The 42,845-nt window shown below is 32.9% G+C and carries 40 protein-coding genes and 1 tRNA gene (1 of these 41 only partly in view); 32 read left to right on the forward strand and 9 right to left on the reverse strand.

What is annotated here, in order from left to right:
- Both PK35_RS15055 and PK35_RS15060 read left to right on the forward strand, forming a co-directional pair.
- A protein-coding gene (locus tag PK35_RS15055; RefSeq protein WP_044627398.1) for a hypothetical protein crosses the window boundary here: on the forward strand, window positions 1–106 show its end. It extends 578 nt beyond the left edge of the window; only the last 106 of its 684 coding nucleotides appear in the window; its start codon lies beyond the left edge, outside the window; it ends in the stop codon at window positions 104–106.
- A gap of 63 nt (window positions 107–169) precedes the next feature.
- On the forward strand, window positions 170–667 hold the full coding sequence (locus PK35_RS15060; protein ID WP_044627399.1) for a hypothetical protein: 498 nt from the start codon (window positions 170–172) through the stop codon (window positions 665–667).
- Window positions 668–670: 3 nt separating this feature from the next.
- On the opposite strand, the gene PK35_RS15065 is transcribed toward PK35_RS15060, so the two are convergent.
- On the reverse strand, window positions 671–1,162 hold the full coding sequence (locus tag PK35_RS15065; protein ID WP_044627400.1) for a metallophosphoesterase family protein: 492 nt from the start codon (window positions 1,160–1,162) through the stop codon (window positions 671–673).
- Window positions 1,163–1,241: 79 nt separating this feature from the next.
- Here PK35_RS15065 and PK35_RS15070 point away from each other — a divergent pair, with 79 nt between their 5' ends.
- From PK35_RS15070 to PK35_RS15080, 3 genes are all read left to right on the forward strand, one after another.
- A complete protein-coding gene (locus PK35_RS15070) occupies window positions 1,242–1,940 on the forward strand; it encodes a hypothetical protein (RefSeq protein WP_044627401.1) in 699 nt (232 codons plus the stop codon).
- Between the two features lie 136 nt (window positions 1,941–2,076).
- Window positions 2,077–2,817: a tRNA pseudouridine(38-40) synthase TruA gene (truA, locus tag PK35_RS15075; RefSeq protein WP_044627402.1), complete on the forward strand. Its 741-nt coding sequence runs from the start codon at window positions 2,077–2,079 to the stop codon at window positions 2,815–2,817.
- Window positions 2,817–4,583 (forward strand): ABC transporter ATP-binding protein, encoded by a 1,767-nt coding sequence (locus PK35_RS15080; protein WP_044627403.1) that lies wholly within the window; start codon window positions 2,817–2,819, stop codon window positions 4,581–4,583. The genes truA and PK35_RS15080 overlap by 1 nt, the downstream gene beginning before the upstream one ends.
- On the opposite strand, the gene PK35_RS15085 is transcribed toward PK35_RS15080, so the two are convergent.
- Genes PK35_RS15085 through folP form a run of 4 tightly spaced genes read right to left on the reverse strand, consistent with a single transcriptional unit; the run spans window position 4,580 to window position 7,731 of the window.
- Entirely contained in the window at window positions 4,580–5,368 is a 789-nt protein-coding gene (locus PK35_RS15085; protein ID WP_044627404.1) for a DUF3667 domain-containing protein, read from the reverse strand. The two genes, PK35_RS15080 and PK35_RS15085, sit on opposite strands and share 4 nt — an antisense overlap.
- Before the next feature lie 5 nt (window positions 5,369–5,373).
- Window positions 5,374–6,159: a diadenylate cyclase gene (locus tag PK35_RS15090; RefSeq protein WP_044627405.1), complete on the reverse strand. Its 786-nt coding sequence runs from the start codon at window positions 6,157–6,159 to the stop codon at window positions 5,374–5,376.
- A 40-nt stretch (window positions 6,160–6,199) separates the two neighbouring features.
- On the reverse strand, window positions 6,200–6,874 hold the full coding sequence (locus PK35_RS17220; RefSeq protein ID WP_131474422.1) for a hypothetical protein: 675 nt from the start codon (window positions 6,872–6,874) through the stop codon (window positions 6,200–6,202).
- A 26-nt stretch (window positions 6,875–6,900) separates the two neighbouring features.
- Entirely contained in the window at window positions 6,901–7,731 is an 831-nt protein-coding gene (gene folP, locus PK35_RS15100; protein ID WP_044627406.1) for a dihydropteroate synthase, read from the reverse strand.
- Window positions 7,732–7,835: 104 nt separating this feature from the next.
- Between folP and PK35_RS15105 the strand changes: the two genes are divergently transcribed.
- The 14 genes from PK35_RS15105 (at window position 7,836) to PK35_RS15170 (ending at window position 20,246) form a co-directional block, all read left to right on the forward strand.
- On the forward strand, window positions 7,836–8,372 hold the full coding sequence (locus PK35_RS15105; protein ID WP_044627407.1) for a DUF1599 domain-containing protein: 537 nt from the start codon (window positions 7,836–7,838) through the stop codon (window positions 8,370–8,372).
- Between the two features lie 49 nt (window positions 8,373–8,421).
- Window positions 8,422–8,769, forward strand: coding sequence for a four helix bundle protein (locus tag PK35_RS15110; protein WP_052826031.1), 348 nt, complete (start codon window positions 8,422–8,424; stop codon window positions 8,767–8,769).
- A gap of 133 nt (window positions 8,770–8,902) precedes the next feature.
- Entirely contained in the window at window positions 8,903–10,222 is a 1,320-nt protein-coding gene (locus PK35_RS15115) for a BT_3928 family protein (protein WP_044627409.1), read from the forward strand.
- A gap of 62 nt (window positions 10,223–10,284) precedes the next feature.
- The gene (locus PK35_RS15120; protein WP_044627410.1) at window positions 10,285–11,361 is read left to right on the forward strand and encodes an ABC transporter permease; all 1,077 of its coding nucleotides are present in this window, start codon (window positions 10,285–10,287) and stop codon (window positions 11,359–11,361) included.
- A gap of 6 nt (window positions 11,362–11,367) precedes the next feature.
- Window positions 11,368–11,739, forward strand: coding sequence for a hypothetical protein (locus tag PK35_RS15125; protein ID WP_044627411.1), 372 nt, complete (start codon window positions 11,368–11,370; stop codon window positions 11,737–11,739).
- Window positions 11,740–11,741: 2 nt separating this feature from the next.
- On the forward strand, window positions 11,742–12,233 hold the full coding sequence (locus tag PK35_RS15130; protein WP_044627412.1) for a TlpA family protein disulfide reductase: 492 nt from the start codon (window positions 11,742–11,744) through the stop codon (window positions 12,231–12,233).
- Window positions 12,234–12,315: 82 nt separating this feature from the next.
- The gene (gene tpiA, locus PK35_RS15135) at window positions 12,316–13,065 is read left to right on the forward strand and encodes a triose-phosphate isomerase (protein ID WP_044627413.1); all 750 of its coding nucleotides are present in this window, start codon (window positions 12,316–12,318) and stop codon (window positions 13,063–13,065) included.
- A gap of 274 nt (window positions 13,066–13,339) precedes the next feature.
- Entirely contained in the window at window positions 13,340–13,762 is a 423-nt protein-coding gene (locus PK35_RS15140; RefSeq protein ID WP_044627414.1) for an Ig-like domain-containing protein, read from the forward strand.
- Window positions 13,763–13,862: 100 nt separating this feature from the next.
- Complete coding sequence (locus PK35_RS15145) at window positions 13,863–15,815, forward strand: tetratricopeptide repeat-containing sensor histidine kinase (RefSeq protein WP_044627415.1); 1,953 nt, start codon at window positions 13,863–13,865, stop codon at window positions 15,813–15,815.
- On the forward strand, window positions 15,805–16,443 hold the full coding sequence (locus PK35_RS15150; RefSeq protein ID WP_044627416.1) for a response regulator: 639 nt from the start codon (window positions 15,805–15,807) through the stop codon (window positions 16,441–16,443). Before PK35_RS15145 ends, PK35_RS15150 begins: the two co-directional genes overlap by 11 nt.
- A gap of 142 nt (window positions 16,444–16,585) precedes the next feature.
- Entirely contained in the window at window positions 16,586–18,805 is a 2,220-nt protein-coding gene (locus PK35_RS15155) for a T9SS type A sorting domain-containing protein (RefSeq protein ID WP_082048601.1), read from the forward strand.
- 116 nt (window positions 18,806–18,921) lie between these two features.
- A complete protein-coding gene (gene prmA, locus PK35_RS15160; RefSeq protein ID WP_044627418.1) occupies window positions 18,922–19,758 on the forward strand; it encodes a 50S ribosomal protein L11 methyltransferase in 837 nt (278 codons plus the stop codon).
- 16 nt (window positions 19,759–19,774) lie between these two features.
- Window positions 19,775–20,050 carry an ATP-dependent Clp protease adaptor ClpS gene (locus tag PK35_RS15165; RefSeq protein WP_044627419.1) on the forward strand — a complete coding sequence of 92 codons (276 nt, stop codon included), beginning with the start codon at window positions 19,775–19,777 and terminating at the stop codon, window positions 20,048–20,050.
- Window positions 20,051–20,172: 122 nt separating this feature from the next.
- Window positions 20,173–20,246: transfer RNA gene (locus PK35_RS15170), tRNA-Arg, on the forward strand.
- A 106-nt stretch (window positions 20,247–20,352) separates the two neighbouring features.
- On the opposite strand, the gene PK35_RS15175 is transcribed toward PK35_RS15170, so the two are convergent.
- The 4 genes from PK35_RS15175 to PK35_RS15190 all read right to left on the reverse strand — a co-directional run bounded on the left by PK35_RS15175 (window position 20,353) and on the right by PK35_RS15190 (window position 25,334).
- Window positions 20,353–21,375 (reverse strand): LacI family DNA-binding transcriptional regulator, encoded by a 1,023-nt coding sequence (locus PK35_RS15175; RefSeq protein ID WP_044627420.1) that lies wholly within the window; start codon window positions 21,373–21,375, stop codon window positions 20,353–20,355.
- 145 nt (window positions 21,376–21,520) lie between these two features.
- On the reverse strand, window positions 21,521–22,846 hold the full coding sequence (gene xylA / locus PK35_RS15180) for a xylose isomerase (RefSeq protein ID WP_044627421.1): 1,326 nt from the start codon (window positions 22,844–22,846) through the stop codon (window positions 21,521–21,523).
- Window positions 22,847–22,857: 11 nt separating this feature from the next.
- Window positions 22,858–24,348: a xylulokinase gene (locus PK35_RS15185; RefSeq protein WP_044627422.1), complete on the reverse strand. Its 1,491-nt coding sequence runs from the start codon at window positions 24,346–24,348 to the stop codon at window positions 22,858–22,860.
- Window positions 24,348–25,334 (reverse strand): GntR family transcriptional regulator, encoded by a 987-nt coding sequence (locus PK35_RS15190; RefSeq protein WP_082048602.1) that lies wholly within the window; start codon window positions 25,332–25,334, stop codon window positions 24,348–24,350. The genes PK35_RS15185 and PK35_RS15190 overlap by 1 nt, the downstream gene beginning before the upstream one ends.
- A 220-nt stretch (window positions 25,335–25,554) precedes the next feature.
- Here PK35_RS15190 and PK35_RS15195 point away from each other — a divergent pair, with 220 nt between their 5' ends.
- From PK35_RS15195 to PK35_RS15255, 13 genes are all read left to right on the forward strand, one after another.
- Window positions 25,555–26,601 carry a polysaccharide lyase family 7 protein gene (locus PK35_RS15195; protein WP_044627445.1) on the forward strand — a complete coding sequence of 349 codons (1,047 nt, stop codon included), beginning with the start codon at window positions 25,555–25,557 and terminating at the stop codon, window positions 26,599–26,601.
- A 2-nt stretch (window positions 26,602–26,603) separates the two neighbouring features.
- Window positions 26,604–27,095, forward strand: a complete 492-nt coding sequence (locus PK35_RS15200) for a gluconokinase (RefSeq protein ID WP_044627424.1) — start codon at window positions 26,604–26,606, stop codon at window positions 27,093–27,095.
- Window positions 27,096–27,125: 30 nt separating this feature from the next.
- Window positions 27,126–28,400 carry an Nramp family divalent metal transporter gene (locus tag PK35_RS15205; protein WP_044627425.1) on the forward strand — a complete coding sequence of 425 codons (1,275 nt, stop codon included), beginning with the start codon at window positions 27,126–27,128 and terminating at the stop codon, window positions 28,398–28,400.
- 91 nt (window positions 28,401–28,491) lie between these two features.
- Window positions 28,492–30,831, forward strand: coding sequence for a polysaccharide lyase 6 family protein (locus PK35_RS15210; RefSeq protein WP_044627426.1), 2,340 nt, complete (start codon window positions 28,492–28,494; stop codon window positions 30,829–30,831).
- Between the two features lie 2 nt (window positions 30,832–30,833).
- On the forward strand, window positions 30,834–33,113 hold the full coding sequence (locus PK35_RS15215) for a heparinase II/III domain-containing protein (protein WP_044627427.1): 2,280 nt from the start codon (window positions 30,834–30,836) through the stop codon (window positions 33,111–33,113).
- A gap of 3 nt (window positions 33,114–33,116) precedes the next feature.
- Window positions 33,117–33,464, forward strand: a complete 348-nt coding sequence (locus PK35_RS15220; protein WP_044627428.1) for a cupin domain-containing protein — start codon at window positions 33,117–33,119, stop codon at window positions 33,462–33,464.
- A 361-nt stretch (window positions 33,465–33,825) separates the two neighbouring features.
- Complete coding sequence (locus PK35_RS15225; RefSeq protein WP_044627429.1) at window positions 33,826–37,002, forward strand: SusC/RagA family TonB-linked outer membrane protein; 3,177 nt, start codon at window positions 33,826–33,828, stop codon at window positions 37,000–37,002.
- A gap of 11 nt (window positions 37,003–37,013) precedes the next feature.
- A complete protein-coding gene (locus tag PK35_RS15230; protein WP_044627430.1) occupies window positions 37,014–38,366 on the forward strand; it encodes a RagB/SusD family nutrient uptake outer membrane protein in 1,353 nt (450 codons plus the stop codon).
- Window positions 38,367–38,550: 184 nt separating this feature from the next.
- Window positions 38,551–39,255 (forward strand): FadR/GntR family transcriptional regulator, encoded by a 705-nt coding sequence (locus PK35_RS15235; protein WP_044627431.1) that lies wholly within the window; start codon window positions 38,551–38,553, stop codon window positions 39,253–39,255.
- 185 nt (window positions 39,256–39,440) lie between these two features.
- Window positions 39,441–40,718, forward strand: coding sequence for an MFS transporter (locus tag PK35_RS15240; RefSeq protein WP_044627432.1), 1,278 nt, complete (start codon window positions 39,441–39,443; stop codon window positions 40,716–40,718).
- A 29-nt stretch (window positions 40,719–40,747) separates the two neighbouring features.
- A complete protein-coding gene (locus PK35_RS15245) occupies window positions 40,748–41,512 on the forward strand; it encodes an SDR family NAD(P)-dependent oxidoreductase (RefSeq protein ID WP_044627433.1) in 765 nt (254 codons plus the stop codon).
- Window positions 41,513–41,575: 63 nt separating this feature from the next.
- The gene (locus PK35_RS15250; RefSeq protein ID WP_044627434.1) at window positions 41,576–42,331 is read left to right on the forward strand and encodes an SDR family NAD(P)-dependent oxidoreductase; all 756 of its coding nucleotides are present in this window, start codon (window positions 41,576–41,578) and stop codon (window positions 42,329–42,331) included.
- A gap of 35 nt (window positions 42,332–42,366) precedes the next feature.
- On the forward strand, window positions 42,367–42,845 hold a 479-nt coding region (locus tag PK35_RS15255), incomplete at its 3' end, for a sugar kinase (protein ID WP_044625267.1).

A 42,845-nucleotide genomic window follows, 5' to 3' on the forward strand; every position in this document is an offset into this window, starting at 1 on the left:
AGAAAATATTGTTCGTATAAAAATGACTTTAGTTGAAGAAGGCATGGAATGGCAAACTATTGAGCGTGATAATGGTGAGGTTGAAACTAAGTTATTACCAGAATAGAACGCCTGTTTTATCGTGAAAAAGTCATCTTTATATATCATAAATCAGTTAAAACCTAAATTAATGGAGCTTCCTAAACTGGTAAGTGCAATTCAGCAAAAAAAGTTTAGCTCTATTGATACGTTGTTTACATGGCTTGAAACAACAGAGGACACTTTAAAAACTTTAAATTACACACAATGTGCCGAAGTTTCTGGTTTACGCGCCCAATTAGCACAACAAAAGTTTGTTTTAAACGGAAAACCCAACGAACGTAAAAAACGACAAATAAGTAAGGCCTTAGAAATAATACATCCAGCTCAAGAGGTGGTTTCTCAAATTATTTTGCCTTTGGAAGAGAAAATTGAACAGGCGCGAGGGTTACTAAAACAAATATTAAATGTGGCTATGAGCTTAGGTATTTTACCCGAAGCAACACCGCAAGATTTTAATAGTTACGTGTATAATGTTTGGGGTATTTTGGTAGCGCACGAACAGTTACGAAATGGCATGAATAACGTTAAGGCTTTAATTGGGATGGCCGATGGTATTCAAATTCTAGCCGAAGAAATTGAAATGTAAGGCCTATTTTTTAAACTCAATAACTTCAAGGTTGTCAATTTTTTTGCCATCAATAGTAAAACGAAGCATAGTGCGAACTTTATGAAAGCCGTGTTTACCAACCGCACCGGGATTCATGTGTATTAAATTTAATTTTTTATCGGGCATAACTTTTAAAATATGCGAGTGCCCGCAAATAAACAACCGTGGCGGGTTTTGCCTAATTTCGGAAATCGTTCTAACATTGTATTTAGGCGGATAACCACCAATATGCGTTATCCAAACATCAACATCTTCGCATAAAAAGCGGTTATGTTCTGGAAATTCTACGCGAACGCTAGCATCATCAATATTGCCATAAACACCTCGTAAAGGTTTAAGGGCTTTTATGGCATCGGTTACTTTTAAATCGCCAATATCTCCGGCGTGCCAAACTTCATCAGCTTGTTTTACGTATTTTAAAATGTCGTTGTCAATATGGCCGTGTGTATCAGAAAGGAGGAGGATTTTTTTCATCTATAATTTAAAAATTTTTCTGGCAAATTTTTGATAATATTTTGATAAACCAATCTTATTAGTTCTATATTTATTCCTAATGAATTCAAATATTGAGCTAATATCCTTAACTAATATGATAAAAAAAATAACATTTTTAATTTTTATTACTTCAATGGCCTGCGTAATGGCTCAAGACAAGAATTTTGAAGACGGATTTATTGTAACGACGAATAGCGATACGCTTTATGGGAAAATAAAAAAAGATAAAAAGTCTGTTATGAGTAAAAAGATTTATTTCGCAAAAAACGGAGGAGATTCTGGGGTGGAATTTTTTAAACCATCTAGTTTAAAGGGATTTAGTCTTTCAGATGAAAATTATGTTTCGGTTGATTTTAATAATACGAAAAATGGTAAAAAAATAGCATCAAAAAGGTTTGCTCAGGTTTTGGTAAATAAAGAGGTAAGTCTTTATAAAGTTGATTTAGATGCTTCTGAAATAAATTATGAATACGAATCTCCAGCTTATTATGGGTATGTACTAAAGATGGATTCCAGCTTTTATTCATTAACGCAAGAAGAAGTTATAAGTAACAGAACGGAAAAAGGAATTTCGTTTAAAAGTGGTTTGCCATATCATGCCAATAAAAAGTATACTACCATACGAAAATATTATATCGGAATTTTGAAATATGCTTTTTTAAATTGTTCGAGAATTAGTACACAAATAAACAATTTAAAGTTTGCAGATAAATCAATGATTAAATTGATATATGATTACAATAAATGTATGAAATAATGTATTCTCTCAATGCGGTTAATGTCTATTCTTAAGTATGTTCATAAAATCTTTTTAATATAGAATTAAGATTATCGCTTTCGCAGAAACTACAAAACTATCTATATTTGTTGTTTAATAAAAGAAGCAATTAAGATTGAGGTATTTTTTAGAACTTTCGTATAACGGTACAGCGTATCATGGTTGGCAAAATCAACCAAATGCTATTAGCGTACAGGAAGTTATTGAAAAAGCATTATCCACCTTGTTAAATACCAAAACAAGTATTGTTGGTGCAGGACGAACCGATGCAGGTGTTCATGCTAAACAAATGTTTGCGCATTTTGAAACAGAGCATCCTGTAACTAGGAATTTGGTATATAAGTTAAACTCTTTTTTACCTAAAGATGTCGCTATTCACGATTTATTTGAAGTTAATACCGAAGCGCATGCACGTTTTGATGCTTTAAGCAGAACTTATTTGTATAGAATTGCCACTAAAAAAAATGTATTTAATTTTAATAATGCCTATTTTGTAAATCAGGAATTAGATTTAGGTAAAATGAATGAAGCCTCGCAAATCCTATTTCAGTACACCGATTTTCAATGTTTTTCTAAAACCAATACCGATGTAAAAACATTTAATTGTAAAATAATGCAAGCGGAGTGGCGAAAGGTGGAAGACGAAATTCATTTTACTGTAAAAGCCGATCGGTTTTTAAGAAATATGGTTCGTGCCATAGTAGGTACCATGGTAAACATTGGTTTAGGTAAAATTGAGGTAGACGCGTTACATAATATAATTCAATCTAAAAGTAGAAGTGAAGCAGGGTTTTCGGTACCAGCTCATGGCTTATATTTAACTAATATTGCATATCCAGAGGAGATAAAAATATAATGAGTGAAACAAAAGATACATTTTTCGATTTTAAATTGTTTAAAAGGCTATTTAAGTTTATTAAGCCTTACAAACTCGTATTTTTTAGCTTAATAATTTGTGTTGTTTTATTAGCTGGCTTAAGTGCCGCAATACCTAAACTTACAGAGTTTGCGATTGACGATAGTATGACCAATAAAAACCCAAAGGACTTTGTGTTTTACGTGACGCTTATGTTTGCGGCGTTAATTTTACAAACGATTTTCCAGTTGTTATTTATGTATTACGCGTCGTGGTTGGGACAAAATTTGGTGAAAGATGTTCGTATAAACCTATTCGATCATTTACTTAGTTTTAAAATGAAGTATTACGATAATTCTTCGGTTGGTGTTTTAATTACGCGCGCAGTAACCGATATGGAACGTATCGCCGATATTTTTGGTCAAGGTTTATTTATGATTTTTAGAGATCTTTTAACCATGACGGTGGTTTTTGGAGTGATGCTGTACACCAATGTAAAGCTGAGTTTAATTGTTTTAATAATGCTGCCAGTACTTTTATATGCTACCAGAATTTTTCAGAAGTATATGAAAAAAGCATTTGAAGAAGTACGTACCGAGGTTTCTAATTTAAATTCCTTTGTACAAGAACGCATTACAGGTATGAAAATTTTACAGTTGTTTACTCGTGAAACAATTGAGCACAAAAACTTTAAAACCATTAACGAACGCCATAAAAAAGGTTGGTTAAAAACGGTTTGGTATAACTCGTTTTTCTTTCCGATTGCCGAATTATCGGCTTCAATCACTGTTGGTTTAGTGGCTTGGTATGGTGGTTTAAATGTGGTGTTAAGCGATACAGTATCCCAAGGTGTTTTGGTGTCGTTTATTATGTTTATACCAATGTTGTTTAGTCCGTTACGCCAAATAGCCGATAAGTTTAATACGTTACAAATGGGTATGGTTGCCGCAACGCGAGTGTTTAAAGTTTTAGATACTACTTCACATATTGATGATTCCGGAAACCAAATAGCAACGTCACTTAAAGGAGATATCAATTTTAATAAGGTGCATTTTAGTTATGTTGAAGACGAAGAGGTGCTAAAAGGTATATCTTTTAATGTGAATGCTGGTGAAACTATAGCTATTGTTGGTGCTACAGGCGCTGGGAAATCGACCATAATCAATTTATTAAATCGTTTTTATGAAATTAAAGGTGGCGATATTTTGGTTGATGGAACCAATATAAACCAATACACTTTGGCTTCATTAAGAAATCAAATTGCTGTGGTTTTACAGGATGTGTTTTTATTTGCTGATACTATTTTGAATAATATCACACTAAATCACCCTGAAATTTCTGAAGAAACGGTAGTTGAAGCAGCCAAAGCTATTGGTGTTCATGAGTTTATATCGAGCTTACCAAATGGATATCATTATAATGTAAAAGAACGCGGCGTGATGCTTTCCTCTGGGCAACGACAGCTTATTTCGTTTTTACGAGCTTATGTTACAAATCCTAGTATTTTGGTTTTAGATGAAGCGACTTCATCCGTCGATTCGTATTCAGAACAACTCATACAGAATGCTACCGATAAAATAACCAAAGGCAGAACTTCAATTGTTATTGCTCACCGACTAGCAACCGTTAAAAAGGCCGATAAAATTATTGTAATGGATGCTGGTGAAATTGTAGAACAAGGCACACACGACGAATTGCTTAAAAAAGAAAACGGTTACTATAAAAACTTGTATGAGGTACAGTTTTTACAAGAAAAAGTAGCCTAATTTTTAGGGATGAAATCTTGAACAGATAGATCTCCTGTTATAAATAGCAGCCCCAAAGTTAATACTGATATTCCTATATAGCCTATAAAAACAAGGAATAAAAATACGGGTATGCGCCATACCAAAGATTTTTTAGTGTCTCCCGAATTTTTGTAAGACACGTAAAGGCAAAACCCAATCATTATAACAATATATAAAACAGCGGTGTCAATATAAAATTGAGGGCTAATTAATAGAGCGAAAAAGGCATAAACAGTTGTAATAATACTGAAACAAGTAAGCGAATAAGTCGCAATTACCGCATGCTCAGGAAAGTTGTATTGTTTTTTATTGAACACCACAAAACTAGAACATGCTATAATTGGAATATAGAAAAAATAGATAAAAGAACTATATTCCATAGTTGCTTCCATAATTTTTTGAGTACCAGCACCACCAGAACTTGTTTGTGCATAACCAATGGCCCCAAAATCAATATATTTCCAAGCGACTTTTTTCATTAAAAACATGATTATTCCGGATAGAGTTAACGAAATAGCCAGTAAACTTACAGGGTCTAAATATTTTTTTCGAAGCCCAGAGATATAACCGCCACAAACCGCTTGCGGTTTAATTATTATGTCTTTTAGGGTTGCTAAAAGTGTATTGTCCAGATTAAAATAGCGTTCAAAAAAATCGAAGATTAAGCTTTTTACAGTGATTCTTTTTCTAATAACTTTTGCACCACAATCTGGACAAAAACTATAATCGGTTCTTAGGTTGTTATTACAGTTTTTGCAAGTCATTTAGTTTAATTTAAATCTTTTTTAATAAGGGAGTTAAGTTCGTTAGTGTCTTCGTAAATAACAAATTCACCATCTTTAAAATACGAAATTTGTCCCGTTTCTTCACTTACAACCAGCGCTAAAGCATCTGTTTTTTCGCTTACCCCAATGGCTGCTCTATGGCGCAAACCAAAGCGTTGCGGTATGTTTTTTTCGTTATTAACTGGTAAAATTACGCGGGTTGCTTTTACAATATTGTTACTGACTATAATAGCGCCATCGTGTAACGGGCTATTCTTAAAAAAGATACTTTCTATTATAGGTTGCGTTACTTTTATATTCATTTCATCGCCAGAAGAGGATAAAAAATCGAGGTTGTTATTGCGTTCAAAAACAATTAAAGCTCCCGTTTTAGACATGCTCATTTTATTACAAGCAGAAATTATGGCATCGACATCTGTGATGTTTTCGTCTTCGGTTTTTAAAAAGCTAAAGGGTTTTAAAAATTGCTTTCGTCGGTTAATGTTTGTAGAACCAACCATGAGTAAAAATTTCCTTATTTCGGGTTGAAAAACAACGATAAGCGCAATAATACCAACCTTAATAAAACCTCCAAAAATACTGGTAAGCAGTTGCATGTTTAAAAACTCGGTAAGTTTCCAAACCAAGTAAATAATAATGATACCAATAAAGATATTGATAGCCACTGTACCTTTAATAAGTTTGTATATGTAATAGAGTAGTAGGGCAACTAAAATTACATCGATAACATCTACAACGCTAAATTTTAAAATGTCTTTAAAAATCTCCAAAAGCAATAGGTTTTAGGTAAATTTAATAAAAATGAAGTAATCAATTTATAAATTCGGTATTCGATATTTTAAGATGATTAATTTGATTGTTTTCAATAAGCGCTTTGTATTTGATATACTCTTGAAATGTTAGATTTTTTGAAAACCGCAGGGAAATTACAGCGTTTTTATTAAAAATGGTATTCAAGTTGTTTATGAAATCGCTTTCGGTGGTTTCAATTATAAAAGGTTTTTTTTCAGGATTAATGATGAAGATTTTTCCGTTATCATCAAAAAAGATGTTTTTAGTAGTCACTTGAAAATCTAGTGGTAAATTTTGGATTGTTAATTCTTTTTTATCTTGATAAAAGGTGTTGGTGAATTCAATAAACCCTAAATTGTTTCTACTAATATCATTACAGGTGAAGTAATTTTTAGCTTTATTGTTTTTATGGCTCGCATTGGCCTTTTTTTCTTGAAGGAATTTTATTCGAGGAATAACTTGTTGTAATGTTAAACGTTTATCAATATTTACCAGCCAATTTGTGGTGCCTATTAAATTTTTACGGTTGAGCAGAACACTGTCTTTTTGTGTTTCATCGTAAAAAATATATGCCGCCGAAACATCTTTAACATCATATATCTCGGAATGATTTATTTCTGGTAATTGTACCGTTTTTTCATTTCCGCAGGAAAAAAATAAAATACCAATTAAGAGTGAAAAAATATATTTCATAACATCTAACATCTAACATCTAACATCTAACATCTAACATCTAAAGCTTCAACCAATTTCACGCATTCAACGGCTTCTTTTACATCGTGAACACGTAATATTTTAGCACCTTTTTGTAAGGCTATGGTGTTTAAAACGGATGTGCCATTTAGTGCTTCTTTTGGAGTAATATTTAGTTTTTTATAAATCATCGATTTTCTAGAAACACCTGCAAGCAAAGGTTTTTCAATCATTTTAAATAACTCCATTTTGTTTAAAAGCTCATAATTCTGCTCCAAGGTTTTAGCAAAACCAAATCCTGGATCTATAATAATATCTTTAATTCCAAGCGTTTTTGCTAATGCTAATCTTTCAGAAAAATAAAATAGAATATCTTTAACCAAATCGTTGTAAGTAGTTTGTTGTTGCATGGTTTTTGGTGTTCCGCGCATGTGCATCATAATATACGGTACATGCAAATCGGCAACACATTGTAGCATGTTCTCATCTAATTTTCCTGCCGAAATATCGTTTATAATGGCTGCACCAGCTTCAATACTTTGTTTTGCAACTTCGCTTCTAAAGGTGTCTATAGATAGTAAGGCTTCAGGAAACGATTTTAAAATTGACTTAATAATGGGAATAATTCGGTTTAATTCTTCGGTTTCGCTTACATGGTCGGCATTAGGGCGTGAACTATAGGCGCCTAAATCTATAAAAGTTGCGCCATTGTTTAGCATGTTTTCAACATGATTTAAAATGTCTTTTTCATTTTTATGCTTACCACCATCAAAAAAAGAATCTGGAGTTAGGTTTAAAATACCCATAACTTTTGGTGTTGATAAATCGATGAGGTTTCCTTTACAATTAATTGTCATTCATACCGTTTTGAGGGTTGTTTGTACTTCGTTGAAAAACTTTAAAGCTTCAACTTTGTACTTTAAACTATTTAGGCGAAATTTACGCAAAATTCGATTTATTTATGCAAGAAACCTCAAAACAATACGATGCTGTAATAGAAACTTGTAAAAGTTTATTTGTAAAAAAAATGAGTGATTATGGTAGTGCGTGGCGTATTTTGCGTTTGCCATCGCTTACCGATCAAATTTTTATAAAAGCACAACGTATTCGAGGGTTGCAAGAAAATGATGTAAGAAAGGTAGATGAAGGCGAAGTAAGCGAGTTTATAGGCATTATAAATTATTGCATTATGGCCTTAATTCAAATTGAAAAAGGTGTTGTAGATCAACCCGATTTAAGCACCGAAGAGGCAACAGAATTATACGAAAAGCAAGTCGCCATTACCAAGAAGTTAATGGAAGATAAAAATCACGATTACGGTGAAGCTTGGCGCGATATGCGCGTAAGCAGCTTAACCGATTTAATTTTACAGAAATTACTTCGTGTAAAAACCATTGAAAACAACAAAGGAAAAACCTTGGTTAGTGAAGGTATTGATGCCAATTACCAGGATATGATTAATTATTCGGTTTTTGCTTTGATTCATCTAAAGGAGTAAAATACCAACATTATAAAACCCAAATTCCAAAATTAATATCTAAAAACAATTGACTACTAAAACCTTTAATCTTGAAGAACGTACTTTCGAATTTGCTCGAGATTGTCGGTTTTTGTTTAAAAAGATAACAAAGTCGATTTCTAATATTGAGGATGGAAAACAATTAATTAGATCATCAGGCTCGGTAGGAGCAAATTATATTGAAGCTAATGAAAAGTTAGGAGCAAAAGATTTAAAATTTAGGTTAAAAATAGCGAGAAAAGAAGCAAAAGAAAGCGTGTATTGGTTGAAACTTTTAAAAGTAATGAATGAAGAATTTAAAACTGAAATCACAGCCTTAGAAATTGAAGCCAACGAGTTACGAAAAATATTATCAGCAATAATTAATAAAGTTTAATTCATGTATGTTATTGGAATTTAGTTCAACTTGGAGTTTGGAATTTTAAAAATTGGAATTTAATTTCAAAGTGTTAAACTAGAACTTAGTAATTGAGAACGGTATACATTCAAATAGAAACAAACATAAAATAGTGAAAGTCATAGTATCAATCAGTAGAATATTTGTAGGTGTTTTATTCATCATATCCGGATTAATAAAATTAAACGACCCACTTGGGTTTTCGTATAAATTACAAGAATATTTTAGTCCAGATGTGCTTAATTTACCATTTTTAGAACCGTACGCACTCATGATTTCGGTAGTTGTTGTGGTTTTCGAGGTGGTTTTAGGTGTGTTTTTACTAATTGGTTACAAACCCAAATTTACAGTTTGGAGTCTCTTATTAATGATTGTGTTTTTTACATTTTTAACCTTTTATTCGGCGTATTTCGAGAAGGTAAAAGACTGTGGCTGTTTTGGCGATGCCTTAAAATTAACACCTTGGGAAAGCTTTACAAAAGATTTAGTTTTACTGGTATTGATATTAATTTTATTTATCGGTAAAAAATACATAAACCCCATATTTGGAAGGTTAGCCGTTACGGTAATAGCTTTATTAAGTTTTATTCTATCCTTGTGGTTTGGGTACCATGTGTTAATGCATTTACCAGCAAAAGATTTTAGAGCTTATAAAATAGGAGCCAATATAACCGAAGGTATGAGTGTGCCAGATGATGCGCCAAAAGCCGAAACAGAATATTACTGGAAATTTAATGTCAATGGTGAAGAAAAAATAATCACTACCATGGGGTCCTATCCATCGGTTGAAGGTGAGTTTATTGGAGTTGAAACAAAAGTAATTAAAGAAGGTTACCAACCACCAATTTATGATTTTTCAATTGAAACAGAAGACGAAGACTTAACCACACAATTTCTATCTGAAGAAAATTTAATAGTGGTTATCTCGTATAGTTTAGAGAAAATTGAACGTGAAGGCGCTTTAAAATTGAAAGCATTACAGGATAAAGCAAGAGCAAATCGATACCAAATTATAGGTTTAACAGCTTCAGGAGAAGAAACTAAACAGCAAATAAATAAACTATATAATTTAGATTTTACTTGGTATTTATGCGACGAAAAAGCTCTGAAAACAGTAGTACGATCGAATCCTGGAATTATAGAACTTGACGCCGGAACTGTAAAACAAAAAGTACACTGGAATGATGTTGAAAGTTTAGAGTTGCCTAAAGTTGAAAGGAAATCAGAGCCATTAAAAGTAGAACAAGAAATATTATACCTAATTGATAATAAGGTGTCAAGTAAGGCAGAAGTAGATAGTTTAAAAAAAGATAATATAGAAGCGATTCGTGTTTTTCATGACAACAAAAAAGCTACAGATTCAATATCCAAATTATATGGTAAAGATTATGGAGGCATTGTTATAATTGAACTAAAAAAAGATAGTTTATAAACAATAAACAATAAACAATAAACAATAAACAACAAACAACAAACAACAAACAACTAACAACACTGATAACCTACCTTTTAAATAAAACCACATACGCAATACTCACCTTATTTGGTGTGGTAACCGTGATATTCTTTTTATTTAACGTATTACCAGGCGATCCTGCGCAAATGATGCTGGGGCAAAATGAAGACAGTGAACAACTAGCTTTAGTAAAACAAAAATACGGTTTCGACAAGCCCATAACAACGCAGTATTTTTATTATTTAAACGATTTATCACCAGTATCGTTTCATTCAAAAAGCAATCAAGATTATACCTTTTTAACAGAAGGAAAGTACAATGCAGCAAAATTATTCTCAATAGGAAATACCACAGTTGCACTAAAGTTCCCATATTTACGCGAATCGTTTACCAAACAAGGTAAAAAAGTTAGCGATGTATTAAAGGAAACCTTGCCAAATACTTTTGTTTTAGCGGTTTCGGCCATTATAATTGCTATGATTTTAGGCGTTGTGTTAGGAATAGTTTCAGCGCTTTATAAAGACCAATGGCTCGATAAAACCATTCAAATATTTAGTACATTCGGTATGAGTGTGCCGTCATTCTTTAGCGCCATTTTGTTTGCATGGTTATTTGGTTTTGTGCTTCATAAGTACACTCATTTAGAAATGACAGGAAGCCTTTACGAACTCGACGATTTTGGCGAAGCCATGCATATTAAATGGAAAAACCTAATACTTCCAGCGGTGGTTTTAGGTATTCGTCCGTTGGCGGTCGTTATTCAGCTTATGCGCAACTCATTGCTAGAAGTTTTTAATCAAGATTACATTCGTACGGCGCGAGCTAAAGGATTAAGCGAATACCAAATTATAAAAAAGCATGCTGTTAAAAATGCCTTAAACCCGGTGGTTACGGCAATTTCTGGTTGGTTTGCATCCATGTTGGCAGGTGCAGTATTTGTAGAATATATTTTCGGGTGGAATGGCCTTGGCAAAGAAATTGTAAACGCTTTAAATACTTTAGATTTACCAATAATTATGGGCGCTGTATTAATAATTGCCATTATGTTTGTAATTATTAATATTCTTGTCGACTTAATATATGTTTGGTTAGATCCAAAGGTAAAACTTAATTAAAATATTATGGGAATAGAAGTATTTAATAAAGAAATTAGAAATCTAATTAAGCAATCGCAGGATCCAACCATTGCTTTTGTCCAGCAGAAATTTGTACAAAGTGGATTTGATAGTTATTATGGTTTTTTTGGTAATTTTTTGCTTAATTATGGGCTAGTTTCTTTTAGTTGTTCTATGAGAGAGAAAAAGCCCGAGTATAAACCATATTTCAATTTCAGAGATTCAAATGTTTTTGGGTATGATGGAGGAATTTATTATCTAACGGACCAATTTCATAATTTTAATAAATGTCATTATTTACATGCTCATCAGATAGTGTCTCTACTTAGAACAGTAAATATTAGTGAACTGGAAAATTGGAAAAATCATTTGGTATAGTTATGAAAAAACTAAGTATAGTTACGTTAATTGTTGTAGCATTTTTAAGCTGTAACTCAAAAGAACCAACAACATTTTCACAAGAAGCTTTAAACGATACCTTTATTAGTTTAGCAGGAAAAAAAACGACTTTACAATCCATTTTAAATAAACACAAAGGAAAAACTATAGTTGTTGATATTTGGGCATCATGGTGTAAAGATTGTATTGGCGGCATGCCCAAAGTAAAAGCTTTACAAGCCAAACACCCCGAAGCGGCGTATGTATTTTTATCGTTAGATAGAGGTGAAGACGCATGGAAGCGTGGTATTAAAAAGTATGAAGTAAAAGGCGATCATTATTACATGCCAAATGCGAAGGATTGTAAATTTGCAGATTTCGTAAATATTAGCTGGATTCCTAGATATATGGTAATAAATAAAGCTGGCGAAATCGTTGTATTTAATGTTATTGAAGCTGATGACGAAAAGTTGCTAGAAGCTGTTAAAAATTAATTATTTTAGCAACTCAATAATCTAATATCAATTAACTTAAATAAAATTAATTCCTTCTATTTGTGAAGGTTATTAAAACATTATGAGAAAAAATATAGTAGCTGGAAACTGGAAAATGAATAACGATTTAGCACAAACTCAAGCGTTAATTACCGACTTAAAAGCACAAACCAAAACCACTAATGCCGAGGTTATGGTAGCACCAACATTTACCAATCTTTATAGTGCATACGAAGCGTTAAAAGAAACTGATATCGAGGTGGTTGCTCAAAACATGCACTTTGCCGAAAATGGTGCTTATACCGGCGAAATTAGTGCTGCTATGTTAAAAAGTGTTGGTATAAAAACCGTAATTCTAGGCCATAGCGAGCGTAGAGAATACTTTAATGAAACCGACGAACTTTTAGCTAAAAAAGTAGATGCCGCATTAGCAAACGACATGCGTGTTATTTTTTGTTTTGGCGAGGAGTTAGCCGATAGAAAATCTGGAAACCACGAACAAGTCGTAGAAGACCAAATAAAAAACGCTTTATTTCACCTAAAATCTTGGGACTATAAAAACATTGTTTTAGCCTACGAGCCAGTTTGGGCTATTGGAACAGGCGAAACAGCTACCCCAGAGCAAGCACAAGATATGCACGCACATATCAGAAAAACGATTGCCGATCATTATGGTTACGACACAGCAAACAGCGTATCGATTTTATATGGCGGTAGTGTAAAACCAAACAACGCGCAAGAAATATTTGGTAAGCCAGATGTAGACGGTGGTTTAATTGGAGGTGCTTCACTTAAGGCCGAAGATTTCTTTGCTATTGTAAATGCATTTTAAAAAATAGACAATTAGGGCGTTACCTCGCTAAGGCGAGGTCGGGCTTTCGCGAGTCGCTCTCTGCGAGGAGCTCCAACAAACGCTCAATCCCTAACGCGGGCATATTTGCCAAAGTCAGTTATAAAAACTAAAACCTGTTAAGTTTAAAAGTGCTTAGCAGGTTTTTTTGTTTCTAAGGGTATTCCCCGATTTTTTTAAATCAAGGAATACCCTTAATTATTTTTTATGGGGCGATTATAAATTGCAACTTGTTATTAATCAATTAATTTAGTTTATGAAAAACTCAAAATTTATTTTTGCACTTTTTGTAACAACTTCACTTCTAGTAAAGTGTAAATGTTCAGACGATGAACCTATTGAACATGATGTTGAAGCTCCAGTAATTACAATTATTTCTCCCAACAATAATCAACTGTATTATCCAAATAGCGAAGCAGAGAATTTATATACCATTGTTGTTTCCGCAAGTGCAACGGACAATAATAATGTAAAAAGTGGTAAAGTAACAATAACAGATGAAAATGGAATAGGAGAAATGCACTCGGAAAACGGTTACGAAGTTTATACATCATTTAGTAAGGCAAACGAAGGTGTTTATATTTTAACTTTTGAATTTGAAGATTATAATGGAAATGTAGCATCAGAAAAACGTATTGTTTATTGTAAACTTAATAATGATGATACTGATGCAAATTAGTAGTTTTTAAAATAATTAAAAACAAGTACATTAAAGTTTAAATATTATTGTTGAATTAAATAATTGGCTACTTTTAACAAGTAGTTTAAAATCAATTCGTTTGAAAACCAAAACCCATAGTGTTCTTACAATTTTAATTTTAATAAGTTATTGGTCTATAGCGCAAACAAATTCTATAATTGATAGTTTGAAGCAACAATTATTAATTGAAACCAGTAGCGTAAAAAAATGTAGTATTTATAACAATCTTGTGAGAAATTATATTCATAATTCACCTAAACTATCATTGCAGTATAACGATTCTTTATCTGCCTTAAGCATGAAAATTAAGCATGAAGAATTACACCTGTTATCCATGTATAATTATTCGGTTGTTTATAGAGTTTTAGGCGATACGCCACAGGCTTTAAGTATTTTAATGGATTACAAAAAAGCCGTCGAGAAAAAGAAAGATACTGGAAATTTAATTCCAACCTATTACCAGATTGGAGTTAGCCACATGGCTCTAGACAACAAAGTAAAAGCTGTAGATTATTTATTAAAATCGTTAGAACTTTCAGAACTAACAAACGCTAAAGATCGTGCCTTAATAAACCTAAATGCTTTGGGCGCTATTTACGATCAAATGGGACAGTACGAAAAAGCACTTTCCTATTATAAAAAAGTAGAAGCATCCTATTTAGAAACAGGAAATTTACATGATTTAGGTTTAATTTATAATAACATTGGAATTGCTTATAAAAACCTAGATAGTTTAAATTTAGCTTTAAATTATTTTCAAAAAGGATATGATATAAGTAAAGATGGTAATGATTTAACCGTAAAATCTTTTCAATTAAGAAATATTGGACTTATTAAGCAGTCTGAGCAAAAATATAATGAAGCCGAACAAAATTTTATTGAAGCTTTAAATATTAGAAAAGACATAGGAGAACAATTACCGCTTTGTGGCTCTTATTACGATTTAGGGAACCTATATCTGCAATTAAAAAATACAGAAAAAGCCAAATTTAATTTAGAGAAATCTTTACAAATATCAAGAAATATTAAGTCGGCAAATAATGAAGCTCTTAGTTTAATTGCCTTGTCTCAAGTTTACGAAAAACTGGGTAATATTAATAAGGCCTACGAGTTTTATAAAATGGGAAAGGTATTAAACGATAGTCTTCAAAATAATGACTTAAAAGAAAAAGTAAACAAATTAGATAAACAGTACCAAACCGTAAAAAAAGACAAAGAACTTGCAAAACAAGAATTAGAAATTAAAGAAAAAGAGGTTCAAATTCAAAAAAAGAGAACACAAATTAATTATATGATTGGTGTTGCAGGCTTTTTATTAGTATCCTCAATATTATTATGGTTTTTATTAAAACAACGACAAAAACGTAAAAATCAAGAAATTTTAGCCCTAAAAAGAGAGCATCAAGTAAAAACCTTAGAATCGTTAATAGAAGGCGAAGAAAAAGAGCGATTGCGATTAGCAAAAGAATTACATGATGGCGTAAATGGCGATTTGTCTGCCATAAAATATAAATTAACCTCGTTATTAGAGCTTAATAATAATGTTATAAAAGAAGCTATCTCTATGATAGATGATTCTTGTACTCAAGTAAGAGCCATTTCGCATAACTTAGTACCGCCAACATTAGAAAGTTTCAATTTAATTGAGGCTACCGATGCATTTTGCCAAAATATGGATGAATTATCAGAGCCAAAAATAACATTTCAGTTTTTGGGAGATACCATAAATCTTGATAAAAAAGTTGAGGTGAATATCTATCGTATTATTCAAGAATTGGTAAATAACAGCTTAAAACATGCTAATTCCACAGAAATAAATGTACAAATTAGCTTTCATAATACCCAAATACAAATCACAGTAGAAGATAACGGACAAGGATATAATACAACCAATAGTAATGTTACCGGGATTGGGTTAAAAAATATTCAATCTAGAATAGATTATTTAAAGGCTGAAAAAGATGTGGTTTCAAATAAAAATGGAACTTCATATACCATTGAAATTGATATAAATAAGTTAAATGAAGATTAATATTTCCATAACCGACGACCATAAAATGGTGCTTCAAGGTATACAATCTATGTTAAATAATACCCCAGAAATTAAGGTGGTTGAAACTTATGAAACAGCACAAGAAACCATTAATGGTTTAGAAAAACAATGTCCAGATGTATTATTGTTAGATATTAATTTACCAGATATAAATGGTATAGATTTGAGTAAGCAATTATTAAAAAAACACTCAGATTTAAAAATTATTGCGCTTACTAATTTTGAAGACATTTCGTTTGTAAAACGTATGCTAAAACAAGGCGTTCATGGGTATTTACTTAAAAATACCGATAAGTTAGAAATATTAGAAGCCTTAAAAACAGTGCTTTCTGGAGAATTATATTTACAAAAAGATATTCAAAAAAAATTAATCAATCAAACACCAAAACAAACGTTTAATAATGGTTTAAATATAAAATTAACTAGAAGAGAACAAGAAGTATTGCAAGCAATTTCGGAAGAATTAACCACTCATGAAATTTCAGAAAAACTCTTCATAAGTCCAAAAACTGTAGAAACTCATAGGTCTAATATTATGCTTAAGTTAGGTGCAAAAAACAGTGTAGGCATGATAAAAATAGCTATCGAAAATGATTTACTGACTTAAGTAAATAAGTGCTATTTTTTAACTAAGGGTTTACACCTATTTTTTATTTTCAGGGGAAACCCTTAAAAATCCTTTTCTTTTTCAATTTAATTTTAAAACATCTAATAATCAAATCTTTAATGATGTTTTAAAACTAAAAAAAATGAAAACAATTACTTGCCAAAGCAATCTGCTAAAATCCCTAATTCTTTTTTCGCTGTTTTTAATGTTTAGTATAACAGTTGGTTATACTCAAATTTATAGTGGAAATTTAAGAATAAGTTCTCAAACAGAAGTAGACGATTTTAACTACACAGAGATAACAGGAAATTTAATAATTATTGAAAATTCTGCAACACCAATTTCTAACCTTACGGCGCTAAACGCGTTAGTAGAAGTAGGTGGTAATGTATTAATAAACAATAATACTCTAATTACAGATTTATCAGGTTTATCAAATTTAACAACAATTGGAGATGACTTAAGTTTTTATGGAAACACCAATCTTAGCTCGTTAAATGGACTACAAAATTTAACTAACGTTGGAGATGTAATTAGTATTTCTAACAACGATGCTTTAACTACTTTATCTGCTTTAAATAATGTAACTAGTGGTGTTACAAGTGTAATTATAAATGGAAATGACGCCTTACCCGATCTTGATGGATTTAATGGGCTTACCGCGCTACCCAATGGGGTTACTATATCTTATAATAATGGTTTACAGACCATAAGTGGGTTTGCTAATTTACAAACAACCGAAACGGTTACAATTAATGCTAATGCTATTACAGGTATTAGCGGATTTAATAATCTAACAACAGTAAATAGCTCATTAACAATTAGCGATAATATAAGTAACCTTAATTTTTTGGGGCAATTAACAACTATCGGGCAAGATTTGGTTTTAGCAAACACATCACTTACTTCGTTAAACGGACTTACAAATTTGAGTACAGTTGGTGGCTTGTCGTTACAATATAATAACGCATTAATATCGTTAGTAGGTTTCGAAAATATTACAAACCTATCAAGATCCTTGTATTTGTTTGATAATCCAAATATTTTGTCGTTATCTGGGTTAGATAATCTAACAACAATTGGTGATGGTATAACCTTAAATTTTAACGACTCTTTGGCAGACCTTAGTGCATTAACAAATACATCAGTTACTGGAAATCTTTATGTTTCAAACAATGCATCGCTTACAAATTTTGATGGTTTTCAAGCCATAACACAACTAAATTCACTTTTTGTAAATGAAAACCAATCTTTAGTAAACTTTACAGGTTTAAGTAATTTGGCTACAATCACACAATATCTTCAAATAAATAATAATGTTTCATTAACAAGTTTAGCTGGTTTAAATAGTTTAAATTCTATTGGTACATATTTAAATATAGATAGTAATACAGCGTTATTATCGTTAAATGGTATTAATAACTTATCTACAATAGGTGGTCATTTATCAATCAATCAAAACAATGCTTTAGTATCTTTAACTGGTTGTGAGTCGCTTACTGCAATCAATGGAGATGTTTATGTTAAAGATGGTGCATTAAGCACCATTAGTCATTTAAATAGTCTGACTACAATTGGTGGAGATTTAACCTTTATTTGTGATAGTTTAAGTGCTTTAACTGGGTTGGAAGGATTAACAAATGTTCCAGGACTTCTTAATATTTCAAACTGTAACACATTAACAGATTTAAGTGGTTTAGCTAATGTAACAAGTGTTGGAGGAGAATTAAGAATTGGAAATAATGAAATGCTAAGCACTTTAACAGGATTAGAAAGTTTAACTTCAATAGGAGGTTGTTTAACGGTAAAAGGCAACGCCATGTTGAATAACTTAGATGGATTAGATAATATAACCTCTATTGGCAGTTGTTTTTATGGGTTAGAAGGTCGATCTAAAAACAGATTAAACAATATAGCCATATCCATAGGCGGCTTATATGATTATGAAGGCAATGGAAATCTTTACGATTTGTGTGCTATTTCTGCATTAGTGGCAAGTGCAGAAGTTGCAGAGAGTGAAATTATTATAGGGCAAAACCTTTATAACCCTACATATTTAGAGGTTCAAAATACTGCAACTTGTGCAAACGCAGCCCTTTCAATAAATGACATAGAATCAAATTCCATAAACATTTATCCAAATCCTGTAAACCAATTTTTAAATGTTAATGTTTCTGGATTAAAAAATCTAGATATTACAACATTAAGTATTGATTTATATAATTTAGAAGGTAAATTATTGTTCACAAAAAATCTTAAAACATCCAATGTTAATTTAGCAGAATTAAATAATGGGTTTTATTTTTACGTTTTAAAAACTCCAAATGCTGTTTTAAAGCGAGGCAAAGTAATTAAAAACTAAGTCGCAAAAATCGAAAGTAATAATTTATTCTAGCCCTGTTTTTTCAATAAACAGGGTTAATTTTTATGGTTAGGAAGTATTTTAAAGTAGTTATCTTTGCAGCCTAAAAATAGCATATGTCAAATACAATATATTTAGGGTATTATTTTAAGGTAGAACCACAACAACCCGCAGTCGAAATCTTAATAGCAGAACTAGGGTATGCTGGTTTTGAGAGTTTTGTTGAAACTGAAGAAGGCGTAACCGCTTACATTCAAAAAGAAGAGTGGCATGAGGCTATTCTTGAAGATATTCAAATATTAAGTTCTGATGAATTTGACATTTCATTCACCTTTGAAGATATAGAGCAAACTAATTGGAACGCCGAATGGGAAAAGAATTTTAACCCAATAGTAGTTGATGATACTTGCGCGGTTCGTGCACCATTTCATGAGGCTTTTAATGTGGAATATGATATCGTTATCGAGCCTAAAATGAGTTTTGGTACAGGGCATCATGAAACCACGCACATGATGATTCAGCATATTTTGAAAAATGATTTTAAAGGAAAATCGGTTTTAGATATGGGGTGTGGTACTGGTGTGTTAGCCATTTTAGCCGAAAAGAAAGGGGCGAAGCCTTTAGATGCTGTAGATTATGATAATTGGTGTTACTTAAACAGTTTAGAAAACGTTGAGCGTAACAATTGTGAACATATTACAGTTATAGAAGGTGATGCATCGGTTTTAAAAGGAAAATCTTATGATATTATAATTGCAAACATCAATAGAAACATTTTATTACAGGATATGGAAACTTACGTATCGTGTTTAAATAAAGGCGGATCTATATACTTAAGTGGCTTTTATAACGATGATATCCCGATGATTACGGCCGAATGTGAAAAACATTTGTTAAAATTTGAAGAAAAATTAGAAAGAAACAATTGGGTGTCTCTAAAATTTATAAATTAGTGAAAAAAGATAGAAAATGAGCAGCCAAGAAAAAACTTTAGAAGAGGTATTACTGCAAGAAGAAGTATCTACACAAAACGAAATTGTGCTTTTTAATGATGATGTAAATACCTTCGATCATGTTATTGAAACCCTTATTTATGCCTGTGATCATACAGCAGAACAGGCAGAACAATGTTCTTTAATTGTTCATTATAAGGGTAAGTGCACAGTGAAAACAGGAGTTTATAGCGACTTAAAACCACGTTGTTCTATGCTGTTGGAGGCAGGTTTAAGTGCCGAAATAGTTTAATACATCCTTTTTTTTAATTCCTAATTTTACTTGATATTCCTGGAAGTAAAAAAATCAACAAAAAATACTGAATATATTTTGGTGGTATGTTAATAAAATATATATTTGCACCCACAAAAAATGGCCGCGTGGCGCAACTGAATAGCGCACTTGATTACGGCTCAAGAGGTTGCAGGTTTGAATCCTGCCGCGGTCACAACAAAGAAAAGCTTCCAAGATAATTGGAAGCTTTTTTTATTTATATGATCTGCAAAAAAATTACACAAAAAGTCAGTGGCATGCTTTAATTAGAAAATAAAGAGCTACTGTCTTAAAGTAGATTTCCTTACTAAAAGTTCTGGTGTTAAAACGACATGCTTTTCTACTTTTATATTATTGGGGTTGTTAATTTGCTCCAAAAGGGCTTGTGCAGCAAATTTTCCCATTTTTAGAGGCGATTGATTAACAGTGGTAATTGAAAGTTCTAGAAATTTTGCAAAAGGCTCATTGCTAAAACCCATAACGCAAATGTCATCAGGAACGTTTTTGCCTTGGGCTTTTATTTCTTGTATGGCTCCAAAAGCTAAGTAGTCGTGAACTGCAAAAATTCCATCAGGTGGATTTTTTAAAGCTAACAAATCCCTAGTGTGTTTTTTACCTTCATCAATTTTGTATGGCGTTTTTATTACAATTTCAGAATCGAATTCCAAACCGTAATCTTCTAAGGCTTTTTTATAGCCTAAAAACCGGTCTTTAAAAATATCTAAAGCATGATTATTAGTTAAATGGGCAACACGCTTACAACCTTGTTTTATTAAATGTTCGGTGGCTATGTAGCCCGCTTCAAAATCGTTTGTGGTTACCGAACTTATACCTTCAATATCCTTTTTTCTATCAAAAAAAACAAAAGGAAATCCTTTTTTAACGAGGGTTTTAAAAGTATCAGAATTATCGATTTTAGTATTAGAAATCGACATCAAAATACCGTCAACTTGAGAGTTTATTAAAGAATTTATGGTTTCAACTTCTAATGTGCCTTTATCATAGGTTTGGCAAATAACCACTTGGTAGCCGTTTGGATTTAATTCTTCTTGAATACCTCGAATGGCCGAACTAAAAAAATTAATATCTATACGCGGAACAATAATTCCTATAGTGTTACTTTTACCACTTTTTAGTGCTTTTGCAAAAATATTTCGTTGATAACCCATCTCATCGGCAGTGCGTTGAATGAGTTCTAATGTACTTTGTTTTAATTTTGAACTATTGTTTAAAGCCCTTGACACCGTAGCTGTTGAAATTTTTAGCTTTTCGGCGATATCATAGATGGTGACTTTACTTTGCATTTAGAGAGCGTTTAAAAAGGCTAAATTAGGAGATTAGTTTGAAAAATTATCCTGTGGTATCATGCTGATTTCTTGATAAATAAAAAAATCCCTACAACTTTAACATTGCAAGGATTTTTTAACAAAATATTTTACAGTATCTATTTTAGATATACTGATTGATAATATTCTCAAACAACTCTTGTTTACCACTCTGTAATGGTAATTCCCCGTTTTCTTGAGCGATTTCATATAAATCGGTTAAACTTAATTTTCCAGCTTCAAAATCTTTTCCTTTTCCAGAATCGAAACTACTGTAACGTTCTTTCCTTAATTTATCATAAGGCGATGATGAGATAATTTTATCGGCAGTAATTAAAGCTCTAGCAAACGTATCGGCACCACCAATGTGAGCTAAAAATACATCTTCTAAATCGGTTGAGTTTCTTCTAATTTTAGCGTCAAAATTAACACCGCCACCTTGTAAACCACCGGCTTTTAAGAATACCAACATTGCTTCTGTTGTTTCTTGTATGTTGTTAGGGAACTGGTCTGTATCCCAACCGTTTTGGTAATCGCCACGGTTAGCATCTAAACTACCTAGCATACCTGCTTTAGCGGCCACCTCAATTTCATGCTGAAATGTGTGTTGTGCTAATGTAGCGTGGTTAACTTCAATATTAATTTTGAAATCTTTATCTAAACCATATGCTTTTAAGAATCCGATAGCGGTTGCAGAATCGAAATCGTATTGATGTTTCATCGGTTCCATGGGTTTTGGTTCAATAAAGAAGTTTCCTTTAAAACCTTGCGCTCTAGCGTAATCTCTCGCCATGGTTAAGAATTGCCCCATGTGGTCTAATTCCCGACCCATATCGGTATTTAATAAGCTCATGTAACCTTCGCGACCACCCCAGAATACATAGTTTTCACCGTTAAGTGCAATAGTTGCATCCAACGCTAGTTTAATTTGTCCACCAGCTCTGGCAACCACATTAAAATCTGGGTTGGTAGAAGCACCGTTCATATATCTTGGGTTAGAAAAACAGTTAGCTGTACCCCAAAGTAATTTTACGCCAGAAGCAGCTTGTTTTTCTTTTAAGTATTCGGTAATTACGGCCAAATTAGATTCTAATTCGCCAAACGACTTGCCTTCGCGTACTAAATCTACATCGTGAAAACAGTAGTAACCAAAGCCCATTTTTGTGATAAACTCAAAAGCAGCATCAGCTTTGTCTTTAGCCGCTTGAACCGCATCGTTTGATGCATCCCATGGAAAGTTCAAAGTTCCAGGACCGAATGGGTCGCTACCTTGCCCGCAAAACGTATGCCAGTAAGCTACCGAGAATTTAAACCATTCCTTCATGGTTTTTCCAGCAACTACTTGGTCTGGGTTGTAATATTTAAACGCTAAAGGATTGTCTGATTCCTTTCCTTCATATTTAATTTCTCCAATACCTTTATAGTATTCTTTGTTTCCTATTAATGCCATGTTTTTAAAATTTAGTTATTGTTTTTTAATATAATTTCTAATTCGTTTTTCCAGTTGTTATAAGCCTCTATGTAAGGCGCTTTGTCGTCTAATGGTTTGTAAGTCATTACATAATCATTTTCAATAATGCCTGTTCCAAAGCTTTCAAAATCACCTTCATGAAGTTTAGCAGCACGTGCAGCACCAATGGCGCCTGTAGTATTGTAAATTTCAATATCTTGATTGATTAGTGTTGCGACCGTATTTGCGAAAATTTCAGAACGGTATAAATTATCATTTCCAGCACGAATGACTGTAGGATTAATGCCGTCAGACTTTAATATTTCCATACCATACACAAACGAAAAGGCAATACCTTCAAGAGCCGCACGACATAAATGACCTTTATGATGATTATTGAGGTTGAGGTTTAAAATGCGTGTACCAACATCTTTATTGTTAAGCATGCGTTCGGCACCATTACCGAAAGGAATAATACAAACACCATCACTACCTACAGGAATGTCGTTGGTGAGCGCGTTCATGTCGTCGTAAGATTGAACGGCTAAATTGTTTAATAACCAACGGTATTGAATGCCTGCACCGTTAATACAAAGCAGTTTGCCAATACGAGCGTCGGTGCCTTTAGCGTAGTTAACGTGTGCAAAATTGTTAACACGCGAACTTTCTTTAACCGATAAGCTATCTGTAATGGCGTAAATAACACCCGAAGTGCCTCCTGTTGATGCAACCTCGCCAGGGTTAAAAACATTTAAAGATAAAGCGTTGTTAGGTTGGTCGCCAGCACGATAAAAAATAGGCGTGCCAACTTGTAATCCGCTAGATTCAGCACCAGCTTCATCTACAATAGACTGCTTGCCAAATGTATCGACGATGTCGGGTACTAAATCCCTGTTTATACCGTAATGTTCTAACAAAAATTCGGCGATATTATCTTTATTGAAATCCCAAAAAATGCCTTCAGATAAACCAGAAATAGTCGTGTTTATAGTGTCGGAGAATTTATAAGCGATATAATCTCCAGGCAACATAAACTTATAGATTTTTTCAAAAGTTTCGGGTTCATTTTCTTTAACCCAACGGAGTTTTGAAGCGGTAAAATTTGCAGGCGAATTAAGTAGGGCAGTGCTACATGTTGCTTCACCAATGCTAGTGAATGCGGTATTTCCAATTTCAACCGCTCTACTATCGCACCAAATAATGCTTTTTCGTAGTGGTTTTCCAGCTTTATCCACAATGACTAAACCGTGCATTTGGTAGGAAATACCAATGCCTACAATTTGTTCGCTGGTAATGTTGTTTTCGGTTTTTAATCTTGAAATGGCATTACAAACATGTTGCCACCAAATGTCTGGATCTTGTTCTGCCCAACCATTTTTTTCGGCATACATATCCATTTCTTGTTCTGGTTCTTGTACAACAGCAATACTTTTACTGGTTTCGGTATCTACCAGTGCTGCTTTAATAGAAGAACTTCCTATGTCTAATCCTAAATAATACATTACAATGATTCTCTTAAAATAAGTTTAGTGGGTATATATTTTTGTATTGATTGTTCTTGGTTTATAAATTGAGCTGCCATATTTCCCATGGCTTTAAAATCGGTTGAGATCACCGAAATGCCTTTGTAAATAAAAGGTTTCATTGGTGTTTCGTTGTAAGATAAAAATCCAGTATCTGTTCCAGGTTCTAAGTTTTTAGTACGGCATTGTTCTAAAAACAAGCCTAAAACACGATCGCTGACACTTAGGTAGGCATCACCTTTTTTTACTTCAAAATCTTTAATGTCTGTAATGACTTTATATTTAAAGTTTTCGGTATCGCAGTATTGCTTAAAGTGCGTAATGGTTTCAAACGGGTGATAGGTAAACGATGGATACACAAATACCAAACGCTTATACTTTTTAAAAGCTGATTTTGCATCTGTTAAAGCTTCCGCGAAAGCGTTACCAAAATCTTGAAACACATAATTGTTTGCTGAAGTTGAATGAATGTTCCAGTCGATTAATAAGAGTTTTTCGATATCAAAATCACTAAGAACTTTCGGCACTTCTTTGTGATTAAAATTCATTACCACATACTTGTAATATTTACCCTTGCTATTGTTTAATATCGTTTTAAAGTTATTGATATTATAATGATGAAATTGAACATCGACAATTACTTTTTTAGGTAAATTATTTACAAAAGCATGGTAAAGTACTTCTTTGTAAGCTTTAAAAGTGTCAAGTACTAAAAGGACTTTTCGAGTATCGTTTGCTACAAAATATCCTTTGTTAGGAACAGATTCTATAACGCCATTTTCCTTTAAAATAGAGTAGGCCTTAAACACCGTATCGCGAGACAGTTTATAGTCTTTGCAAATACTATTCACCGAAGGTAAGGCATCGCCACTGCTTAATGTGTTGTTAGCTAACGCATCGTTAACAGCATTTACAAGTTGCTGGTATTTAGGTGATTCTATATTTATATCAATTGAAAAATCCACAAACTGGTCTGTTCTGTTCTGGTTGGTAAAATTAATGGTTTTTTTAATTTGAAAGAGAAAATGACTTAAATTTTTTTAAAATATACTGGTAATGTAGACAATATTTAAATGTTAAAATTTTGGAAGTTAATTGTATTTCTGTATTTTTGAAAAAATTAATTGGTTAACCAGTTTGGAAAACCAATTAAAATATATACTAAACTTAAAAATAAGATTTACCATGAGAGCTTATATTTTTCTTGCACTATTAACTTGTTGTTTTAATTGTAAAAACAATACTTCTAAAGATATTCAAACAACAACAATACCTCAAAACACTGTACATAAACAATACCCAAGCGATGTTTTACCTTTTATGGATCAATGGAAGATTTTATTAGGAGATGGTACCCGTAGTGATGATTTAGTGAATTATAAAAAAGACGATTTTTTTTACGTAGAAAATGATGGTGACTATGATTGGGTAGTTTATAAAACACCAAACTCTGGAATTACTTCGCCAAATTCTGGAAATACAAGAAGCGAGATGGGGCAGAAGAAACATTGGAAGCCTATGGAAGGAGGAAAGTTAACAGGGACTTTAAAAGTTCAACATGTTTCAACTACAGGAGATGCACGTGTAGCGGCTTCTTTTGCAGTAGTTGTTGGGCAAATTCATGGAACCGAAGGGCATGAGAACGAGCCTTTAAAAATATTTTATAAAAAATTTCCTGGGCATACAAAAGGTTCTGTGTTTTGGAATTACGAAATTAATACTGAAGGTAGTAACGATAAACGTTGGGATTTTTCAACAGCGGTTTGGGGCTACGACATGTCTGTTTTAGGCTCTACTGCCCATACTTATCCTGACGAGCCAGAAAACGGTATTGCTTTAGGCGAAGAGTTTAGCTACGAAATTAATGTGTATAGAGGTATAATGTATTTAAAATTTATGTGTAACGGTCATGAAACGAAAACCTTTACAAAAAATTTAATTAAATCTGAATATATAAAAAAGGAGGACATACCACAACAAATAACAAATCTATATGCTAAAATTGGAAGAGATGGAACCGAAAAACCTTTAGCTTATACAGGTGAATTGCAAAACTTTAAGCAAGGCGCTTACAACCAAACCAATGGTAAAAAGCCCATCACCAATATGATTTGGAGTACAGGTTCTAATACTTATGATGGAGACATTGCTAAGCAGTATGCTCATGGAAGTTATGCTGAAGTTTGGTTTAGAAACTGCACAATAGGTGAGGGTGTAAAGCCTGAGATTTAAACATGGATTCACATATTGTAATTTATGTAATGGGAGTTTCTGGCTCGGGAAAATCTACTATAGGTAAAAAACTAGCAAACTATTTAAATATTCCTTTTTTTGATGGCGACGACTTTCATCCAGAAGTTAACGTACGCAAAATGGCATCTGGTAAAGCTTTAAACGATACCGACAGACAAAGTTGGCTTACTGACTTAAATACGTTAGCAAGACAACAATTAAAAAGTACGAGCTGTGTAATTGTGTGTTCTGCTTTAAAGGAAAATTATAGAAAAATCTTAAGTAAAAAAATTAATAATCAAGTAAAGTGGGTTCATTTAACAGGGACATTCGACGCCATATACAAAAGGTTAACCCAAAGAACAAATCACTTTATGCCACCAGAGTTACTTAAATCGCAATACAGTATTCTCGAATTGCCAAAAAACGCGATTTCTGTAGATATTGAAATGCTTCCTCAAGATGTTGTAAAACAAATTGTTAAAAATCTGTAGCATTAAAAAAGACCAACTAAATACCAAATTATGAATACCAACACAACAAAAAAAACGTTTTTACAAAAATTGTTAGCTATTGTTTTAGCATTTGGTCCAGGTATTTTTGCTATCGGCTATACTATTGGTACAGGAAGTGTAACTTCAATGATTGTAGCAGGAAGTACATTTGGCATGCAGTTGCTTTGGGTGTTATTGTTAAGTTGTTTGTTTTCGGGTTTGTTAATGTTTGTATATGGTAATTTTGCCTTAATAACTGGCGAAACAGCACTTTATGCATTTAAAAAACATATTAAATATGGCAAATTTTTAGCCATTTTAATTATTGTAGGAGTTTCTTTCGGTCAGTGGAATTCTTTAATGGGAATTTTAGGTATTTCTGCAAATATAATTTATGAGATTTTAGCAATTAATTTTGAGGGTGTAATTCCTTATAAATATGAAACCATTTTAATTACTGCAATTGTAATAATTAGTGTTTTTTATGGAATAATGTTAATTGGAAAATACACTTTTTTTGAGAAAGTTTTAGTCATTTTTGTAACTTTTATGGGACTTTCTTTTATAATTTCATTGTTTTTTGTGCAACCACTTCCTTTAGATGTTATAAAAGGCTTTTTACCTTCAATTCCTCAAGTTCCAGGTGGTAAAATGATGGTAGCCGCTTTTGTTGGTACTACAATGGCTGCAGCAACATTTTTATCTCGACCATTATTTGTAAAAGGTAAAGGTTGGACTATTAAAAATTTAGATCAACAAAAAAAGGATGCCATTACAGCAGCCATTTTAGTATTTGTAATTAGTGCATCGGTTATGGCTGTGGCGTGCGGTGCTTTATTTTTAGAAGGTAAAGTAGTTACAAAAGTTTTAGATATGGCTAATACTTTGGAGCCTATAGCTGGTAATTTAGCTGTTTCTATTTTCTTTTTTGGTACCCTAAGTGCCGGATTGTCTTCAATTTTTCCATGTTTACTTATTGCGCCATTGTTATTAGCCGATTACCAATCTGGTGAGCTAGATACTAATTCGCGTCAATTTAGAATAATAACTTTTATTGCTTGTTTAGTGGCTCTTATTGTGCCAATTTTTGGTGCAAATCCTATCGAAATGCAGATACTGTCGCAAGTATTTAATGTATTTGTTTTACCAGCAGTTATACTTGGTATTATTTTATTAGTTAACAATAAAAAAGTAATGAAAGGTTATAAAACTAATCTAGGGGTTAATATTGGTCTGTGTGCAGCATTATGTTTTTCGTGTATTATTTCTTATAATGGAGTTCTTGGTCTTTTAGAGTACTTTTAATATGTTAAAATTTTTAATTGAGTGATTCTTATTTTGTGGAATATATAAATAAATGTATATTTGGTAAACCAAACTGGTAAACCAATTTAAAATGAATAATAAGACACCACAATTAATTAGTATAATGTTAATTATGCTTTTTGCTTTTTCATGTAGTACGCCTAAAAATCAAGGCCTTTTAATTAACAACATTAGAGAATTTAATAATGCCGTAAAGCATGCAAAACCAGGCGACCAATTGGTTTTAGCAAACGGAATTTGGAAAGATGTAGAACTTGTTTTTCAAGCAAAAGGAACAAAGGATAACCCTATAATTTTATCGGCAGAAGATAAAGGAAAAGTAATTTTACAAGGGCAATCTAATTTACAAATTGCAGGTGAGCATTTAATTGTTAAGGGTTTAGTGTTTAAAAATGGGTTTACACCTACAAATGCTGTTATTTCTTTTAGAAAGAATAAAAATGAATTGGCTAACAATTGTCGTTTAACCGAATGCGTAATAGATAATTATAACAATCCTGAGCGCCATGTTCAAGATTATTGGGTGACTATTTATGGAAAAAATAACCGAATAGATCATAACCACATTGTTGGTAAAAAGAATTTGGGAGTTACCATGATTGTAGGTTTAGATACCGAAGCAAGTCGCGAGAATCATCATAAAATAGATCATAATTATTTTGGCCCGCGTCCTACTTTTGGAAACAATGGCGGCGAAACATTAAGAATAGGTACTAGTCATTATGCCTTAAAAAACTCAAATACGTTAGTTGAATCTAATTATTTCGATAGGTGTAACGGCGAACACGAAATAATATCAAACAAATCCTGTAAAAATACGTTTAAATACAATACTTTTTTCGAGTGTACAGGCACATTAACCATGCGACATGGTAACGAAACTTTAGTTGATAGCAATGTGTTTTTAGGTAATGGGAAACCAAGTACAGGTGGTGTTCGTGTTATTAATGAATCGCAAACTGTAATAAATAATTATCACTATGGGTTAACTGGTTATAGATTTCGTGGAGCTTTTGTAATGATGAATGGTGTGCCAAATTCGCCACCAAACCGTTATGTGCAGGTGAGCGACTCGAGAGTTAGCGATAATATTTTTGTTAATTGCGACCATATACAATTGTGTGCGGGTAGCGATGCAGAGCGTAGTGCACCTCCTGTTAATTCGTTAATTTCAAACAATATCTTTTATCACGATAAAAAAGAGGATTTATTCACTATTTATGATGATATAAGTGGTATTGCTTTTAATAACAATGAGGTAAGTAAAAATATAGAAGTAGGAATTTTAGAGGGTTTTGTTAAAAAAGAATTTGAGTTAGTTAAAAATAATGGCTTCTTAATTCCTACTTTAAAAAATACAGAACCTAAAGTAAATATTCATAAAGATATCGCTACAAAAACTAACACGGGAGTGCCTTGGTATAAAAAAGAAAATAATGTAGCAGCGTTTAATAGCGGTAAAATTATTGAAGTGGCATCAGGTATAAATACGTTGTTTAATGCTGTTAATATGTCTTCTCCAGGCGATGTGCTTCAACTGGAAGCTGGTAAAACTTATAAAGTTACAAAGTCTGTAAAAGTTAAACATCCAATTACGGTTAAAACAATGGGTTCTGAAAAATCTACAATTCTTTTCGAACGGATGATGGCTTTCGAAATTAGTGATGGCGGTAGTTTAAATCTCGATAATATTAAGTTTGATGGTGCGAGCTCTCCAGATTACGCAGGCAATTCAGTAATTAGTACAAGTAAAACGTCAATGATTAATAACTACAAACTATTTGTTAACAATTGTACGTTTCAAAATTTGGTTGTAAATCATTCTTTCGATGTGCTTCGCGTCGCTAAAGGTACTTTTGCAGACACTATAAGTATAACTAATTCTACGTTTAAAAATATAACAGGACATATTGCTTCGCTCGATAAAGAAACCGACGATATTGGAGCCTACAATGCCGAGTATATTATTATGAAGAACAACATAATAAGCAATGTACAAGGTGCTGCTTTACGCTTGTACAGAGGAGGAACAGACGAAAGCACTTTTGGGCCATTTTTAGAGTTTGAGAATAATACCATAGATAATGTAGGACATGGTAAAAAGAATAAATTTAACACTGCAATGTCTTTATACGGTGTACAGGTAAATTATATAAACAATAATATTTTTAATAATTCTAAGGGATTAAATATGCATTTGGTGGTGGGCGAACCTATTGTAAACGTGTTAAACAATAATTTTTATAATTCTGGAGAAATAGGTATTACAGGCGATCAAGTTTATAATGTTGAGAACCTGTGGCATTTAAAACCTGATTTAAACGAAACTACATTACAGTTAGAACCTAACTCGGTGTTAAAACATAAGGGAACTCATGGTAACGCTTTAGGCGCAACTTTAAATAAATAGTTATGAAAAGTTTAAGTCGTATTAAAGTGTTAGCCTTATGGGTTGCATTGATTGTAGTATGGTCATGTAAAAATGAACCCAAACCACAACGTTTTATTTTAAAAACCAAAGGAAGTCATCCTAATCTTATTTTAACTCAAGAAGGCGTTGTTAAAATTAAGAAACATTTGGGTACTATTCCCATTTTTGATTCTTCGCTAGAGATAGTTAAAAAAGAAGTAGATAACGAAATAAAAAATGGCATCGAAGTCCCCGTGCCTAAACACTATTCTGGTGGTTACACGCACGAAAGACACAAAAAAAATTACATAACAATGCAAAAAGCTGGTGTGCTTTTTCAAATTTTGAATGATGATGTTTATGCCAATTATGTAAAGCAAATGCTGTTTGAATATGCTAAATTATACCCAACATTACCAGTGCATCCAAAAACAAGATCGTATGCTCGTGGTAAACTATTTTGGCAATGCTTAAACGATTCTAATTGGTTAGTTTATACCAGTCAAGCTTACGATTGTATATATAATTTTTTATCAAAAAACGAGCGAGAGATTTTAGAGCAAGAATTATTTAAGCCTTTTGCTAATTTTATTTCTATTGAAAATCCTCAGTTTTTTAATCGTGTGCACAATCATAGCACTTGGGGCAGTGTTGCTGTGGGGATGATGGCCTTAGTAATGGACGATGACACCCTATTAAACCGTGCGCTTTATGGTATTAAGAACTTAAAAATAGACCCAACATTAAAAGATAACGATGGCGGATTTATTAATAAACATGGTAAAGCTGGCTTTTTTGCAAATTTAGAAGACCCTTTCTCTCCCGATGGTTATTACACCGAGGGGCCATATTACCAACGTTATGCGTCTTATCCGTTTTTAGTTTTTGCTCAAGCCTTACAAAATAAAAAACCAGAATTAGAGGTGTTTAAGTTTAAAGACAGTGTGTTAATTAAAAGTGTAAACGCTTTATTAAATTTAAGTAATGCAAAAGGTGAATTTTTCTTGTTAAACGATGCTCAAAAAGGCATGTCGTACCATACTTCAGCATTAGTATCTGCTGTTGATATAGCTTACCATTTTGGTGAACAAAACCCAGAATTGTTAAGTATTGCAAAACAGCAAAATCGAGTAAGTTTAAACGATGCTGGTTTAACTGTAGCAATGGGTATTAAAGCAGGTAAAGAGCAACCTTTTATTAAAAAATCAATAGAATTATCCGATGGTTCAAACGGCAAACAAGGCGCTGTTGGTGTTTTACGAAGTAAAGATTTAGAACTTGTTTTTAAATACACTGCACACGGTTTAAGTCATGGGCATTTCGATAAACTATCCTTTGCTTTATTTGATAACGGAGAAGAAGTTGTTCAAGATTACGGTTTAGCACGATTTGTAAATATAGAGCAAAAAGGTGGTGGTAACTATTTAAAAGAAAATACAACCTTTGCTAAACAAACTATTGCGCATAATACCGTAGTTCAAAACAAGGTTTCTCATTTTCAAGGTGCTTATGAAATTGCTAGTAAACACCACTCTAATGCTTATGTGTTTAGTGCCGATAGCGACGCTATAAAAGTAGCTAGTGCCAAAGAGTTTAATGCTTACTCCAATACAAAATTACACAGAACAATGGCCCTTATAACCTTAGAAGAAGATACAAATCCAATAGTGTTAGATATATTTAGAGTGGAGTCTTCAAACAAAAATCAGTACGACTTACCATTATATTATTTAGGCCAAATAATGCAAACTAGTTTTAAATATTCTAAGCTTGATACGCCAGAAGTTTTGGGGACAAATAATGGTTATCAACATTTATACAAAGAAGCGATTGCCACATCAAACGGAGAAAATATTAAGTTCAATTGGCTACATAGCAATAGGTTTTATACTTATACGGCCTTAACATCTAAAAACGATAATATTATTATGGCACGTATAGGGGCTAACGATCCTGACTATAATTTAAGAAACGATCCATGTTTAATTATAAGGAAAAAAGATACAGAAAATGCCTTGTTTTTATCTGTATTAGAATCTCATGGTACTTATAGTCCAGTTTCAGAAATAGCAAATAATGCATATAGCAATTTAAAAGATATTCGTGTGTTGTGCAATAATAACGATTATACGGCTGTAGAATTCACATTAATAAACAACACTCAAAAGCTATTTATTATGAGCAACTCTAGCAGTAATTTAAATAGAACACATCAACTTACTATTAAATCAGTTAAGTATCAATGGGAAGGTGCTTATACATTAATTAATTTAAATACATAAAACATGAAAAGTTTCGGATCAAGCAAAGAATTTTTACTCGATAATGCTCAAGATTGGGAGGTTGTAGGCGAAGGTGTAAAACGTAAAATTATGGGTTACGATGATAAAATTATGCTCGTAAAAGTACATTTTGAAGCAGGTGGTATTGGGTACGAACATAAACATTACCACTCTCAAGTTACCTATTGTATCGATGGCGAATGGGAATTTACCATTGGAGGGGTTACTAAAATCGTTAAAGATGGCGATTCTGTTTATATACCACCAAATGTGCTTCATGGTGCAAAATGCACAAAAACAGGTATTTTAATAGATGTCTTTAGTCCTATTAGAGAAGATTTTATGGAGTAAAACTGTTAAAATTTATTTTTTATTGCTTTTAATAAAAAAATAATTTATATTTGGGTAACCAAACTGGTAAACCAATTTGGTTACCCAAAAAACAATTGAAACTAAAGAAATGTATAATAATTTTAAAATGTATTATTTATGATTAAAAACTAAAAAAGGACAGGTGCACGCCTATCCTTTTTGTAAACATTACTTCTTTTAGGAGGGAAGTATGTAGAACACGAAATGCTAAGCATAACATGTAAAATTCAAAATTACGAAAAAATGTTTACAATCTATGTTATAGCATAAGTGTTAGTTAATTAAATTTTAAATAAAGCCATACCACTTCTGGCTTTATAACTAAACTAAAAGACAAATTATGAATTTAAAAATTAAGCTAACTCTAGTTGTAGCATTGTTATTTAATGCTGTTTTAATGGCTCAAAATGGAGTTGTAGTTAAGGGTACTGTTGTGTCTTCTGCTGACGGTGTTCCAATTCCAGGTGTAAACGTAATAATTCAAAACACATTAAAAGGTACTACGACCGATTTTGATGGTGTTTATGAAATTAATGTAAACGAAGGAGATATTCTCCAATTCTCATATATAGGATTTGAAACTCAAAATATAACTATTTCAAATCAAACAACGTTAAATGTAACATTAAACGAAGATCTTGCTAAGTTAGATGAGGTTGTAGTGGTGGGTTATGGAGCAAGAAAAAAATCACATCTTACAGGTGCAGTTGCAAAAGTTGGAGGTGGTGAAGTAGCGGCAATTCAAGCATCTCGTGTAGATGAAGCATTAGCAGGTAAATTACCAGGTGTTTTAATTCAAAATCAGGATGGTGCGCCTGGAGCAGATCCAAAAATTCAAATTAGAGCGGCATCATCAATTTCGGGAGACTCTAGCCCTTTAATCGTTGTAGATGGTTATCCTATTTCTGGAAGTTTGGCAACTGTTAACCCCAACGATATAGAAAGTTTAGAAGTATTAAAGGACGCTGCATCTGCTGCGATATATGGTTCTAGAGGTGCAAATGGAGTTATATTAGTAACAACAAAAAAAGGTAAAACAGGTAAAGCTAGTTTTAGCTACAATACTTACGTGAGTACTTCTAGTAAGTATAAAAAGAATATTTTAATGTCTGGTCCAGAATGGGCTGCTCATGCAAGAAATGAAATTGCTAATGGTAATTGGGATCTTTCACAAATAGATCCAGATTTTGTAGAGTTCAGATTGAGTGCTTACGAAAACTCTCCTGGAGCCATAAGTCCAGAAGATTGGTTATTTCAAAATGGAAATGCTATGAGCCACGATTTTAGTATGAGTGGCGGTACAGACGATGTTAATTATTTCGCATCTATGGGTTATCAAAATGCAGAAGGTGTAGTAATTACACAAGGATTCGAGAGGTTAAATGCGCGTTTAAATGTTGATGCTAAGTTAGGCGACAAATTTAAAACTGGAATTAGTTTTAATGGGTTTACATCAGATAGAGATATTCTTGGTCATGACATGAGAGACTTACTTAGGTCTTATGGGGTACATCCAGTATATCATACAGAGGAATCTATAGCTTTTGTGCAACAGTTAGATCAGCAAGCACAAAATTTAGGTTTAGCTGCTTTTGATAATGGTTATAGAGGTTCAACTTACGAAGCTAGTAGTATTTACGATTTAGTACCAGGAATGGCAGCGCAAGATTGGCATTATGGAAGAGCAAATAATGGTATTGGTGGTTCTGGTGATGCAGGTCCAGCTGCAAAGCTAGATAACACAGAGCGTTGGGAAAAAACATTTTTTGGTAATGTAAGTTCGTATTTACAATATAATATACTAAGTGATTTAAACATTAAAACTGTTTTAGGTGGCGATTTTCGAGATACTCAGTTTTACGAACACAGACTTTTAGGTTATGACTCAAGAGCCAGAACCAGTCAAACTTACATGAATCAAACCGATTTAAAAGTATCAACTGTATTAAGCGAAACGACGTTAAATTATGCTCATGTATTTGGTAAGCATGATGTAGCAGCAGTAGCAGGTATAGAATTTCAAACAACTACTTTAAAAGGTACAGCACTAAGAGGAGCAAATGTTCCAGATACAGCTATACAAAACTTTAATTTATTTAATCCAGCCGATATTACTGTGACCGAAAGAGATGAAACAAGAGTAAGACGAAGTGTATTTGGGAGAATTAATTACGCTTACGACGATCGTTATTTATTATCTGTTTCTGCCAGACGCGATGGAGACTCTCGCTTTGGTGCCAATAATAGGTTCGAAATTTTTCCTGCGCTTTCATTAGGGTGGAATATACATAACGAAGCTTTCCTTGAAGATAATAATATTTTAAGTCAATTAAAGCTTAGATTTAGTACAGGTTCTCTTGGTACAACATCCTTCTTGGGCTCTTATGATTCTTTGAGTTTATTAGATCCACAAGCAACTATTTATGGTACAGGGTATTTAATACCATCAAATGTTGCTAATCCAGATTTAACTTGGCAAACTAATACAGAAACTAATTATGGTGTAGATTTAGGTTTCTTAAATAACCGTTTTAGATTAGGTATCGATTATTACACCTCAGATATCGAAGGTATATTAATAAATCAAAGTGTTTCAGAACTTTATGGTACAACATCAATCATATTAAATTCGGGAGATGTAAGAAGTAATGGTATGGAGTTCGAGTTAAGTGCTAATTTGATTAATAACAATGATTTTTCTTGGTCTATGGGAGCTAACTTAGCTACTGTAGAAACAGAAATTACCGATTTAGGAGGGTTACAAGAGTTACCACAAGCTATTTATGGTCAAAGTGGTAGAGGTCCAGTATTTAGAAATTATGTTGGAGGAGAAATAGGCGAAATGTGGGGGTTAGAAACCACAGGAGAAGTAGAAATGATTTATCTTGAAGATGGAACAAGGCATCCAAATAATACAACAGGAGAATCTTATGTTGTAGATCAAAATGGAGATGGTATTATAGATAATACACGAACTGTAGAAGATGGTGGAGATTTGGTAAAAATTGGTTCTAATACTCCAGATTTTTATTGGGGTATGACACATAATTTACGTTATAAAAATTTCGATATGTCACTTCAATTTCAGGGGTCACAGGGAGCCGAAGTTTATAATATAGACCCACTATATTATGAGTCGCAATGGAGTGGAAGATTAGTTGATTCTTTTGATGCTAATGATGACGGCGTTGCAGATCATAATGGAGAGTTTTATACAGGTAACAGATATCAAACCGATGCGACAATACAAGATGCATCATTTATAGCATTAAGAAATTTAACCATAGGTTATACGCTTAAACCAGAATGGATTAGTAAAGTTGGTTTAAAATCTACCAGATTATATGCCGCAGCAACAAATTTACTTTACATCATGGCAGACAATTACACGTCTTACAACCCAGAAGGAGTTAAAACTTCAGGCGGTGATTATTTAGGACCAACAACTTATGGAGCTCAAGTAGGAGCAAGCCCTATCGTTAGAAGTTTTACACTTGGTTTAAATATTAATTTTTAATAAAAAATACGATGAAAAAAATATATTTATTTTTAATAGGAATGGTATTGCTAACAACTGCGTGTAGTAATGATTTAGATCAATTTCCTCCAAACATAGCGAGTTCAGATTCTTTAGATGACTTTGCTGGCGTTTTAAATGCAGCTTACTATTACCAACTAAGTACAGTAACTCCAATTGCTGTAATGGGTGAATTTAGATCAGATAATGCCTTAATGGATGAAGCGCCTTACACAGAATTTGATGAATTTGATAACGGCTTAACAGCCATGGAAGATCAGTTTTTTGGCCCTTTTTACACAGCTTTATATAAGTCTATATTAAGTGCAAATAACGTAATTGAAAATTCTACAAACGAATCAGAAATTGGTGAAGCGAAATTTTTAAGAGCATTATCATATTTTAAATTAGTACAAGTTTTTGGAGATGTTTCTGTAAATTTACAAGCAAACCCAAGTTTTTCGGATTCTTCAATATTAGTTAGGCAACCGGCCACAGATGTTTATAACAATGTAATTATTCCAGATTTACAAGATGCAATGGCAGTTTTAGACACAGAAATTGTTAATGGAAGAGCATCAAAATATGCGGCTCAGGGTTTATTAGGTAAAGTATATGCAACTATGGGGAATTATGGAAGTGCAGAGCCTCATTTAGCAGCTGTAGTTAATGGAGCTGCCTCAGCAGGAATTAGTTTAAAAGCTAATTTTAACGAAATTTTTGGAGCAGCAAACGAAGTTTCAAATTCCGAAATTATCTTTTCAACTCAAATTTCAAGTTCTATAACAGATGAATATTCATTTGGTTCTGATTTTTGGAATTGGTTTGTTGGAGACGATTCAAAATCAGATTTTCCTGTAGATCCAGATTTAATTGCAGCTTTTGATAATAGTGATGCCAATGGAGGTGGGATAGATCTAAGAAGAGCCGTAACTTTAAGTGAAGATGGCACAACAGCAATTAAATTTCCCAAAGAAGGAGGTTTAGGAGCAGAACACGACTGGATAGAATTAAGATTAGCAGATGTAATTTTGTTATATGCTGAAACATTAAACGAAAATAATAATTCAAATGGTTCGCAATCAGCCACTATTCTTGCATTACTAGATGACATTCGAACAAGGGCAGGTTTAAATAGTTTAAGCGGAACAGCCAATACTCAGGCAGAAGTAAAACAAGTAATTTTAAATGAAAGACGATTAGAATTAGCTTTTGAAGGGCAGCGTTGGTTCGATTTAGTAAGAACAGGTACAGTTGATGTAGAAATGGGAGAAACTGTAAATAGTGATTATTATGTTTTTCCTGTGCCAGTATCTGAAATTTTAGCTACAGATGGTGTAATTATTCAAAACTCAGGATATTAATTGCATCGTTAAAATAATAATTGGAGTAATTTATGTTATTGAATTGCTCCAATTAAAAAAAGTATAAATATGTAAGATTAGATTTGAAGAAAATAAAATATTAAGTAAAACCTAATGTAGTCGTATTGAAACTATTTTTACTAAATTTGAAAATTGGTTAACCAAAATATAATATCGAAGAACAATGAAGTTAGAAGCGGCAAAATCATTTAGCGATTCAACAAGTTTGCAAAATGTAATTATAGAAAAAATTAGAGAGTTAATTAATTACAAAAATTTAGAACCAGGCGATAAGCTACCTTCAGAACGTATGCTAGCCGAAAAATTTGCGGTAACCAGAAGCAATATTCGTGATGCTATACAACAATTAGAGTTTTATGGTATTTTGCAATCTATTCCTCAAAGTGGAACATTTGTTGCTAATATTGGTGTTATAGCCATGAATGGAATGATTGATGAAATTTTAGGTTTAGAAGAACAAGATTTTAAATCGCTTGTAGAGACCAGAATTTTACTAGAACTTAAAACGGTTAAGTTAGCGTCGTTAAGACGAACAGAATCCGATTTAAAACGGATTAAGGACGCATTAGATGCTTACGAACGTACAGTTAAATCGGGCGAAGATGCTGTTCAAGAAGATTTATTATTTCATTTAGCTATTGCCAAAGCTAGTGGAAACAGTACAATAAATACGTTTATGTTAACAATTACGCCTCAAATTATTATGGATTTCGAGAAATATCACGTTTGCGATAAACGTATGTCTATGTTAGGTATTAAAGAACATACAGAGATATATGAGGCTATAAAGACTCAAAATCCGGCATTAGCGAAACAAAAAATGAAAGAACATTTTAGTGTGTTATATCAATACTGTTATAACAAGTAAAATATAATATCTTGAAGTTAAAAAATGCACGCTTTTAACTTCATATAAATAAAAAATTAGGAGGGAAGAAATTCTTAGATTTTAAGTTTTTCTTCATTTAAATAAATAAAAAGTAGACACAGCTTTTTAAAGTTTTTACACAGGTTTTTCACTGTGCAGGATATCTATTGCTTAAAATTTAAGATATGAAAATTAAAGGATTACGTTGGTGGATTATTACACTTATATTTCTAGCCACAGTTATAAATTACATCGATAGAACAGCATTTGCGTTACTTTGGCCCGAAATGGGACAAGATTTAGGTATGGACAATGCCGATTATGCCATTATGTTAAACATTTTTATGGCTACTTATGCCATTGGAAAATTTGCTTCTGGTAAGCTTTATGATATTATTGGCACACGCTTAGGGTTTACAGTATCTATAATAGTTTGGTCGGTAGCCTCTGTTTTTCATGCGTTTGCAAAAGGCTTAGTCTCCTTATCGCTTGTTCGTGGGTTGCTGGGGTTAGGAGAAGCTGGTAATTGGCCTGGTGCTGTAAAAAGTAACGGCGAATGGTTTCCTATTAAAGAACGTGCAACAGCTCAAGGTATATTTAATGCTGGAGCATCAATTGGTAACGTAATAGCGCCTTTTGTTATCGTGTTTTTATACACACAGTTTGGCTGGAAAACAACGTACATTATTTTGGGGGCTATAGGTATGTTATGGGTTATTCCATGGTTATTTATAAACAAAGCTAGACCAGAAGAGCATGCTTGGATAACCGATAAAGAACGCGCCTTAATTTTAAACGATAGAATTGAAGACGACGTTCAAGAACAAAAAACTAGAGGTTTAAGTGTGGCACAAATTTTAAGTTATAAACAATCTTGGGGTGTTTTGTTATGCCGATTTTTTATAGAGCCTATTTGGTGGTTTTTTGTTGGTTGGATGCCTTTATACTTAGCCGATAGATTTGGGTTAAATATTAAAGAAACACAAACCATATGGATTTCTTATCTCATGGCTGCTGTTGGTAGTATTTTGGGTGGGATGTTTACAGGCTATTTAATGAAAAATTATTCGGTTAACATCTCTAGAAAAATTACTATCACTATTGGCGGCGTTTTAATTCTTCTAGCCTTTGTGGGCATTATAACCTTAGTTAGAGAAGACAATTTCATGACATTTATTTACCTAGCAGGTTTGGCCTTATTTGGGTTTCAATTTGCCATTGGAAACATTCAAACTATTTCAAGCGATTTATTTAAAGGATCTTCTGTTGGTACTTTGGCTGGTTTAGCAGGTACAGTAGCTGCCGTCTCGCCAATGATAATGAATTGGTTTGTTGGCCAGATTACCGAAAGTTCTTATACACCAGCTTTTGTAGCCATTTGTGTATCTGTTGGGTTAGGGGTGTTGTCCATTTTTATGTTCATAAAAAACATCGGACCAGTCACGAAAAAGTCGAATTATTAATTGTAAAATAAAATTTAAAAATAGTAGTAATGAGTAGTTTAAAAAATAAAGTAGCAGTAATTACAGGAGCTACAGGAGGAATTGGTTTTCAAGTAGCAAAACGTTTAGGGAAAGACGGTTATACCGTTGTATTAAATGGTATTGAAGACCAAGCTGGAGCAGAAAGAGTAAAAGAATTAAAAGCTGAAGGTATTACCACAGAGTACTATGGATTTGATGTTACTAAAGAAAATGAAGTAACTGAAAATATTACAAAAATTGGCGAAAAATATGGTAAAATTGATGCGTTAATTAATAATGCGGGCGGACTTGGTGGTCGCTCTCGTTTTGAAGGTATGACTACCGAATTCTATAGATTCGTGATGGCTTTAAATTTAGATTCAACGTTTTTTGCCTCAAGAGCAGCCATTCCTTTTTTGAAGAAGGGTTATAACGCTTCAATTATTAACTATACATCTATTGCAGGGTGGAATGCTGGTGGTCCGGGTGCAGGTGTTTATGGTACTTCAAAAGCAGCTGTTCATGCTATAACAAGAGCACTTGCTAAAGATTTAGCCGAGTATGGAATTCGTGTTAATGCAGTTTCTCCAGGTACTATCGACACCGATTTTCACAAACAAATAAAATCAACTAAACCAGAGGTATTTGCTTCATGGAAAAACAATATTCTGTTAGGTCGTTTAGGTCAACCAGAAGATGTGGCATCAGTAGTGTCGTTTTTAGTGAGTGATCAAGCAGCATTTTTAACTGCCGAAACTATCCAAGTAGGTGGCGGACAGGGGTTAGGTATTTAAGTCTTGATTAAATGTATTTATACATTTTTAATAATCTTATAAAAACTTAGAAAATTTAATATTATGAAAAAGTTAGAAGGTAAAGTTGCTGTTGTTACAGGCGGATCTCGAGATATTGGTAAATCTATAGCTATTAAGCTAGCACGATCAGGAGCTAAAGTGGTTATTAATTATTTAAATTCTGAAGAAAGCGCTAATAATACAATTTTAGAAATTGAAGAATTTGGAGGAGAGGCCATTGCAGTTAGGGCAGATGTTTCTAAAATTGAAGATATTCAACAATTAAAGGCGAAAACCATTGAAGCATTTGGCGATAACGTAGATATTTTGGTTAACAATGCAGGTGGTCTTTTTGCGCGTAAAACACTCCAAGAACTCGATGAATCTTTTTACGATTTAGTAATGGGAGTAAATTTTAAATCTACGGTTTTTTCTATGCAAGTTTTCGAGCCGTTAATGGGTGAAGGTGCATCAATAATAAATTTGTCTTCGCAAGCGGCAAGAGATGGTGGTGGAGGCGGTTCATCGTTATACAGTTCTTCAAAGGGAGCGGTAACTACGTTTACAAGAGCCATGGCCAAAGAACTTGGTCCTAAAGGTATTCGAGTAAATGCTGTATGTCCTGGTTTAATTGGCACTAAATTTCATGATGATTTTACAAAAGACGAGATTAGAAACAAAGTAGCAGGAAGTACACCTTTACGTCGCGAAGGGCAAGCCAATGAGGTTGCAGATTTGGTTGTGTATTTAGCATCAAACGAGGCAAGTTTTATAACAGGAAACAATGTAGATATAAACGGTGGTTTAGCTTTTAGTTAATCTCTAATTAAACAATCAAATCAAACTAAAAATAAATGAGTAAAGTAGTAACATTTGGGGAGATCATGTTAAGATTAGCACCTCAAGGATTTTTAAGATTTTCGCAAGCTAACAATTTCGATGTTGTATATGGTGGTGGCGAATCAAACGTAGCGGTATCGCTAGCAAATTATGGTGTTGATGTTGATTTTGTAACTCGTTTACCAAAAAATGATATTGGTGAATGTGCTATGATGGAGATGCGTAAGCGTGGTGTAGGCGTAGATAAAATAGTTTGGGGTGGCGATCGTTTAGGAATTTATTTCTTAGAAACAGGAGCTGTAAGTAGAGGTAGTAAAGTAGTTTACGATAGAGCGCATTCTGCTATTGCAGAAATCGAGTCTGGTATGATTGATTGGGATGCTGTTTTTGATGGTGTTGAGTGGTTTCACTGGACAGGTATTACACCAGCTATTTCACAAGGTGCTGCCGATGTTTGTTTAGAAGCCGTTAAAGCAGCAAGCGAAAAAGGTAT

The organism is Neotamlana nanhaiensis, from assembly GCF_000943555.1.
Classification (GTDB): Bacteria; Bacteroidota; Bacteroidia; order Flavobacteriales; family Flavobacteriaceae; genus Neotamlana; species Neotamlana nanhaiensis.

Excerpts from the sequence above, each read along its gene's own strand:
- PK35_RS15060 (WP_044627399.1), top strand. The coding sequence starts at position 170 with ATGGAGCTTCCTAAACTGGTAAGTGCAATTCAGCAAAAAAAGTTTAGC.
- PK35_RS15065 (WP_044627400.1), bottom strand. The coding sequence starts at position 1,162 with ATGAAAAAAATCCTCCTCCTTTCTGATACACACGGCCATATTGACAAC.
- PK35_RS15070 (WP_044627401.1), top strand. The coding sequence starts at position 1,242 with ATGAATTCAAATATTGAGCTAATATCCTTAACTAATATGATAAAAAAA.
- PK35_RS15080 (WP_044627403.1), top strand. The coding sequence starts at position 2,817 with ATGAGTGAAACAAAAGATACATTTTTCGATTTTAAATTGTTTAAAAGG.
- PK35_RS15085 (WP_044627404.1), bottom strand. The coding sequence starts at position 5,368 with ATGACTTGCAAAAACTGTAATAACAACCTAAGAACCGATTATAGTTTT.
- PK35_RS17220 (WP_131474422.1), bottom strand. The coding sequence starts at position 6,874 with ATGAAATATATTTTTTCACTCTTAATTGGTATTTTATTTTTTTCCTGC.
- folP (WP_044627406.1), bottom strand. The coding sequence starts at position 7,731 with ATGACAATTAATTGTAAAGGAAACCTCATCGATTTATCAACACCAAAA.
- PK35_RS15105 (WP_044627407.1), top strand. The coding sequence starts at position 7,836 with ATGCAAGAAACCTCAAAACAATACGATGCTGTAATAGAAACTTGTAAA.
- PK35_RS15125 (WP_044627411.1), top strand. The coding sequence starts at position 11,368 with ATGGGAATAGAAGTATTTAATAAAGAAATTAGAAATCTAATTAAGCAA.
- PK35_RS15130 (WP_044627412.1), top strand. The coding sequence starts at position 11,742 with ATGAAAAAACTAAGTATAGTTACGTTAATTGTTGTAGCATTTTTAAGC.
- tpiA (WP_044627413.1), top strand. The coding sequence starts at position 12,316 with ATGAGAAAAAATATAGTAGCTGGAAACTGGAAAATGAATAACGATTTA.
- PK35_RS15140 (WP_044627414.1), top strand. The coding sequence starts at position 13,340 with ATGAAAAACTCAAAATTTATTTTTGCACTTTTTGTAACAACTTCACTT.
- PK35_RS15150 (WP_044627416.1), top strand. The coding sequence starts at position 15,805 with ATGAAGATTAATATTTCCATAACCGACGACCATAAAATGGTGCTTCAA.
- PK35_RS15155 (WP_082048601.1), top strand. The coding sequence starts at position 16,586 with ATGAAAACAATTACTTGCCAAAGCAATCTGCTAAAATCCCTAATTCTT.
- prmA (WP_044627418.1), top strand. The coding sequence starts at position 18,922 with ATGTCAAATACAATATATTTAGGGTATTATTTTAAGGTAGAACCACAA.
- PK35_RS15165 (WP_044627419.1), top strand. The coding sequence starts at position 19,775 with ATGAGCAGCCAAGAAAAAACTTTAGAAGAGGTATTACTGCAAGAAGAA.
- PK35_RS15175 (WP_044627420.1), bottom strand. The coding sequence starts at position 21,375 with ATGCAAAGTAAAGTCACCATCTATGATATCGCCGAAAAGCTAAAAATT.
- xylA (WP_044627421.1), bottom strand. The coding sequence starts at position 22,846 with ATGGCATTAATAGGAAACAAAGAATACTATAAAGGTATTGGAGAAATT.
- PK35_RS15185 (WP_044627422.1), bottom strand. The coding sequence starts at position 24,348 with ATGTATTATTTAGGATTAGACATAGGAAGTTCTTCTATTAAAGCAGCA.
- PK35_RS15195 (WP_044627445.1), top strand. The coding sequence starts at position 25,555 with ATGAGAGCTTATATTTTTCTTGCACTATTAACTTGTTGTTTTAATTGT.
- PK35_RS15200 (WP_044627424.1), top strand. The coding sequence starts at position 26,604 with ATGGATTCACATATTGTAATTTATGTAATGGGAGTTTCTGGCTCGGGA.
- PK35_RS15205 (WP_044627425.1), top strand. The coding sequence starts at position 27,126 with ATGAATACCAACACAACAAAAAAAACGTTTTTACAAAAATTGTTAGCT.
- PK35_RS15210 (WP_044627426.1), top strand. The coding sequence starts at position 28,492 with ATGAATAATAAGACACCACAATTAATTAGTATAATGTTAATTATGCTT.
- PK35_RS15215 (WP_044627427.1), top strand. The coding sequence starts at position 30,834 with ATGAAAAGTTTAAGTCGTATTAAAGTGTTAGCCTTATGGGTTGCATTG.
- PK35_RS15220 (WP_044627428.1), top strand. The coding sequence starts at position 33,117 with ATGAAAAGTTTCGGATCAAGCAAAGAATTTTTACTCGATAATGCTCAA.
- PK35_RS15225 (WP_044627429.1), top strand. The coding sequence starts at position 33,826 with ATGAATTTAAAAATTAAGCTAACTCTAGTTGTAGCATTGTTATTTAAT.
- PK35_RS15230 (WP_044627430.1), top strand. The coding sequence starts at position 37,014 with ATGAAAAAAATATATTTATTTTTAATAGGAATGGTATTGCTAACAACT.
- PK35_RS15235 (WP_044627431.1), top strand. The coding sequence starts at position 38,551 with ATGAAGTTAGAAGCGGCAAAATCATTTAGCGATTCAACAAGTTTGCAA.
- PK35_RS15240 (WP_044627432.1), top strand. The coding sequence starts at position 39,441 with ATGAAAATTAAAGGATTACGTTGGTGGATTATTACACTTATATTTCTA.
- PK35_RS15245 (WP_044627433.1), top strand. The coding sequence starts at position 40,748 with ATGAGTAGTTTAAAAAATAAAGTAGCAGTAATTACAGGAGCTACAGGA.
- PK35_RS15250 (WP_044627434.1), top strand. The coding sequence starts at position 41,576 with ATGAAAAAGTTAGAAGGTAAAGTTGCTGTTGTTACAGGCGGATCTCGA.